This is a genomic window from Pseudomonas sp. 2848 (assembly GCF_003253945.1).
Taxonomy (GTDB): domain Bacteria; phylum Pseudomonadota; class Gammaproteobacteria; order Pseudomonadales; family Pseudomonadaceae; genus Aquipseudomonas.
In genome coordinates, this window is sequence record NZ_QKZD01000015.1 from 56,311 (window position 1) to 109,978 (window position 53,668).

40 protein-coding genes, 1 pseudogene and 1 riboswitch (1 of these 42 cut by a window edge) are annotated in these 53,668 nt (G+C 66.1%); of the genes and pseudogenes, 20 read left to right on the forward strand and 21 right to left on the reverse strand.

Going from position 1 to position 53,668, the window contains the following annotated elements; genetic code table 11:
* The 4 genes from garD to DFS21_RS23640 form a co-directional block, all read right to left on the reverse strand.
* Positions 1-1,064, reverse strand: the 5' portion of a protein-coding gene (gene garD / locus DFS21_RS23625) for a galactarate dehydratase (RefSeq protein WP_110704044.1). The gene continues 490 nt to the left of window position 1, outside the view; 1,064 of the gene's 1,554 nt are visible here — the first part of the coding sequence; the start codon lies at positions 1,062-1,064; its stop codon lies beyond the left edge, outside the window.
* 73 nt (positions 1,065-1,137) lie between these two features.
* Positions 1,138-2,487, reverse strand: a complete 1,350-nt coding sequence (locus tag DFS21_RS23630; RefSeq protein ID WP_102685231.1) for an MFS transporter — start codon at positions 2,485-2,487, stop codon at positions 1,138-1,140.
* 102 nt (positions 2,488-2,589) lie between these two features.
* The gene (gene kdgD / locus DFS21_RS23635; RefSeq protein ID WP_110704046.1) at positions 2,590-3,501 is read right to left on the reverse strand and encodes a 5-dehydro-4-deoxyglucarate dehydratase; all 912 of its coding nucleotides are present in this window, start codon (positions 3,499-3,501) and stop codon (positions 2,590-2,592) included.
* Positions 3,502-3,888: 387 nt separating this feature from the next.
* Positions 3,889-4,698 carry a gamma-glutamyl-gamma-aminobutyrate hydrolase family protein gene (locus tag DFS21_RS23640; protein ID WP_046855389.1) on the reverse strand — a complete coding sequence of 270 codons (810 nt, stop codon included), beginning with the start codon at positions 4,696-4,698 and terminating at the stop codon, positions 3,889-3,891.
* Positions 4,699-6,578: 1,880 nt separating this feature from the next.
* Here DFS21_RS23640 and DFS21_RS27415 point away from each other — a divergent pair.
* From DFS21_RS27415 to DFS21_RS23690, 10 genes and pseudogenes are all read left to right on the forward strand, one after another.
* Positions 6,579-6,678 (forward strand): annotated as a pseudogene (locus DFS21_RS27415) (transposase); the annotation flags it as partial.
* Between the two features lie 280 nt (positions 6,679-6,958).
* Positions 6,959-8,509 (forward strand): ShlB/FhaC/HecB family hemolysin secretion/activation protein, encoded by a 1,551-nt coding sequence (locus DFS21_RS23650; protein WP_256591576.1) that lies wholly within the window; start codon positions 6,959-6,961, stop codon positions 8,507-8,509.
* Between the two features lie 40 nt (positions 8,510-8,549).
* Positions 8,550-10,355, forward strand: a complete 1,806-nt coding sequence (locus DFS21_RS23655; protein ID WP_111533256.1) for a DUF2341 domain-containing protein — start codon at positions 8,550-8,552, stop codon at positions 10,353-10,355.
* Between the two features lie 10 nt (positions 10,356-10,365).
* Positions 10,366-10,791 carry a biopolymer transporter ExbD gene (locus DFS21_RS23660; RefSeq protein ID WP_046855393.1) on the forward strand — a complete coding sequence of 142 codons (426 nt, stop codon included), beginning with the start codon at positions 10,366-10,368 and terminating at the stop codon, positions 10,789-10,791.
* A gap of 8 nt (positions 10,792-10,799) precedes the next feature.
* On the forward strand, positions 10,800-11,474 hold the full coding sequence (locus tag DFS21_RS23665) for an energy transducer TonB (protein ID WP_046855394.1): 675 nt from the start codon (positions 10,800-10,802) through the stop codon (positions 11,472-11,474).
* Positions 11,475-11,512: 38 nt separating this feature from the next.
* The gene (locus tag DFS21_RS23670) at positions 11,513-13,210 is read left to right on the forward strand and encodes a putative porin (RefSeq protein WP_111533257.1); all 1,698 of its coding nucleotides are present in this window, start codon (positions 11,513-11,515) and stop codon (positions 13,208-13,210) included.
* A 15-nt stretch (positions 13,211-13,225) separates the two neighbouring features.
* Complete coding sequence (locus DFS21_RS23675) at positions 13,226-13,873, forward strand: DNA repair protein (RefSeq protein WP_111533258.1); 648 nt, start codon at positions 13,226-13,228, stop codon at positions 13,871-13,873.
* A gap of 28 nt (positions 13,874-13,901) precedes the next feature.
* Positions 13,902-14,378: a YbjN domain-containing protein gene (locus DFS21_RS23680; protein ID WP_038706233.1), complete on the forward strand. Its 477-nt coding sequence runs from the start codon at positions 13,902-13,904 to the stop codon at positions 14,376-14,378.
* On the forward strand, positions 14,375-15,331 hold the full coding sequence (locus tag DFS21_RS23685; protein ID WP_111533259.1) for a peptidylprolyl isomerase: 957 nt from the start codon (positions 14,375-14,377) through the stop codon (positions 15,329-15,331). The genes DFS21_RS23680 and DFS21_RS23685 overlap by 4 nt, the downstream gene beginning before the upstream one ends.
* Positions 15,332-15,388: 57 nt before the next feature.
* Positions 15,389-16,351: a LysR family transcriptional regulator gene (locus DFS21_RS23690; protein WP_111533260.1), complete on the forward strand. Its 963-nt coding sequence runs from the start codon at positions 15,389-15,391 to the stop codon at positions 16,349-16,351.
* 174 nt (positions 16,352-16,525) lie between these two features.
* Here the strand turns inward: DFS21_RS23690 and alkB are convergent, their stop codons facing one another.
* Both alkB and DFS21_RS23700 read right to left on the reverse strand, forming a co-directional pair.
* Positions 16,526-17,170 carry a DNA oxidative demethylase AlkB gene (alkB, locus tag DFS21_RS23695; protein ID WP_111533261.1) on the reverse strand — a complete coding sequence of 215 codons (645 nt, stop codon included), beginning with the start codon at positions 17,168-17,170 and terminating at the stop codon, positions 16,526-16,528.
* A gap of 81 nt (positions 17,171-17,251) precedes the next feature.
* A complete protein-coding gene (locus tag DFS21_RS23700) occupies positions 17,252-19,342 on the reverse strand; it encodes a TonB-dependent siderophore receptor (protein WP_110701449.1) in 2,091 nt (696 codons plus the stop codon).
* A 133-nt stretch (positions 19,343-19,475) separates the two neighbouring features.
* Here DFS21_RS23700 and ykgO point away from each other — a divergent pair, with 133 nt between their 5' ends.
* On the forward strand, positions 19,476-19,622 hold the full coding sequence (gene ykgO, locus DFS21_RS23705) for a type B 50S ribosomal protein L36 (protein WP_023632134.1): 147 nt from the start codon (positions 19,476-19,478) through the stop codon (positions 19,620-19,622).
* A 50-nt stretch (positions 19,623-19,672) separates the two neighbouring features.
* On the opposite strand, the gene DFS21_RS23710 is transcribed toward ykgO, so the two are convergent.
* The 3 genes from DFS21_RS23710 to DFS21_RS23720 form a co-directional block, all read right to left on the reverse strand.
* The gene (locus DFS21_RS23710; protein ID WP_250888462.1) at positions 19,673-21,127 is read right to left on the reverse strand and encodes a PepSY domain-containing protein; all 1,455 of its coding nucleotides are present in this window, start codon (positions 21,125-21,127) and stop codon (positions 19,673-19,675) included.
* Positions 21,128-21,132: 5 nt separating this feature from the next.
* Positions 21,133-23,286, reverse strand: a complete 2,154-nt coding sequence (locus tag DFS21_RS23715; protein WP_111533262.1) for a TonB-dependent siderophore receptor — start codon at positions 23,284-23,286, stop codon at positions 21,133-21,135.
* 71 nt (positions 23,287-23,357) lie between these two features.
* Complete coding sequence (locus DFS21_RS23720; protein WP_038706229.1) at positions 23,358-23,747, reverse strand: DUF2946 family protein; 390 nt, start codon at positions 23,745-23,747, stop codon at positions 23,358-23,360.
* A 143-nt stretch (positions 23,748-23,890) separates the two neighbouring features.
* Positions 23,891-24,095: riboswitch (cobalamin riboswitch) on the forward strand.
* An 89-nt stretch (positions 24,096-24,184) separates the two neighbouring features.
* Here DFS21_RS23720 and DFS21_RS23725 point away from each other — a divergent pair.
* From DFS21_RS23725 to DFS21_RS23735, 3 genes are read left to right on the forward strand one after another with little or no spacing between them, the layout of a single operon-like run.
* Complete coding sequence (locus DFS21_RS23725) at positions 24,185-26,140, forward strand: TonB-dependent siderophore receptor (RefSeq protein ID WP_111533263.1); 1,956 nt, start codon at positions 24,185-24,187, stop codon at positions 26,138-26,140.
* 11 nt (positions 26,141-26,151) lie between these two features.
* Complete coding sequence (locus DFS21_RS23730) at positions 26,152-26,880, forward strand: ferredoxin (RefSeq protein WP_371926931.1); 729 nt, start codon at positions 26,152-26,154, stop codon at positions 26,878-26,880.
* A complete protein-coding gene (locus tag DFS21_RS23735; protein WP_110701438.1) occupies positions 26,873-27,796 on the forward strand; it encodes an ABC transporter substrate-binding protein in 924 nt (307 codons plus the stop codon). Before DFS21_RS23730 ends, DFS21_RS23735 begins: the two co-directional genes overlap by 8 nt.
* A gap of 45 nt (positions 27,797-27,841) precedes the next feature.
* Here DFS21_RS23735 and DFS21_RS23740 read toward each other — a convergent pair whose 3' ends face one another.
* Positions 27,842-29,200 (reverse strand): 8-oxoguanine deaminase, encoded by a 1,359-nt coding sequence (locus DFS21_RS23740; protein ID WP_102684998.1) that lies wholly within the window; start codon positions 29,198-29,200, stop codon positions 27,842-27,844.
* A 567-nt stretch (positions 29,201-29,767) separates the two neighbouring features.
* On the opposite strand from DFS21_RS23740, the gene DFS21_RS23745 reads away from it, so the two are divergent.
* Together DFS21_RS23745 and DFS21_RS23750 are read left to right on the forward strand one after the other, a co-directional pair.
* Positions 29,768-32,644, forward strand: a complete 2,877-nt coding sequence (locus DFS21_RS23745) for an HD domain-containing phosphohydrolase (protein WP_111533265.1) — start codon at positions 29,768-29,770, stop codon at positions 32,642-32,644.
* A gap of 32 nt (positions 32,645-32,676) precedes the next feature.
* The gene (locus DFS21_RS23750) at positions 32,677-33,207 is read left to right on the forward strand and encodes an MgtC/SapB family protein (protein WP_111533266.1); all 531 of its coding nucleotides are present in this window, start codon (positions 32,677-32,679) and stop codon (positions 33,205-33,207) included.
* A gap of 538 nt (positions 33,208-33,745) precedes the next feature.
* Here the strand turns inward: DFS21_RS23750 and DFS21_RS23755 are convergent.
* The 3 genes from DFS21_RS23755 to DFS21_RS23765 form a co-directional block, all read right to left on the reverse strand.
* Positions 33,746-34,645, reverse strand: coding sequence for a hydroxymethylglutaryl-CoA lyase (locus tag DFS21_RS23755; RefSeq protein WP_111533267.1), 900 nt, complete (start codon positions 34,643-34,645; stop codon positions 33,746-33,748).
* Positions 34,646-34,665: 20 nt separating this feature from the next.
* Complete coding sequence (locus DFS21_RS23760; protein WP_023631568.1) at positions 34,666-35,067, reverse strand: MerR family DNA-binding transcriptional regulator; 402 nt, start codon at positions 35,065-35,067, stop codon at positions 34,666-34,668.
* Positions 35,068-35,150: 83 nt separating this feature from the next.
* Positions 35,151-36,023 carry a helix-turn-helix domain-containing protein gene (locus DFS21_RS23765; RefSeq protein ID WP_110701430.1) on the reverse strand — a complete coding sequence of 291 codons (873 nt, stop codon included), beginning with the start codon at positions 36,021-36,023 and terminating at the stop codon, positions 35,151-35,153.
* 171 nt (positions 36,024-36,194) lie between these two features.
* Here DFS21_RS23765 and pobA point away from each other — a divergent pair, with 171 nt between their 5' ends.
* Positions 36,195-37,382, forward strand: a complete 1,188-nt coding sequence (gene pobA / locus DFS21_RS23770) for a 4-hydroxybenzoate 3-monooxygenase (protein WP_111533268.1) — start codon at positions 36,195-36,197, stop codon at positions 37,380-37,382.
* A gap of 8 nt (positions 37,383-37,390) precedes the next feature.
* Here pobA and DFS21_RS23775 read toward each other — a convergent pair whose 3' ends face one another.
* The gene (locus tag DFS21_RS23775; RefSeq protein ID WP_111533269.1) at positions 37,391-38,053 is read right to left on the reverse strand and encodes an ankyrin repeat domain-containing protein; all 663 of its coding nucleotides are present in this window, start codon (positions 38,051-38,053) and stop codon (positions 37,391-37,393) included.
* Positions 38,054-38,211: 158 nt separating this feature from the next.
* Here DFS21_RS23775 and DFS21_RS23780 point away from each other — a divergent pair, with 158 nt between their 5' ends.
* The gene (locus DFS21_RS23780) at positions 38,212-39,093 is read left to right on the forward strand and encodes a LysR substrate-binding domain-containing protein (protein ID WP_023631572.1); all 882 of its coding nucleotides are present in this window, start codon (positions 38,212-38,214) and stop codon (positions 39,091-39,093) included.
* A 13-nt stretch (positions 39,094-39,106) separates the two neighbouring features.
* Here DFS21_RS23780 and DFS21_RS23785 read toward each other — a convergent pair whose 3' ends face one another.
* The 7 genes from DFS21_RS23785 to DFS21_RS23820 all read right to left on the reverse strand — a co-directional run bounded on the left by DFS21_RS23785 (position 39,107) and on the right by DFS21_RS23820 (position 46,009).
* Positions 39,107-39,835: a thioredoxin family protein gene (locus DFS21_RS23785; RefSeq protein WP_102684991.1), complete on the reverse strand. Its 729-nt coding sequence runs from the start codon at positions 39,833-39,835 to the stop codon at positions 39,107-39,109.
* Between the two features lie 924 nt (positions 39,836-40,759).
* On the reverse strand, positions 40,760-41,542 hold the full coding sequence (locus DFS21_RS23795) for an amino acid ABC transporter ATP-binding protein (RefSeq protein ID WP_110701417.1): 783 nt from the start codon (positions 41,540-41,542) through the stop codon (positions 40,760-40,762).
* Positions 41,543-41,565: 23 nt separating this feature from the next.
* Positions 41,566-42,810, reverse strand: a complete 1,245-nt coding sequence (locus DFS21_RS23800) for an FAD-binding oxidoreductase (RefSeq protein WP_110701415.1) — start codon at positions 42,808-42,810, stop codon at positions 41,566-41,568.
* Between the two features lie 16 nt (positions 42,811-42,826).
* Positions 42,827-43,537 (reverse strand): ABC transporter permease, encoded by a 711-nt coding sequence (locus tag DFS21_RS23805; RefSeq protein ID WP_102685465.1) that lies wholly within the window; start codon positions 43,535-43,537, stop codon positions 42,827-42,829.
* Complete coding sequence (locus DFS21_RS23810; protein WP_046855416.1) at positions 43,534-44,253, reverse strand: ABC transporter permease; 720 nt, start codon at positions 44,251-44,253, stop codon at positions 43,534-43,536. Before DFS21_RS23810 ends, DFS21_RS23805 begins: the two co-directional genes overlap by 4 nt.
* Before the next feature lie 104 nt (positions 44,254-44,357).
* Complete coding sequence (locus DFS21_RS23815; RefSeq protein ID WP_023632571.1) at positions 44,358-45,110, reverse strand: transporter substrate-binding domain-containing protein; 753 nt, start codon at positions 45,108-45,110, stop codon at positions 44,358-44,360.
* 26 nt (positions 45,111-45,136) lie between these two features.
* Positions 45,137-46,009, reverse strand: a complete 873-nt coding sequence (locus DFS21_RS23820; RefSeq protein ID WP_110701413.1) for a MurR/RpiR family transcriptional regulator — start codon at positions 46,007-46,009, stop codon at positions 45,137-45,139.
* 143 nt (positions 46,010-46,152) lie between these two features.
* Between DFS21_RS23820 and DFS21_RS23825 the strand changes: the two genes are divergently transcribed.
* Positions 46,153-47,178 carry an Ldh family oxidoreductase gene (locus DFS21_RS23825; RefSeq protein ID WP_110701411.1) on the forward strand — a complete coding sequence of 342 codons (1,026 nt, stop codon included), beginning with the start codon at positions 46,153-46,155 and terminating at the stop codon, positions 47,176-47,178.
* 326 nt (positions 47,179-47,504) lie between these two features.
* A partial coding sequence (locus DFS21_RS23830) for a non-ribosomal peptide synthetase (RefSeq protein ID WP_146603172.1) occupies positions 47,505-53,668 on the forward strand: 6,164 nt, incomplete at its 3' end.

Here is a 53,668-nt window from a genome sequence, read left to right on the forward strand (position 1 = left end):
GCGGCGCCCTGCTGCAGGTAGCGGTCGTACCAGTCCATCTCGCGCACCAATGCTTCGGCGACCTCCGGCGTTTCGGCGCGGGAGGTGAGCATGTAGATGGCGTCGCGCACCTCGGTAACTTCCGAGAACAGCACCGTCGCGCCGGCGCGCACCAGCAGGTCGGCGGCATAGCCCAGCGCCGGGTTGGCGGTGATGCCGGAGAAGGCGTCGCTGCCGCCGCACTGCATGCCGAGGATCAGTTCGCTGGCCGGCACGCTCTCGCGGCGGCGCTGGTCGAGCTTTTTCAGGCGGGTCTCGGCCAGGGCCATGATCTGCTCGATCATCTCGCCGAAGCCCAGCGTCGCATCCTGCAGGCGGTACAGCCACGGCTCGCTGAGGTCCACAGACGGATCGCCGTCGTGCATCACCTGGCCGGCCTGGAGCTTTTCGCAGCCCAGGCTGATGACCAGCGCCTCGCCGCCTAGGTTGGGGTTGCGCGCCAGGTTGCGCACGGTGCGGATCGGGATGTAGGCGTCGCGGGCGTTGATCGCCACGCCGCAGCCGTAGCTGTGGGTGAGGGCGACCACATCGTCGACATTGGGGTAGCGGGGCAGCAGTTCGGCGCGGATACGCTTGACCGCGTGGTCGAGCACGCCGGTCACGCACTGCACGGTGGTGGTGATGCCGAGGATGTTGCGGGTGCCGACGCTGCCGTCGGCGTTGCGGTAGCCCTCGAAGGTGAAGCCGTCGAGTGGCGGCAGGGCGGCAGGCACGGCGTCGCAGCGTGGCAGGCTGGTAAGCTCGGGCGCGGCCGGCATCGCCAGTTGATCTTCCTTGACCCAACTGCCCTGGCGCAGGTCTGCCAGGGCATGGCCGATGACCTGGCCATAGCGGCGCACCGCCTCGCCCTTGCGGATGTCCACGGTGGCGACCTTGTGGCTCTGCGGTATGCCCTCGACCAGGGTCAGGCCATCGGCAAAGCGCGCGCCTTCGCCCAGGCCGCCGTCGTTGACCACCACCACGACGTTGTCGTCGGGGTGCAGGCGTACGTAGCGGGGCGACTCGGAATGTTCGATCAACTGCATGGTCAGGCCCTTCTTGTCTTGTCTCTCAGGCGTGGTGCTGTCGCCGGCGCCGTTGGGCGCTGACGTGTCCTGTTTACTGGCGGGCCAGTTCGGCGTCGGGCGCAGGTTCGCGCTTGGGCGGCTCCTTGAGCTCGATGCGCTTGATCGGGCCGACGATCACCAGGTAGCTGAACACTGCCACCAGGGCGTTGGCGCCCACATACACCAGGGCCCATTTGAACGAACCGGTGGCGCTGATGATGTAGCCGATGACAATCGGCGTGGTGATCGAGGCGATGTTGCCGAAGGTGTTGAACAGCCCGCCCGACAGGCCGGCGATCTGCTTGGGCGAGGTGTCGGCGACCACCGCCCAGCCCAGGGCGCCGATGCCCTTGCCGAAGAACGCCAGGGTCATGAAACCGACCACCATCCACTCGGCCTCGACGTAGTTGCAGAACACCATGGTGGTAGACAGCAGCAGGCCGCAGACGATCGGCAGCTTGCGCGAGAAGGTCAACGAGTTACCGCGGCGAAGCAGCCAGTCCGACAGCACCCCGCCGAGCACCCCGCCGATGAAGCCGCATACCGCCGGCAACGAAGCGATGAAGCCGGCCTTGAGGATGGTCATGCCGCGCTCCTGCACCAGGTACACCGGGAACCAGGTGAGGAAGAAGTAGGTGATGGCGTTGATGCAGTACTGGCCGAGGTAAACGCCCAGCAGCATGCGGCTGGTCAGCAGCTGCTTGATGTAGCCCCATTTCGGGCCGTCGCCGCCGCGCTTCTGGTCCATGTCCACCAGGCCGCCGTTCTGTTCGATGTGCTCGAGCTCACTGCTGCTGATGCGTGGGTGCTGGCGCGGGTTGTAGAGGGTCTTCATCCACACCGCCGAGAACACGATACCCAGTACGCCCATGACCACGAACACATGTTCCCAGCCGAAGGTGAAGACGATCCAGCCCATGATTGGGGCGAACAGCGCGGTGGCGAAGTACTGCGCCGAGTTGAAGATCGCCGAGGCGGTGCCGCGCTCCTGGGTGGGGAACCAGGCCGCGACGATCCGCGCGTTGCCGGGGAACGACGGCGCTTCGGCGAAGCCCACCAGGAAGCGCAGGGTGAACAGCGTGACCACCGCCCAGGCCACCGGCAGCCCGCCGACGAAGCCCTGCAGCAGGGTGAACAGCGACCAGGTGAAGATGCTGAAGGCATAGACGTTCTTCGAGCCGAAGCGGTCGAGCAGCCAGCCGCCGGGGATCTGCCCGGCCACATAGGCCCAGCCGAAGGCGGAGAAGATGTAGCCGAGGGTAACCGCGTCGATGCCCAGGTCTTTCTGCAGGCTGGAGCCGGCGATGGCGATGGTGGCGCGGTCGGCGTAGTTGATGGTGGTCACCAGGAACAGCATCAACAGGATCAGGTAGCGTACATGCGTCTTTTGCGTCGCTTGCATGCTGGTTACTCCCACTCGTTATTTTTATACGGGGATCGGTTGTCGGCCGGAGCGAGTCGAACCTGCTCCGGCGGCGGCATTGGCAGGCCGCGGGGCGCTCGCTTATTGCGGGCCCATCTTGTCCATCAGCGCGGCGAGCATCTCGTACTCCTGCGCGGTGAGGTCGGTCAGCGGCGTGCGCACGGGGCCCGCGTCATGACCGGCGAGCTTCGCCCCGGCCTTGACGATGCTCACGGCGTAACCGGCCTTGCGGTTGCGGATGTCCAGGTACGGCAGGAAGAAGTCGTCGATCAGCTTGGCCACGGTGGCGTGATCGTCGCGGGCGATGGCGTGGTAGAAGTCCATCGCGGTCTTGGGCACGAAGTTGAACACCGCCGACGAGTACACCGGCACGCCGAGCGCCTTGTACGCCGCAGCATACACCTCGGCGGTGGGCAGGCCACCCAGGTAGCTGAAACGATCGCCCAGGCGGCGACGAATCGACACCATCAGCTCGATGTCGCCCAGGCCGTCCTTGTAGCCGATCAGGTTCGGGCAGCGCTCGGCCAGGCGTTCCAGCAGGTCGGCGTTCAGCCGGCAGACGTTGCGGTTGTAGACCACCACGCCGATGTTCACCGCCTTGCACACCGCCTCGACATGGGCGGCGACGCCGTCCTGGCTGGCTTCGGTGAGGTAGTGGGGCAGCAGCAGCAGGCCCTTGGCGCCCAGGCGTTCAGCCTCTTTGGCGTATTCGATGGCCTGGCGGGTCGAGCCGCCGACGCCAGCGAGGATCGGTACCGAGGTGGCGCAGGTGTCGACGGCAGTCTTGATCACCTGGCTGTACTCGCTGGCGGCCAGGGAGAAGAACTCGCCGGTGCCACCGGCGGCGAACAGCGCGCTGGCGCCGTACGGGGCGAGCCATTCCAGGCGTTTGACATAGCCTGCGGGGTTGAAGTCGCCGGCCGCGTCGAAGTCGGTGACGGGGAACGACAGCAGGCCTTGGGAGAGGATGGATTGCAGTTCTTGTGGGGTCATTGTTGTAGGCATCCTGTGGCGCTTGGAAGGAGGAGGTACCAAGGTGAGAGGTAAGTTATCGTACAACTTGTTCGATGGCTAGCCCTGTCCATGGATTTTCTGAGGGGTAGTGATCAGATCTGGCCTCAGCGCTTGGCCAGACCGCGCCTATAGTCATGGCGTGACAGCTCTGCCGGACTGGGGGAGCGGGCTTGCGCTGCAAAACGACACGAGACCTTATGGGTCATCGTATCTCTATGAGGGGGAGAGGAAAAAAGATCGCGGAGACAGGCACAAGCCCGCCGCCCGCTTCCACGGGAGGTGTTCTGGGACCAGCAGAGGGTGACCGTGGGAAACGGGGGCGACCTTGCGCCGCCCCGCGATCAAAGCTAACGAAGCTTCAGAGGGTCAGGCGGCCTGGTTGCGCTTGACCTGGGACTTGCGGACCTGGGCGCGGCAGGCGTCGCCGAAGGCCTGGAACATCTTGATCGAGTCGGGGTTCTTCGCCGCCTGCCACTCCGGGTGCCACTGCACGGCGAACAGGAAGGGCGAGATGCTCGGGGCGTGGATCGCCTCGACCAGGCCATCCTCGGCATGGGCGATCGGCTCGATGCCGGCACCCAGGTTGCGCAGGCCCTGGCCGTGCAGCGAGTTGACGCGAATTTCGTCGCTACCCAGGGTGTCGCGCAGCCAGCTGCCCGGCTTGATCTTGACGCCGTGCACCTGGGCGTACTGGACCTCGACCGGATCTTCCGGGTTTTCCCGGTGGTCGTTGAAGCCTGGCTCGGCGTAGACCTTCTGGTAGATGTCGCCACCGAGGGCCACGTTGATTTCCTGCATGCCGCGGCAGATGCCGAAGATCGGCAGGCCACGCTTGATCGCCGCCTTGACCAGCGGGATATCGAACAGGTCGCGGTCCTTGTCCTGGCCCTTGCCGGGGGTCTGGTTGTCCTGGCCGTAGAGGGCCGGGTCGATGTTGCTGCCGGCACCGGTCAGGTACACGCCGTCGGCCATGTCCAGGTAGGTCTCGAGGTCTTCGACGCCGCAGCAGGTGGGCACCAGGACCGGGACACAACCGGAGAACTCGACCAGCGGGGAAATATATTTGTGGGTCATGACCTGATAGTCATGGCCTTTGCGCTCTTGGCTGCCCATGGTCATCAGGACGACGGGTTTGCGCAGGGAAGGTTGCTTGTTGCCAATGTTGCTGTTGGACATATGTCACCTTGAGACAGGTCATGCCTGTCGTTGTTGTGCAGGCGCACGGCCGGGGCCTTGAGTGCTGCCTGAAGCCCCGAGCACTGCCGGCTCGCCCTGCAGGCGATGTCGGTCGGGGCCTGACTCATAGCTTGCCAGAGCCGTTCGATATGTCAAACGAGTGACGAGCCCCCAAGCCGCCATTTTCCGGGGGCTGTAGGCCGTCGGAGCCTTGAGTGACAAGGGTTTGGCGCAAGCGAGGTCAATAATATTTAACGACGCAGTCGGCTCTTTGCACCAATGCAATGTCATGCAGGCATGACCTCGGAAGTTCGTCCATGATGACGGTCTCCGAAGAAAAAACACCCTGCGAAAGCGTACGCCTCGCAGGGTGCCGGGGTGACCATCTCATTAAGGAGGTCGCCGTAAAGGCGAGAAGGTGAGTATGCGTCGACATGGCGAATGAATGCGCATATAACTTTTAAAACACACGCTGTGTAAGTCAAAGTCAAAGTCAAAGTCAAAGTCAAAGTCAAAGTCAAAGTCAAAGTCAATCGGCATCGGTTTTTATAGTTTTAAGCGCATTCATTTGCGATGTCGACGCACAGTCACCTTTCCGCCCTTACGGCGGCTTACTTTGGTCGTGGCCAAAGTAAGCAAAGCCGTGGCGCTCCATTCATCCGGCCCTCCGCTTCGCTCCGGGTTCCCTCACTCCGGCCTTGCTCCCGGGAGGACCGCGCTGAACGCCCCATCCTGGGGCGCAGCGCTTGACGGGCATCCATGCCCGTCACCTCCCTCCGCAAGACCTGCGTTCGGCCTCCTGAAGTCGCGAAGTTACGGGCGGCGCCTGCACTAACGCAGCTAGTCGCTAGTTGCCATCGTGGGAACTCTAGATCAACATCTCGGGGCAAGCCCGCTCCCACGATAGTTTGACTACGTTATTCAACGGGGGAGCGGGATTGCCCCGCGATGGCGTAATGAAAAACAACATAACATCCACTGAAAAACCAAAAGCTCTGTTCTTGATCTGTTCTTGATCTGTTCTTGATCTGTTCTTGATCTGTTCTTGATCTGTTCTTGATCTGTTCTTGATCTGCTCTTGATCTTGCTTCTAAGCGCGCGGTAGTTCAGGCGCCACCAATTGCGACTTCAGGAGGCCGAGTGGAGTTCTTGCGTAGTGGGGCGACGGCCATGGATGGCCGTCGAGCGCTGCGCCCCAGGATGGGGCGTACAGCGCGGTACCCACGGGAGCAAGAACGGAGCGAGGGAACCCCGGAGCGAAGCGTAGGGGCCGTATGAACGGAGCCGAACGGTTTTGCCTACTTTTGTCAAGACAAAAGTAGGTCGCCGTAAAGGCGAAATGGTGACTAAATGTCGACATCTTCTACGAATGCGCAAACAAAAATCAAAACAATCACTTCCGACCCCGACCCCGACCCCGACCCCGACCCCGACCCCCTCGAAACCACCCCCTCTGATGAACCTTTCATGACAAAACTTCGGTAGCAATCCGCCACCCCCGTCAAAGCCATGGACACCAACAAGGCACCTGGCCATCAGGCCGATGAAGCCTTGAGAACCGGCCTGGGAGCGGGGCAATGGGCACTATGGAACGCTACACGAAAGTGGGAATGCAGGAGCTCGACCAGCGTCTGGCCAAGATCGTCGAGGCCGCCCGCAAGCAGCCCGTCTCGGTCTACCGCTACGGCGCCCCCTGGGTATGGATCGTCTCCCAGGACGACTGGCAGGGCGCCCTGCGCGAGGTGGCCAGTTGCGTGCCGCCCGGCCATTCGCTGGCACTGCTCAAGCCGCGCATAGAGGCATTGCTGGACGCGCACCAGCCCGCGCTGGCGCTGCTGGCCGAGCAGCAGGGCATGATCATCGCCCCGCGCACGCTGATGCATGTGCTGCTGCTGCAGCTGCTGTATTCGGTGCCCAGCGAGAAGCAGCTCTACGAGCAGCTCAACTACAACCTGCTGTTCCGCTGGTTCACCGGCCTGGAGCTGAAATCGCGGGTGTGGAACTTCAGCCTGTTCAGCCATGACCTCGGCGTGCTGCTGGGCAGCGCCATGGCCGTTTCGCTACTGCAGCGCATGGTCGACGAAGTGCTCGGCGCGAGCCTGCAGGCCATGCCCGAGTTCAGCCTCAACCTGGCCCTGTTGCACAGCTGGCTGGCCCGCCACCAAGGCCAGGCCGCACCCAGCGACAACCACTAGCAAACCAACGAATTCCTGGCGCTCAAGGGGGCGGTGTGGAGCATTTTTTCTTCAAGCGATGCGGCATGGGCGCAGGGGCGCTGCTGTGCCTGCTGGCGGTCGACGTGGCCGCGGACGAGGCGCAGCGCCGGGTCGAGATCAACGAATACGTGGTGCGCGGCAACACCGTGCTCGACGCCCAGGCCATCGAAGAGGCGGTCTATCCCTACCTGGGGCCGGACAAGACCCTGGCCGACCTCGAAGGCGCCCGCGAGGCGTTGCAGAAAAGCTATCAGGCCCGGGGCTACCAGTCGGTGTTCGTCGAGCTGCCCGAGCAGAAGGTCGAAGGCGGCGTGGTCTACCTGCAGGTGAGCGAAACCAAGGTCGGCCGCGTGCGGGTGGTGGGCGCCAAGCATTACTCGCCGCTGGAGATCCGTGAACAGGTGCCGGCGTTGGAGGAGGGCAAGGTCCCCGATTTCGCCCAGGTACAGAACGAGCTGGCCACGCTCAATCGTGCCCCGGGGCGGCAGGTCATGCCACTGGTGCGCGAAGGCCAGCGCCCGGGCACCATGGACGTCGACCTGCAGGTCGAGGACAAGCAACCCTGGAACCTGAGCCTGGGCCTGAACAACGACCACAGCGCCGATACCGAGAAGCTGCGCAGTGTCGTCAGCCTGGGCTACAACAACCTCTGGCAGGCCGGCCACAGCGTCTCGCTGACCTGGTTCACCGCGCCCCAGGACCGTGACAACGCCGAGGTCTGGTCCGGGTCCTACGCCGCGCCGCTGAACGAGCACTGGACCGTGCAGTTCTCCGGCTACCACTCCGACAGCAACGTCGCCACGGTGGGCGGCACCAATGTGTTGGGTAAGGGCCATTCCTACGGCGTTTCGGCGATCTATAACCTGCCGGGCGTCGGCGCCTGGGCCAACGCCCTGTCAATCGGCGTGGACTTCAAGGACTTCGACGAACAGGTCGGCCTGGGCGGCAGCAGCGACAAGGTCCCGCTCAAGTACGCCCCGATCACCCTGGGCTATACCGGCTACCGCTTCACCGAACAGGACCAGCTGAGCCTCGGCCTGAGCCTGGTGGCCGGGACGCGCAGCCTGCTGGGCTATGGCAGCGACGATTCCGAGTTCGATTACAAGCGCTACCGCGCCGACTCCAGCTTCGCCGCGCTCAAGGGCGACGGCAGCTACACCTTCGACTTCGCCGGCGCCTGGCAGAGCGCCTCCAAGCTGGCCTTCCAGCTGGCCTCGGGACCGTTGGTGTCGAACGAACAGTTTGCCGCCGGTGGCGCCACCTCGGTGCGCGGCTATCTCGCCGCCGAACGCACCGGGGATGACGGCCTGCTGTTCTCCCAGGAACTGCGCACCCCCTCCATTGGCCGCTACGTCGGCAGCTACATCAGCGACTGGCGCTTCTACCTGTTCGCCGAGGGCGCCCAGTTGCGCCTGCAGGACGCACTGCCCGAGCAGGACGACAGCTACAGCCTGGCCAGCGTCGGCGTCGGCACCCGCGCCACGCTCAACGACTGGTTGTCCGGCAGCCTCGACTGGGCCGTGCCGCTCAAGGACGGCCCCAACACCGACAAGAACGCTTCCCGCGTGCACTTCAGCGTGCAGGCGACTTTTTGAACGATTGACCTACTGACCGGCATCGGCCTGGAGACCTCTCATGCAACGCCTGATATTGACCTTGCTGCTGTGCCTGGGCTTCGCCCTGCCGGGCAGCGCCAGCGCCTGGTGGCAGGACGACTGGATGTACCGCAAGCAGATCGCCGTGGACACCACGCCCCAGGGCGCCGGCCTGACCCAGGCGCTGGGCCGCACCGCGCTGCTGGTGCGCCTGCACACCGGCAACTTCAGCTTCGACGGCGTCAGCGAAACCGGCGCGGACATCCGCTTCGTCTCTGCCGACGACAAGACCGTGCTCAACCACCATGTCGAGCAGTTCGATCCACTGATGGGCATGGCGCTGATCTGGGTCGACATGCCGCGTATCGAGCCTGGCCAGCGCCAGGACCTGTGGATGTACTACGGCAACCCCAAGGCCCAGGCACCCGCCGGCCAGCCGAGCTTCGACGCCGACTACACCGCGCTCTACCACTTCGACGGTGCCGCCGCCCGTGACGCCAGCCCTTATGGTAACCAGCTGCAAGGGCCGACGGTCAGCGTCGATGGTGTGATTGGCCGGGCCATCCAGCTCGGTGGCCAAGCCTTGCTATTGCCCGCCAGCGCCTCTCTGCAACTGCCGGCGGGCGCGGCGTTCAGCTTCAGCACCTGGCTGCGCCAGGACCAGGCGGTGGGTGAGCAACTGCTGCTGGCGCGCCGCGAGGCCGGCCACAGCCTGCTGCTCGGCCTGGCCGAAGGCGTGCCCTTCATCGAGGTGGACGGCCAGCGTGCCGCCGCCAATCAGGCGCTCGGCGCCGGCCAATGGCAGCACCTGGCGCTGGTGGGCGAGGGCGGCAACCTCACGCTGCTGCTCGAAGGCCAGCCGGTCGCGCGACTGGCCGCGAGCCTGGCGGCCTTCAGCGGCGCCATCGGCATCGGTGGCGACCTGCCAGCGGCCGAGGGCGAGGCCGCCGGCCACTACGCGACCTTTGTTGGCGCCCTGGACGAGCTGCGTGTTTCCCGCGTCGCCCGCAGCCAGGCCAGCCTGCAGGCCGACGTGCTGGCCCAGGGTGCCGAGTCGCGCCTGGTGGTCTATGGCGTTGACGAAGAACAATCCGGCTTCGGCTTCGGCGGCCTGGGCTTCCTGCTCAAGGCGGTGCCGGTGGACGCCTGGGTGATCATCGCTGTCCTGGTGCTGATGATGGTGCAGTCGTGGGTGATCATGCTGCGCAAGCAGCGCACGCTCAATCGCGTCACCGCCGCCAATACGCGCTTTCGCGAGCGTTTCGCCACGGTCGGCACGCGCCTCGAGCAGTTTGCCGACGATCAGGACCTGCATAAGCAACTGACTGACTCCTCGCTGTGGCGCCTGTACCTGGTGGCGGTGCAGGAAATTCGCACCCGCCGCGCCCAGGGCGCCGACACCCGTGAAGTGTCCGCGGCCACCATCGAGGCCATCCGCTGCTCCATGGACGGCGTGCGCACCCGCGAGAACCAGGCGCTGTCGGCGAAACTGTCGACCCTGTCCAACGCCATCGCCGGCGGCCCTTACATCGGCCTGCTGGGCACGGTGCTGGGGATCATGGTGGTGTTCCTCGGCACCGCCATGGCCGGCGACGTCAACATCAACGCCATCGCCCCGGGCATGGCCGCGGCGCTGCTGGCCACCGCCATGGGCCTGTTCGTCGCCATCCCCGCGCTGTTCGGCTACAACCGCCTGACCACGCGCAACCGCGAAGTCAGCGCCGACATGCGGGTGTTCGTCGACGAGTTCATCACCCGTCTGGCCGAGCTGCACGGCGAGGGCCAGGCCGGTGACGCGGCGCTGCGTCCGGCCGGGCGCAGCGTCAACCCGTCGATCCCGGCGTGAGGAGGCAGCCATGGCATCCGTGAACAACGCCCAAGACGACGACGCCGACGCCGCGGTCGACAGCATCAACATCACCCCGCTGGTGGATGTGCTGATGGTGGTGCTGGTGATGTTCATCCTCACCGCCACCGCGCAGGTCTCCGGGATCCAGGTGCAACTGCCCAAGGCCAGTGCCACGGTGTCGCTGGCCCAGCCCAAGACCAAGGCGATCTCGATCAACGATGCCGGCCAGGTGTTCCTCGACGCCTACCCGGTGACGCTGCAGGAGCTGGAGGACCGCCTGCGCAGCGAAAAGGCGCGCAGCCCGGATTTTCCGTTGATCGTGCGCGGTGACGCGGGTGTGCAGTACCAGAAAGTGGTCGAGGTGCTCGACCTGCTGCGCCGTCTCGAACTGGCCCAGGTCGGGCTGGTCACCGGCAAGCCGAACCAGGGGTGAGGGCAGGCATGGAACCTAAAGCCAACTTCCGCCGCCTGCTGACCTGGGCCGTGCTCGCCGTCGCTGGCGCGGGCCTGGCCTGGCTGCTGTGGCAGTGGGCCAACGACATGGCCGGGGTGCGCCGCGAGGCGCCCAAGGTGCCGGCGATCATCCCGCTGCCGCCGCCTCCACCGCCGCCCCCGCCCGAGCCGCCCAAGGAGCCTGAACCGCCGGTCGAGGAAAAGATCGTCGAGCCGCAGCCGGTGCCTGAGGCCGAGGAGGTCAAGCCCGCCGAGGACGCGCCGGACCCGGCCCAGGACCTGGCCGACCCCATGCAGATGGACGGCGACGCCCAAGCGGGCGGCGACAGCTTCAACGTCGGTGCTGGCAAGGGCGGCGGCATGGCCGGTGGCGGCGGTGGCGGCCTGGGCAGCGGCACCTATAGCCAGTACCTGGCCTATGCCTTCCAGCGCCTGCTGCGCGACAACCCCGAGCTGCGCAACCTGGTGTTCAACCTGCAGGCCGAGATCTGGCTCAGCGCCGCCGGCGAGATCACCCGGGTCGAGCTGCTGCGCGGCAGCGGCGAGCCCGAGGTCGATGCCCAGGTGCTTGCCGCCCTGCGCGGCGCCCGCGCTCTCGACCAGCGCCCGCCCGCCAACCTGACTTTGCCGGTGAAGATCGCCCTGCAGGGGCGCCGGCCATGAACAACGAAGCACGACTGACCCACAGGAGCTGCAAACCCATGAAGTGCCCAGTCAACCGATTGACCCTGGCGCTCGGCCTGCTGGCCGCCGCCACCGCGGTCGGTCCGGCCGTCGCCCACGCCGCACCGTCGGAGAACGCGACCGTCAACCTGATCCGCCTGCTGGTGGAGCAGGGCGTGCTCAAGCAGGACAAGGCCGATGCGCTGATCGCCCAGGCCGAGCGCGAGGCCCAACAGGCGCGGGCTGTCAGCGCCGCGCCGATCGTCGCCCAGGCCCCCGCGGCCAACGGCGAAGTGCGCGTGCAGTATGTGCCGGCCATCGTCCGCCAGCAGATCCGCGACGAGATCAAGGCCGAGGTGATGAACACCGCCAAGCAGGAAAACTGGGCCGCGCCCAACACTTTCCCCGACTGGGCCTCGCGCATCAGCTTCGACGGCGACCTGCGCCTGCGCTACGAGTCGCGCGGCTACGCCGACGGCAACAGCAACGAGATCGTCGACTTCGCCAAGCTCAACGACAAGGGCCCGTACGATGTCAACGCCAACAGCGGCTCGAACCTGCCGCCGCTGCTTAACACCCGCGAGGACCGCGACAGCCTCCTGCGCCTGCGCGCGCGCTTCGGCCTCAAGGCCCAGCTGGCGGACAACTGGGTGGCCGGCATCCGCGTCGCCACCGGCTCCAACAACAACCCGGTGTCGACCACCCAGAACCTCGGTGGCGGCTTCGGCAAGAAGGACATCTGGCTCGACCAGGGCTATGTCACCTGGACGCCCAGCGAGCGACTGACGTTGACCGGCGGGCGCATCGCCAATCCGTTCATGTCCACCGACATCCTCTATTCCCACGACCTCAACTTCGATGGCGTGGCGGCGATCTTCGACCAGCCGCTGAACCGCGACCTCAGCCTGTTCGGCACCGTCGGCGCGTTCCCTGTGCAGTACAGCGACGACAGCGCCAGCAGCAACGGCCTGGACAAGGAGGACAGCGACAACAAGTGGCTGTACGGCGCGCAGCTGGGCGCGAAATGGGCGCTCAACGACCATCACCGCCTCAAGGGCGCGATGGCCTACTACCGCTTCGACGACATCGCCGGCGAGCGCTCCAGCCCCTGCGCGCCCTGGGATGGCCAGCCGGCCTGCGACAGCGACGAGACACGCCCGACCTTCATGCAGAAGGGCAACACGGTGTTCCTGCTGCGCGACATCACGCCCAATCCGGCCAACCCGGCGGCCACGCCGCAGCCGCAGTTCGTCGGCATCGCCTCGGAGTTCGAACTGCTCGACCTGAACCTGATGTGGGATGCCAACCTGCCCCATGACTTCAAGCTGCGCAGCCAGGCCAACTACATCCACAACCTGGCCTACGACGAGGGCGACATGCGCAAGCGTTCGGCCGGCCAGCTGGCCAACAACATCGACGAGAACGGCAACATCAAGAGCGGTGGCGACGCCTGGATGTTGCAGTTCACCCTGGGCAACGCCCTGGACATGCGCAAGGCCGGCGACTGGAACCTGTTCGCCGGCTACAAGCGCATCGAGCCTGACGCGCTGCCGGACGGGTTCAACGACTCGAGCTTCCACCTCGGCGGCACCAACGCCAAGGGCTATTTCCTCGGTGGCAACTACGGCCTGGCCGACAACGTCTACGCTACAGCCCGTTGGTTGAGTAGCGAGGCAGTCTACGGCGCGCCGTTTGACATCGATGTGCTACAACTTGAAGTCAACACGCGGTTCTAGGGAAGGAGCACGGGCATGAACAAGGGAGTCTATCGCCATCGTTGCGCCTGGTTGATGCTGGCGCTGGGCGCAAGCCTGGCCGCCTCGGCGTCGGCTGAAACCCTCGAAGAGCGCCTGCGCACCCAGTTGCGCAGCACCACGCAACAGCTGCAGGCCCTGCAGAGCGAGCAGGCCCAGGCCAGCGCCGCCCGCCAGGCGGCGGAACAGCAACGCGACGCGGCCCTGGGCCAGGTGCGCGAGCTGACCGCGCAACTGGCCAGGGCGCGCGGCCAGAGCGAACAGCTCGCCGGCCAGCAGCAGGCCGTGCACAACCAGGCTCAGGCGCTGGTGGCCAGCAGCAACGAACAACTGCACAAGTACAAGCAGGCCTATGACGAACTGCTGGGCATGGCGCGGGCCAAGGAAAGCGAGCGTGCCGGCCTGCAGGCACAACTGGCCGAACGCGATGGCCAGGTGCAGCAGTGCCAGGCGCGCAACCAGCAGATGTACGGGGTGGCCAAAGAGATGCTGGCCGCCTATGAAAAGGTCGATATCGCCGATGTGATGAAGATGCGCCAGCCCTTTGCCGGCTCGGCCCGGGTCCGCTTCGAGGAGCTGGCCCAGGCCTATGGTGACAGACTCTACGAAAGCCAGTTCGACGCCCCCACGGGCGTGACCCAGTGACGTTTTCTCAACGCAAGGAAGTAAGCACATGACCGAAGTCACCCTGATCGAAACCGTTAGCGCCGACTCCCTGACCAAGCTGCTGCAGGATGCCGGCTGCCGGGTCAATCGCACCGAGCAGAATGCCGTGGTGCAGTTGCTCAGCGCCAGCCAGGGCGTGGGTTACGCCGTACGTTTCGGCAACCGGGCGCTGAACCAGGAAGGCGAGTTCCTCGATTTCACCTTCAGTTGCGCGCTGCGTATCCAGGGCGAGCTGCCCGCGGGCCTGGCCGAGCGCTGGAACGCCACGCGGCGTTTCGCCCGCCTGTCGGTGCAGGGCGAGTTCCTGGTGATGGAGAAGGACGTGGTGGTTGCCGACGGCGTCAGCGAGAAACACCTGCTTGGCAGCCTGTTGCTGTGGGATCGCCTGCTGCAGGAGTTCATCGTCTACCTGCGCGACTACAGCCGCAATGTCGCCGAAACGGCGCCCGAGCAGGTGGCCAGCGATGCGGTGAGCGCTTCGTGACGGCGCGAACCCTGTGGGCCGGCGCTGGCGCGCTGGCCGTTGTCGCAGTGGCGGTCGCCCTGGCCTTGCGCCCGGGCGACCAGCCGGTGGCGGCGGCGCGCCCGGCTTCGCCCGCCACCCTGGTGGCCACCGACAACGGCCCGGTGCTGGCGCGCCTTGGCGAGCAACAGGTGGGCAGTGGCGAGCTCAAGGCGCTGTTCGCCCAGTTGCCCGAAGAATCCCGCGCCAGCCTGCGCGGCGACCGGCCGGCACTGGAGGCCTGGATCCGCGCCCGCTTGGCGGAAAAGGCCCTGTACCAGCAGGCCGAGGCCCAAGGCTGGTTGCAGCGTCCGGAGATCCAGGTGCAGACCCGCGCGGCCACCGAGCAGATCGTCTTGCGCGACTATCTCGACTCGGTGAGCAAGGTGCCCGACGACTACCCCACCGAAGTTGAGCTCAAGCAGGCCTACGAGGCAGGCAAGGCTGGTTTGCAACTGCCGGCACGCTATCGCCTGAGCCAGATCTTCCTGCGGGTGGAAAACCCCAAGGATGACGAGGCCGTGCGCAAGCAGGCCCAGGCCCTGGCCAAGCAGGCCCAGGCCGCGGATGCGGACTTTGGCGCATTGGCCCGCGAGCATTCGCAGGATGCCGGCACCGCCGCCAACGGCGGGGATACCGGCCTGCAGGCCTTGGCGCAACTGTTGCCGGAGGTGCGCGGGGTGGTGCCGAAACTCAAGGTGGGCAGCGTCAGCGAACCGGTGCAGAGCGCGGCGGGCTATCACATCATCAAGCTGGTGGAGCAACAACCGCCCCGGGCGGCGACCTTCGACGAGGTGGCCCCGCGCCTGCGCCAGGTGCTGCGTGCCCAGCGCCAGGAGCAGGTGGCCAAGGCCTATGTGGAGGGCATGTTCGACACTGCCACCCTCAGCATCGACGGCGCGGCGCTCAACCAGGTGCTGGAAAGCAGCCGCTAGTCGCCAACAACCATGGAAGAAGCGGGCCTGCCCAGGCGAGCCCGCAGGAGGCGAGGGATGCCTATCGATCTGTCCCGGGGGCGAGCCCCGGATACCAGCGTGCCCGTCGTTCGCCCCCAGGTGCCGCTGGCCCTGGACGAACAGACCCTGAACTGTTTTCTGGTCACCGCGCGCTGCGGTTGTTTCATGCAGGCGGCGCGGCGGCTCAACCTGAAGCCTGTGGCCCTGCGCAAGCGCCTGGCGGCGCTGGAGGCACGCCTGGGCTACAGCCTGTTCGTCAACCGCAACAACAACCCGGTGCTCAGCCAGCAGGGCGAGCGCCTGCAGCATGTGCTCCAGGCCCGCGAACCGGTGGTGCCACCACCGCGGGAAGCCAGCGCCAGTGTGCGCCTGGCCGTGGCCGAACCACTGCTGCAGGACCTGCTGGGCCGCAACCTGATCAACTTCGTGCGCCAGCATGCCGGCATGCGCCTGGAGGTGGCCACGCTCGATGGCCGCCAGGTACCCGAGCAGGCCGCGGATGTGGCGCTATGGCTGGGCGACCTTGACCAGGGCGCCCGCAGCGGTTGCTTTGCCGACACCACCGCCGAAGCCCTGGCCACCCTCGAGTACCTGCCGCATATCGCCAAGCGTTATGCCCGCGAGGCCAACCGCCCGACCAGCCTGGCGCACCTGCAGGACTACATGCTGGTGCAATGGCAAGGCGAGGTCGGCGTGCAGGCGTTGACGCCCTGGCAGACGCTGTTGAGCACCCGCTCGGCCGGCGTGACGCAGATCCAGGACTACGAGATGTACTGCCAGCTGATCAAGTGCAGCGCCAGTGTCGGTTTGCTGCCGCACTACGCGGCGCATCTGGATCGTGGCCTGTTGGCCTTGCCGGGGTTGTTCCGCGAGCCGATGCGCCGGCGCGTGTGGCTGGCTGTCGATGAGCGCACCGAAGCCGACCCGTTGGTGCAGGTGATGGTCGGGGCGATCCGCGCCGCGTTCGAGGAACGCCGGGAATGGTTTGCCGGCCGTTAGGGGCAGCCTAGTGTGGTGTTTCACAAATAACGACCATAACTCGCGGCGCTTTTTGCGCTCATGCGGCGTTGTCGCTCCTCGCCGTAGCTGGGCTACGACTCGTCGCGACGCCTTGCCTGAGCGCAAAAATCGCTCGCGATTTATTGGTCGTATTTGCAAAACACCACACTAGGATCAGCCGGCCTTGCGCAGCGTCAGATTGATCCGCCGTTCGCCCATGCGCGGATGCAGGCCAGGCTTGATCGGCAGCACGCCATGAAAGCGCAGGCGGTCCTCGCCGCCCCACACCAGCACGTCGCCGTGGTTCAGCGGGATGCGCCGGGTACGGTCCGAGCGCTGCAGCCCGCCCAACAGGAACACTGCGGGCAGGCCCAGCGAGATCGAGACGATCGGATGGGCGTAGTCCTGCTCGTCGCGGTCCTGATGCAGGCTCAGGCGGGTACCCGGCAGGTAGTGGTTGATCAGGCAGGCATCCGCCACGAAACCGTCGAAACCGGCCTGGGCGGCGGCGCGCGAGGCCAGCTCGACCAGCACCTGGGGCAGGGCAGGCCAGGGCTTGCCACTGACCGGGTCGGTGGCGGAGTAACGGTAGCCGCTTGCGTCGCTGACCCAACCCAGCGCGCCGCAATTGCTCAGCGCCACGGCCATGCGCAGGCCGCCGGGGGTCTGCATGTGGCGAAACGGCGCCGCGCGCAGCACCGGGCGCAAGGCATCGAGCAGGGGCTCGAGCTCCGCCAGGGCGAAACCTGGCAGCAGCGTGGTGTGCGCGGCCAGCTGCTGGGGGTGTGCGTCGAACAGATCGAGATCGGACTGGATCATGCCAGGGGCTGCTTGGGTGGTGTCCGCACAGTGTATCGCGATGCCCCGGTGCGTGGGGCATCGCGAGCCACTGCGCCGGCCTCAGAGGCTGAGCGTCAGGCTGACACTGACATTGCGCGGCTCGCCCGGCAGCACCCATGAACTGTTGTACGAGCGCTCGTAGTACTTGCGATCGAACAGGTTGTTGAGGTTCAGACCCACAGTGACCTGCTCGCTGGCCTTGTAGTGCGCCAGCAGGTCGACCGTGCTGTACGAGGGCAGGGTGAAGGCGCTGCCGGCCTGACCGGAGCGCTCGCCGACATAGTTGAACGCCGCGCCCAGGTCCGAACCGCGCAGGGCGCCATTCTGGAACTCATACACGCCCATCACGCTGCCGCTGTTACGGGCAATGCCCAGCAGGTCGCTGCCCTTGGGCAGGCTGGCATCGCCCTTGGTGACCTCGGCATCGATGTAGGCATAGGCGCCGATCACCCGCACCGCCTCGCTGAGCTGGCCGCTGAACTGCAGGTCCAGGCCCTGACTGCGCGCCTTGCCGGCCGCGATGCTCTCGCCCAGGGCATCGGTGGTGATGACGTTCTCCTTGTCGATATGGAACAGCGCCACCGTGGCGCCCAGGCGGCTGTCGAACAGGTCGAGCTTCAGGCCGGTCTCGTAGCCGAGGCCTTTCTCGGGCTTGTACACCTGCCCTTGGGTGCCGATGGTGTTGGGCTTGAACGACGTCGATGCGTTGGCAAACACGCCGACCTGCGGCGTCAGCTGGTACAGCAGGCCGACGCGGGGCGTGGCGACATCCTTGGCCTGGCTGTTGCTGATACCGCTGCTGCGGTTCTGCGAGGTCTGCTCGATGCGCTCCAGGCGTACCCCGACCAGCCCGCGCAGGCGCTCGCTGAAGGCGATCTGGTCCTGCAGGTTGAGGGCATGGCTTTCGGTGCGTTCGAAGAAGTCATTGGCGCGGGTGAGGGCCGGCTTGGGCTTGCCGTACACCGGGTTGCGGATGTCCAGGCCGTAGCTGGCCAGGGTCGCGCTCTGCGGGTACTTCTGGCTGTTGCGGTAGTTCTCGTACTCCAGGCCGATCAGGCTCTGGTGCTGCCAGCCGAGCAGCTCGAACTGGCCGTGCAGCTCGGCTTGGGTGATGTTGTCGTTCCACTCGAAGTCGCGCTCGCGGTAGAAGCGCGTGAGCGTGTTGCCGACCAGGGCCTGGGGCTCGGAGCTGTTGCCCTTCAGTGTGCCCTGGGTGTAGTGGTTGGCCAGGCGCAGTTTCCAGTTGTCGTCGAGGAAGTGCTCCAGGGCCAGGTCGACGGTCTGGTTGTCGTTGCGGATCTTGCCGTCGTTGGGCTCGCCCATGAACGCCGAGCGCTGCACCGAGCCCACCTGGCCATTGACCGCCGGGATGCCGCGGTCGAACACTGATTCGGTGCGGGAAAACTCGGTGTCCAGCAGCAGGCGGGTGTCGGGCGACAGTTGCCAGCTCAGCGACGGGCTGACGATCCGTCGCTCGCTGTTGACGTGATCGCGGAAGCTGCCGTTGTCCTCCACCGCCAGGTTGACCCGGCCCAGCAGGTTGCCTTGGCTGTCCAGCGGCGCGTTGGCGTCCAGCGTGCCGCGGTAACGGTCCCAGCTGCCGGCGCTCAGGTTCACGGTGCTGAACGTCTCGGCCTGGGGCCGCTTGCTGACGATGTTGACCAGCCCGCCGGGGTCGCCACGGCCATAGAGGCTCGCGGCCGGGCCCTTGAGCACCTCGATGCGCTCGATGCCGGAGGTGTCGGGCGCGCTGTAGCTGCCGCGGTTGACGGCGAAGCCGTTCTTGTACAGCTCCCCTGTGGTGAAGCCGCGCACGCTGTAGTTGAGAAAGGTCAGGCCACCGAAGTTGTTCTGCCGCGACACGCCGCCGGCAAAGTCCAGGGCGCGGTCGATGCGGGTGGTGTTGAGGTCCTTGAGTACCTGGGCCGGCACCACTTCGATGCTCTGCGGGGTGTCGCGGATATCGGTGTCGGTGCGCGTGGCGGTGGCCGAGCGGGTGGCCCGATAACCCTGGACCGGGCCATCGGCGCGTTCTTCGAGGTAGGCGTCGGTGATCGAGGTTTCGTCCAGCACCAGGGGTTGGGCCGCAGCGAGCGGTTGACCGAACAGGCCCAGGGTCAGGCCGGCCAGAAGGGGAGCGCGAGGGTTCAAGGGGGATCTCCGTTAAATATGTAATAACATTACATTATCGTTCCAGTCATCGCCAGAAGAAGGTGTGACAGGGCGGTTGCGCAATGAGAATGATTTGCGTTAATGTTATGTTATTACGTATCCGGAGGTTCTCATGCAAGTACTGTCCTCACTCAAGCAGGCCAAGCGCCGTCATCGTGACTGCCAGGTGGTCAAGCGCCGTGGTCGGATCTATGTGATCTGCAAGTCCAATCCGCGGTTCAAGGCCAGGCAGGGCGGGGTAAAGAAAAAGCGCGGGTAACCGGTCAATGGCAGTCAGGCGAAAGGGGCTGCTCAGCAGCCCCAATGACGCTACCGAAGCGTCCTGCGCAGGCGTCGCCAGGCCAGTACCACACCACTGAGGGCTATCACCAGGCCGCCGCTACTCAGGCCGATGATCAACCCTTCGCGCAACAGCGGCCGCGCCAGCAGCGGTTGCCAATCCCAGCTGTGCAATAGGTTGAACAACCAGCGCCCAGCACGTTGCGCCCGGTCGTGGCTGGCCACCAGCGTGCCGCTGGCAGGGTCCAGGTAGGCCCAGGTGTCCGCCGCGTCGGCGAAGCGCAGGCGCAGCACGGGCAGTGGACGCGCCTGGGAGCCGTACATGCTCTGTGGCTCGCGGGCGAAGTAGTGGAAGTCGTAGGCGCTCTGCCAGTCATCCGCCACCGTCACCCCGGGAGCCATCGCTTGCGCGGCCGCCCGCAGCCTTTCCCGGCTGAAGGTACGCGCCGGCGGGGCGTGTGCTTCAAGGATGCGGCTGTCGCCGTCGGCGCTGCGGGCCACTGCATAGGTGACGTCGGCCAGGCGTTGCCATTGCAACTCCACTGCGGCGAACCCGGTTTCGTCGCGCAAGCGGGCCAGGGCCGTGGCAATCGGCAGTTGCAGGTCGGTGGCACGCAGCGGCGCTTGTTGCAAGGCGATCTGCGAGCGGCTGTCGGTCACGCCCCAGGGGCGCATCGACATCAACCCGCTGAACACCCACAGCACCAGCACCCCACCGAACAGCAGCCCGCCGATGTGGTGCCAGCGCAACCAGCCGCCGGGGTAGGGGCTGCATGATCCGCTGCGGTAGCGTTTGCGCAGCCGCAGGCGCAGGATGCCCACCGCGATGCCCATGAGCGCCATCAGCGTGCCGAGCAGTGAAAGGCCGATCACCAGGGTGCGCCAGCCATTGTCGAAGCCCAGGCCGCCACGCAACGGATAGAGCCAGTGCAACCAGGCACCGACCCAATTCCAGGCGCGCTCGCGGCCGCTCGCATCGCGCACCACCTCGCCGGTGCGTCCGGACAGGTACAGCCAGGTGCCGGCCGCATCGTCCACTTGCACCCGGTGCAAGGGGCGATCGCTGTCCAGGGCCCGGGAGTGGGTCCACATGTCCTCGTCCAGCGTGCCCTGGTAAGCCAATGCCGCGCTGCCGGCGTACTGCCGGGCATTGGCCAGGGCCCAGGCCGCGTCGGCGTTGGCCAGGGGCTCGCCGTTGGCTGCATCGAGGGTGACGCGGCGACCGTCCGCCAGCTCCAGCAAATAGTACGGTTGCCCGCCCAGGCTGGTCAGGCGCAACGCCTTCAACGGCTGCTCAGCCCATTGCGCCGGCAACTCGGCGCAGCATCCCGCCGGCAAGGCCGGCAGGTGGGCCAGGCGCTCGGCCGTGGTCAGCTTGGGGTAGCCGACATACAGCATGACCACTCCGGAGACGAACCACAGCGCCATGAACAGGCACGCGACGATGCCCAGCCAGCGATGCCACAGGTACAGCTGGCGTTTCAGGCCCATCAGTAGCGCCACTGCACAGCGACTTCCAAGCTGCGCGGCTCACCCAGGTAGTACTGGGTGTTGGTCTGGTGGATGAAGCGGGCGTAGACCTCGTCGGTGAGGTTGCGCAGGCGGGCGCTGAGTTGCACGTGCTGGTCCAGGTCGTGGGTCATCGACAGTCCGTAGACGGTGTACGAAGGCACCCACTGGGTGTTGGCGGTGTTGGCGTAGACCGCCGAGACGTAGCGGGCGTCGGCGCCGACCTGCCAGCCCGGCGCCAGGTCGTAGGTCAGCCACAGGTTGGCCACCCGGTCGGGGATGTTCACCGGGTTCTTGCCCTTGCGCGAGTACACCACGCCGCCGATGGTCTCGTTGAACTCGTCGTATTCGGCGTTGACCCAGCTGAAGTTGCCCGCCGCCAGCAGTTTGGGCGTGACCTTGAACGACGCCGCCAGCTCGATGCCGGTGGAGGTTTGCTGGCCGGCCTGCTCGGTGGTGTTGGGCACGGTCGAGGAGGGCACCGAGATGTTCTTGCGCACGATGCGGTAGGCCGCCGCGGTGGCCGAGCCGCGCCCGTCGAGGAAGTCGAACTTGCTGCCCACTTCCACCTGCCTGCCGGTGCTCAAGTCGAAGTCGCCGACCTGGCTGAGCGAGGCGCCGGTGAGCGAGCCTCCCGGCGGCTCGGCCGAGGTGCTGTACTGGGTGTACAGGCTGACATTTGAGGTCAGGTCGTAGACCAGCCCCAGGCGCCCGGTGAAGGCGTCCCAGCGCCGGTCCAGCTTGGCCCGGGTCACGTGGTCGACCACGTCGAAGTCGATATGGTCGTAGCGCAGCGCGGTGACCAGCGACAGCTGGTCGGTCAGGCGGGTACGGTTTTCGACAAAGCCCGCAGTGGTGTCGGTGGTGGTGCTGCGCCCCTTGGCGCGTGGAGCGTCCATGCCAGGGATGTCGAGGAAGTGGTCGGGCTGGAAACCGTTGGGATCGATGCTGTCGAACGCGCCCTTGGACAACGGGTAGGCGGTCTGCTGGTTGCGGTTGTAGTCCATACCGAACGCCCAGTCGCTGGCCAGGCCGAACAGCTGGCCCTGGTGGGTCAGCTCGACGCGGTTACCGTTGACCTCCTGGTCGTGGCGCTGGCGGTAGCCGCCGGAGCGGGCGATGGCGGTGTTGCCGGGGTTGTAGCGGTACACCTCGAGGTTGCGGTAATCGCGCTGGCCGTTGTAGTGGTAGAAGGTGTTGCGCAACTGGTTGCTGTCGTCGATGCGGTAGTCGGTGATCGAGCGCAGCCAGCGGGTGCGCTGCTCGTAGCGGCCGTCCTCGACGTTGTAGTTGTCGAAACGGTGATGCTTGTCGATGTGCAGGGTGCCGCTGGCCGGTTGCAGCACCGGCGCGCCCCAGTAGGGGCTGTCTTCCTTCTCTTCGAGGTACTCGATGGCCAGGGTGTGCGACAGCTGGTCGTTGATGTCGCTGAGCAGCGAGAAGGCCAGGTTGCCTGCCCCGTTCTCCTGGCGGTCGATATAGCCATTGGTGCTGGTGCGGCTGTAGTCGAGCCGCGCGTAGTGGCGTGGGCCGTCACCGCTGTTGAGCGCCTTGTTGAAGCCGACCGAGGTTTCCATCGTGTCGTAGCGCCCGTAGCTGACGCGGCCCTCGAAGGTGTCCTCGTCGCGGTTGGCCAGTTTGGTGATCATGTTCAGGCTGCCGCCCACGGCGCCGCTGCCGTTGAGGAACGACGACGGCCCGCCGAGCAGTTCGACACGGTCGTAGATCCATGCCCCGACCGGGCGCCCGGCGGCGCCGTACTGCAGGTTGATGCCGTTGAACAGCTGGCTGACCTGGGCGCCGTTGAAGCCGCGATACGACACGTAGCCGCCCCAGCCGGGCGGTGCCGAGGCGTTGACTCCGGGCAGCGCATTGGCGGCGTCCTGGAAGTTGCGCGCGCCGATGCGCTGCATGGTCTTGCGGTCGGCGACGCTGACCGAGGCGGGGTTCTCGCGGGCGCTGAGGTTCAGGCGTGAGCCGCTTTCGATGGGCCGGTCGAGGTCGAGGCTGGTCGCCTCCTTGGCTTGGTCGGCCGTGGCCGTGACGTTGCTGGCGGGCAGGGTGAGGGTGTCGTCCTGCGCCCAGGCGCAGGTTGCGCTGCCAACGAGCAGCGCCAGAGTGGTCATGCGGAACATGCAAGGCTTCCTGGCTGAAATCGGTGAGCGCACGCCCGCTGCCGATCAGGCAGTTCGAGGGCGTGGCGATGTCAGAACGCGAGAAGCGAAGCGGGGGAGGCGCGGGGGTTGACCAGTGGCCAGCGCTGCTTGGGCAGCCGTGGCGCGGGTTGTCTGGGTAAGGGTTTGCTCGACTCCCCGGCGAGCAGGGCCAGCAAGCCGAAGAACACCGCCAGCAGGATGGCGCTGAACAGGCTGGCGATCACGCAGTCGCCGCCGGCAGGCAGCACCGGGTCGGTGATGTCCTGGTCGCCCTTGAACACGCCGCTGCTGTCGGCCGCGCACCAGGCGGCGTCATCCAGGCCGGCCAGGCGCAAGCCTGCCATCTGTCCATGGCCCATGGCGCACAGCAACGAGCCGAACAGGATGCTGAAATACAGCACCCAGGCGACTTGCGATCGTGTGTGGCGGGCCAGCTTCATCGGCAAAGCTCGAAGGGAATGGGAATAGATTGGGCGTGCGGATTCTACAACTTTTGACACATCTGCCTAGAGTGATTGGCAGATAAAAAACACGCGAAACGATTCACCGGCCTTTGCTTGACGCACCTTGCCCCAAGGTGTTCAGATGCCGACCGATTTCAGGTGTCCCATGCCGCCGCGCATGGGGTGAAACGGGAAACCGGTACGCGCTTCGCGCCAGTCCGGTGCTGCCCCCGCAACGGTATGCAAGTGATGCCTTCGACAGACCACTGTGGCCCGCGCGTCATGGGAAGGTGAAGACATCTTGTCTTGCGAGCCCGGAGACCGGCCTGGAATGTAGTAGGCAAACTCCTGCGGTGGGCGGGCATGGGCCGGTATTGGCGTGTGCGCGATCCGTGCTCCTGCGTGCTTCTGCGAAAGTCACTTTCGAGAAGAGCATGATTGCTGTGATTCACTCCCGACGTCGTTTCCCCAAGGCCCGGACTTTGTTCCTGGGCTGCCTGGCCAGCCCCCTGGCACTGGCCGAAAACACCCCCCTGATCCTCGACCAGCAGATCGTCGCCGCGCCGTCGGTGGAGTCGACCACGGTCGCCGCCATGGCCCAGTACGGCAGCAAGGTCGAGATCGTCAGCCGCGAGCAGATCGAGCGCGCCGGCCCCGGCGCCGACATCACTCGGGTGATGCAGATGTTCATCCCCGGCTTCTACGTCGCGCCGAAGAACGGCCCGTTCGACTACGGCACCTACTCGCTGCTCGGCGGGCGCAACGACGACACCCTGATCCTGCTCGACGGTGTACGCCTGAACAACCGCCTGTACGGCGGCCTGTACCTGGACACCCTGCCGGCCAACGCGGTGGAGCGCATCGAGGTGCTCAAGGGCGGCCAGAGCCTGTTGTTCGGCACCCAGGCCGTGGCGGGAGTGATCAACATCGTCACCCGCAGCCCGCAACGCCGTCAGGCTTCAGGTGAGGTCAACCTGGGCCTGGACAGCTTCGCCGGCAGCAGCAAGGACGCCCGCGTCGAGCGGATCTTCAGCAATGGCTTCGGCGACCTGGGCCTGCTGGCCTATGTCAGTCACAACGTCTCCGACGGTTACCAGCCGTTTCGCAACCGCGACTACAGCGGCAACGTCAGCGACAAGAAGCGCGGCTACGAGGTGACCACCTTCGGCGGCAAGGCGATCCAGGCCTTCGGTGACGATGCGCGGCTGGAGCTGTTCTACCAGTACACCGACGCCAACCTCGATTTCGCCCGACCGGTGAACAATTACAAGACCACCAATGACCGCGTGCAGCAGATCGCCACGGCTACCTTCGAACAGCGCATCAGCGAGCGCCTGAGCTACTTCGTCAAGGGCCACGTCAATGACTGGGACACCCGCTACACCCGCATCAACAACCGCGCCGACGGCTCCCGCGACGTGGTCAACCACAACGACTACTGGGGCTTCACCGATTGGGGCGTGCAGGCCGAGGGCAAGGCCGAACTCGACGGCGGCCACGTGCTGGTGTTCGGTTCCGACAACCAGTGGTTCAAGGGCCAGGACGACGTGCTGGTGATCGACGACAACAAGGCCCAGGCCAATGCGTTGTACGCCCAACTGCGTCCCAGGATCGAGGCCTTGCCCAACTGGCACCCTAGCCTCGGCCTGCGCCACGAGGCCATAAGCGGCGGCGACAGCGCCACCGTCGGCATGCTCACCTCGCTGTACGACCTGAACGACAACTGGCAACTGCGCGGCCAGTATGGCAGCGCCTACAAGCTGCCCAATGCCGAGCAGTTGTTCGTCAACGAGCCTGGCGACGAGATCGGCAACCGTGACCTCAAGCCCGAGAAGAGCCGCAATGCCGAGCTTGGCCTGGACTACCACGGCCTGCTGCTGGAGCGTGAATTCAGCGCCAGCGTCACCGTGTTCCGCCGCAAGATCACCGACTTGATCACCCTGGACGGCAGCCAGTGGGTCAACGGCCAGGGGCAGGTACAGATGCGTGGCTTCGAGGCCGATGCGCGTATCCAGCTCGACGACCAATGGAGCCTGCAGGCCGACATGACCCGCAACCTCACCGAGTCGCGCACCGGGGCAACGATCAACGACGTGCCGAGTTTCTTCGCCCGTTCGCGGCTCGGTTACGAATCGGCGGATCGCAGGTGGGGGGCCGGGGGCGCCATTCGCTATATCCGCGACGTGGTCAGCTCCAAAGGCGTCGACTACGGCCATTACTCGGTGGTCGACGCCGATGCTTATCGCTACCTGGACGGCGCCCGCCAGCACCGGCTGAGCCTGCTGGTGGAGAACCTGTTCGACCGCGACTATGTCACCAGTCCGGCGAGTAACGTTGACAATCTCGGGCGGCCGTTCACCAGCGAACTGCGCTACACCTACACCTTCTGAGGGGCGTGAGCATGGACTACCAGCGCGTGTTGTTCGTCGGCCCCGGCCTGGGTGGCGGCTCGGCGGCGGAAGCTTTTGGCGCCGAGATTCGTGACCTGCGTGGCCACGAGGCGGGCCGGGATATCGTCGACACCCTGGAGGGGTTCGACGGGCTCTGGGCGGTGGTCCGCGAGGCCCTCGACCAGGGCGTGGAACGTCTGCTGGTGGTGGACCTGGAGCCCACCTCGGACAGCGCTTACCTGGACTGGCTGCGCGATGAGCTGGGGCGCGTGGCGCAAGGTCGGGCCGGCGTCTGGGTCACGGCCCAGGCCCTGGGGCGGCGCGGCCTGGATGCGCGAGCGGCCTGTGCCAGCATCGACGAAGCTGTCCGCCACCTGGCGTGCGACCAGGTCAACGCGGTGGCCAGCGACCCGGACTGGTCACGGGTGCCCGAGCATGCCCGCCAGGTGTTCCTCTGCACCGGCCCCCGCTGCGTGCGCCGCGGCGCCTTGCCGCTATGGAAACGCCTGCGCCGGTTGCTGCTGGAACGTGACCTGATCGAGACCCCGGGTGGCGTGCTGCTGACCCGCACCGGTTGCCAGTTTCCCTGCAACCTGGGGCCCGTGTTGACGGTGCACCCGGACGGCTGCTGGTATCGGGTACGTGATGATCGGGAGGTGGAGGAATTGGTGGAAACGCATCTGCAGGGCGCAAGGATCGCCGAAGGACTGTTGATCAAGGGAGGGGCGTGCGATGCGTAAAGCCTGGCTGCTGTCGCTGGCCTTGTGCTGTGGCACACCGGCCCTGGCCGACAGCTATCGCAACTGCGGGCAGGACTGGCAACGGCCCGTTGCGGCGCCTGCGCGTATCGTCGCCCTCAACCAGCACGCGGCCGACCTGCTGCTCGCCCTCGGCGCGGGGCCGTCGATGGTCGGGGTGGCCTACCTGGACGACAACGGCGCCGCCTACAAGCAGGGCCGCTACCAGGGTGTGCCGGTGATCGCCCGGGAGTATCCGGCCAGCGAAGTGTTGTACGCGCAAAGGCCGGATCTGGTGGTCGGCGGATTCGCCACGGCCTTTGGCGATGGGATCACCTCGCGCAGCAGATTGGCCGGCAACGGGATTGCCACCTACCTGCTCGAGTCGGCCTGTAACGGCCACTCGCTGGACTACTACGGCCATGTCCGGCGTGACCTGACTGTGCTTGGCGAGCTGTTGGGCAGACAGGCGAGGGCGCAGGCATTGATCGACGCGATGGAGACCGACCTGGCGCAGGCCAGGGCGATCGCACCCAGCGGCAAGCCACTGTCGGTGTTCTACCTCGACAGCGAGGTGCGGGGGCTGGACAGCGAAGGCGGGCGCGGGTTCGTCACGCCGTTGCTGGCCGCCGCCGGGGCGCGCAATGTGCTTGCCGGGATAGACCAGTACCGCGTGACGATCAACCGCGAGGCGCTGCTGAGCAGCGACCCCGACGTGATCCTGCTGGCCGACGCCCTGTGGTCGCCGGCCAGCCGCAAGCGTCAGTTGCTGACCCGCGACCCGGTGCTCTCGAGCCTGCGGGCGGTGCGCGAGAATCGCATGATCGATATCCCGTTCACCCAACTGATGCCCACGCCGGCCAGCGGGCGGGTGGCCCTGGAACTGGCGCAGCGGCTCAGGGGGATGGCTGTTCCATAGCAGGCCCTTGAGCTGATCGCGAAGCCTGGCGCGGGAGCGGCTGTGCTACTCGCCGCTGACCAGCTGCCGCGCCAGCTGGTTGTGACGCTCCAATACCCGTGGCAAGTCGACGGTGGCGATGCGCCCGTCCTGAACCACCACGCGCCCGTTGATCACGCTGGTGTCAACATGGGTCGGGGTGCAGAACACCAGCGCCGCCAGCGGGTCGTGGAGGGCGCCGGCATAGGCCACATGGCCGAGGTCGAAGGCGACGAAGTCGGCGACCATGCCCGGTGCCAGGGCACCGATATCGTCACGGTTGAGCACCTTGGCACCACCCAGGGTGGCGATTTCCAGCGCTTCGCGGGCGGTCATCGCATCCGGGCCAAAGCCGACCCGTTGCAGCAGCAAGGCCTGGCGTACCTCGCCGATCATGCTGGCGCCGTCGTTGGATGCCGAACCATCGACCCCCAGCCCCACCGGCACGCCGTGGTCGCGCATCTTGCGGATCGGCGCTATGCCTGAGGCCAGGCGCATGTTCGAGCACGGGCAGTGGGCGACCCCGGTGCCGGTGCGGGCGAACAGCTCGATGCCGTGCTGGTCGAGCTGCACGCAGTGGGCATGCCAGACATCGTGGCCGACCCAACCCAGGTCCTCGGCGTACTCGGCCGGGGTCATGCCGAACTTCTCGCGGCTGTAGGCGATGTCGTTGACGTTCTCGGCCAGGTGGGTATGCAGCGACACGCCGTACTCCCGGGCCAGGACCGCCGCTTCGCGCATCAGGTCGCGGCTGACAGAGAACGGCGAGCAGGGCGCCACCACCACGCGCCGCATCGAGCCATGGCTGGCGTCGTGGTAATCCTCGATCAGACGCTGGGATTCCTTGAGGATGTCGCTTTCCTTTTCCACCACCGAGTCCGGCGGCAGGCCGCCCTGGCTGCGGCCGACGCTCATGCTGCCGCGAGCGGCGTGGAAGCGCATGCCGATTTCCTCGGCGGCGTGGATGCTGTCGTCGAGCTTGCAGCCGTTGGGGTAGATGTACAGGTGGTCGCTGGAGGTGGTGCAGCCCGAGAGGATCAGTTCGGCCATGGCCGTCTGGGTCGAGACCGCGATCATCTCCGGGGTCAGTCGCGCCCAGATCGGATAGAGGTTGGTCAGCCAGTTGAACAGCTCGCCGTCCTGGGCCGCCGGCACCACGCGGGTAAGGCTCTGGTACATGTGGTGGTGGGTGTTGACCAGGCCCGGGATGACCACCTTGCCGGTCATGTCGAGGATCACGTCGGCGTTTTGCGGCAGCGTTTCGCTGGGGCCGACCTGGCGGATCACGTTGTCTTCGATGTACAGGCCGCCGCGTTTGATTTCACGGCGCTCGCCGTCCATGGTCACCAGCAGTTCGGCGTTCTTGACCAGTAGGGTCTTGGGCATGTGTGTCCCCTCCCGTTTGGGATGTGTTTTCTGATTGTAGAGAGGCGCCTGGTGCATGGGCCGGGCGCACCAGGGCCGTCAGGCGCCGCGGCGTGGCCGGGCGTCGATGACAGGGGCGAACGGTTCACCGCGCACGTGCGAAGGCTGCGCCATGGCGGGCGCATCGGGCAGGTGGGCAGACGGTGACAGGACGAATGCGGCAAGTGGCATTCGGGAAGGATGCCCGGTGAAGGCGGGCGGCAGTGGATGTCGCATGGCTTGAGCCTGTCGCAATACGCAACGGCGATGACCGTTGTCGTAGGCGCGAGGCAGTGTAAACAGAATTCGCTTGTTTTGTATACGATGGATTGTTTCGACAAACCGCGGCCTGCAATCGCTTCGAAAAAGTGCATGCAGTCTTATATGGCGTCGTGCCACTATCGGACTGTCTCGCTACCAGCGGATATCTCGGGCCGGCACGTTCGCTTGGGCTGATTACACTGTGGAAATCGCCACACGGGGAGTACCTGGGATGGGCTGCGTGTTGATAGGGCAGGCTGGACGGGCGTGCGCTCGAGGTAGACGGCCATGAACAACCGTGGCCGGAGCATTTCCCTGCAGTGGCTGGTGGCATTGGCGATCATGCTGGGCATGCTGGCGCTGGGTGCGGCCCTCGCCTGGCAAGGCTACCTGGGCGTGCGCCAGGCCCTGGTGGCCGCCGCCGGCGATGCCGCCCAGCAGGTCGGCCGGACCATCGACGAGCGCGCCCGGCGCCTGGTCGACCCGGTGCAGAGCAGCATTCGCCTGCTGGCCTTCAGCCCGGCGTCAAGCACGTTGGCCCAGCGCCTCGAGCAACTGCCGCAACTGGTCGAGAGCCTGCGTGCCAACCGCATGCTCAGCGCCGCCTACGTCGGTTACCCAAACGGTGAATTCCTGCTTGTCCGGCGCTTGCGTGACCCGCAACTATTGCAGCGCTTCGCGGCACCGGCGGACACGGCGTTCCTGGTGCAGACCGTCACCCAGGGCGCCGATGGCGCGATGCAGGGCGAGTGGAGCTTCTATGACCCGGCACTGACCCTGTTGCAGCGCCAGAGCAAGCCCGACTACCAATACGATCCACGTCAACGGCCCTGGTTCATCGAAGCCAGCGCGCAGCCCGAGACCGTACTCACTCGTCCCTACGTATTCTTTACCACCCGCGAGATCGGCCTGACCATGGCCCAGCGCAGCGCCGAGGGCACGGCGGTGATCGGCATGGATGTCTCGGTCAATGACCTGGCCAGCGAGAGCCGCGACCTGCGCATCACCGCCGGCACCGAGATCGCCGTGGTCGACGGTCAGGGCAACGTAGTGGCCTACCCGGACCTGCAACGGGTGGTCGTGCGCGAGGGTGAGAGCGTGCGCCTGTCGCGCGTTGGCGAGCTGGGCATCGGCAGCCTTACGCATATCTACGCCGACATACCCCAGGGCGCGAGCCCGCAGCCGTACCAGGTCGAGGGGCAGACCTGGTATGGCATGCGCGTGCCGCTTACCTCCATGGCCGGACAGCACCTGCAGGTGCTGATCGCCGTGCCGGCCCACGAACTGCTGGCCGGCGCGCGCAAGGTGCTGCTCGAGCAATTGCTCTGGGCCGTAGCCGTGGCAGCTGTGTTGTTGTTGCTTGGCGGGCTGCTGGGCCGACGCATCGGCCGTCCGTTGCGCCGGCTGACCGAGCAGGTGCAGGGCCTGGCCAGTTTCGATTTCAGCCGTGAGGTGGGCGTTGTCTCGCGGGTCTCCGAAGTGCGTGAGCTGAGCCGGGTGCTGAGCCGCATGTCCGGCACCATCCGCAACTTTCAGGCGATCACCCTTACGTTGAGCCGCGAGACCCAACTCGAAGGCATGCTCGACGGCGTGCTCAATCACCTGGTGGCGGCAGCGGGCGTCAGCGCCGGTGCGGTGTATCTGTACGACGACAACAGCCGGTTGCGCCTGGCCGCCGCCAGTCGCGGCCATGACTACCCCGAGGAACTGGCGGTGCCTGAAGGCGAGCGGCATGACCTGGCCAGCGCGGTGACCCAGGCCCTCGCATGGCAAGGGCGCAGCCTGGCGGTGGTGCTCAATGACCGCGGCCAGGCGCGGCTCGGCATCCTGGTGCTGCAACTCGCCGATGCGAACGCGGCCGTGGGCCAACCGTTCCAGCGCTTTGTCGAGGAACTGTCCGGTGCAGCCGCCGTGGCCATCGAGACCCGTCAGCTGGTCGAGGCCCAGCAACGCCTGCTGGACGCCATGATCAAGTTGCTGGCCGACGCCATCGACGCCAAGAGCCCCTATACCGGCGGCCATTGCGAACGGGTGCCGCAACTGGCGCAGATGCTCCTGGACCAGGCCGTGCAGGCTGACAGCGGCCCCTATGCCGACTTCAGCATGAGCGAGGCCGAGCGCTACGAATTCCGCGTGGCCGCCTGGCTGCACGACTGCGGCAAGATCACCAGCCCCGAATACGTGGTGGACAAGGCGACCAAGCTCGAGACCTTGTACAACCGCATCCACGAGGTGCGCATGCGCTTCGAGGTGCTCTGGCGCGATGCCGAGGTCGCCTACTGGCAAGGTGTGGTCAACGGCGATGATGAGCCGGCGCTGCGGCGCACGCTGGAGGCATGCCGGGCAACCTTGCAGGAGGACTTCGCCTTCGTCGCCAACGCCAACATCGGTGGCGAGTTCATGCAGGAGGCCGACATCGAGCGCCTGCGCACTATCGGCCAGCGCCGCTGGCGGCGGCACTTCGACAACCGCCTGGGCATCTCCCGCGACGAGGCAGCGCGGTTCACCGACACCTCGGCGGCAACCTTGCCAGTGGACGAGCCACTGCTTGCCGACCGCGATGAGCACCGGGTGCCCTGGGGCGCTCGTACGCCGCCGGTGGCCAAGGACGACCCGCGCAACCACTGGGGTTTCGACATGCGCCTGCCGGCCCATGCCAGCAACCACGGCGAGCTGTACAACCTGTCGATCCGCCGCGGCACGCTCAACGATGAAGAGCGCTTCAAGATCAATGAGCACATCGTGCAGACCATCATCATGCTCAGCGCGCTGCCGTTCCCGCGCCAGCTCAGGCGCGTGCCGTCAATCGCCGGCAACCATCACGAGAAGCTGGACGGCAGCGGCTACCCGCGCAGGCTTGGCCAGGAGGCGCTGAGCATCCCCGAGCGGGTGATGGCGATCGCCGACATCTTTGAGGCACTGACCGCGGCGGACCGGCCCTACAAGGCGCCGAAGACCCTGTCCGAGTCGGTGAAGATCCTGGTGTTCATGGCGCGGGACAAGCATGTCGACGGGCAGTTGCTGCGCTTGTTCCTGAGTAGCGGGGTGTACCGGCAATATGCCGAGCGCTTCCTGCGGCCCGAGCAGATCGACGAACTGGACGTGGCGTACTGGCTGGAGCAGTTGCAGGGTTTCACGCCTGAGCAATCCACCTACACTCCTTGAGACCTGTTCGGCGGGATCTCTGGAGACATCCGATGGAAGCATTCTGGCAAGCCTTTTTGGCGACGTTGCACACCGAATTCGCCGATGTCGCCGACGCGCGCGAGGTCTCGCGGATCCTCATCCGCCTGCTGATGGCGGCCTTGCTGGGGGCGGTGCTGGGCTTCGAGCGCGAGAGCAAGGGCAAGTCGGCCGGCGTGCGCACGCACATGCTGGTGTCCATGGGCGCGGCCTTGTTCGTCCTGGCGCCGAGCATGGCCGGGGCGGACGAGCAGGCGTTGAGCCGGGTGATCCAGGGCATCGTCGCCGGTATCGGCTTTCTCGGCGCGGGCACGATTCTCAAGGGCAACGGCCGCGACACCAGTCACGTCAAGGGCCTGACCACCGCCGCCGGGCTATGGATGACCGCCGCCATCGGCACGGCTGCAGGGATGGGGCGCGAGGCCACGGCACTGATCAGCACGGTGCTGGCGCTGTTGGTGCTGGCGAGCATGCCGTTGCTGGTGGAAAAGGTCGAAGGTGAGCATGAGGACAAGCGCGAGGAGGAGGAGGGCAGGAAGCACTGAGGGGAGCCGAAGCTCCCCTCATAAGCGTTGTTGCCTGCTCTTTTCTTATTATTGGAGACTGGCCTGTTGTTGTTTTTGTCGGCTGTCGTCTCTGCACTGCGGGGCCCCCAACCGGGGCCAAGAGCAAACGTATTTTTTTGAGCGCTGACCTGCGTTCATCCAACGTGATCCAACCTTGACTGCCGCTACCTCGGAGGTAGTTTTATTGTTCTTGCCAGGTTGCGGGGCCGGAACCCCTGGAATGCACGTCGACTCCAAAAAAATCTGCTTGCTACGCCTCTGCCGTGTTGTTCTTGTTATGTCAGAGCCGTTTACTGTTGTTTTTATTGGGTATCGCGTTTTTTGTTCTTGTTATGCCAAAAGATATAGCAGGTGGCGTGCCAACTTTTATAATCCCTTTAAAATCAATGGTTTGATGATTTTTCAGAGTGGGTTGGCACGTGAAAATTTGTCGAATTGTTTCCCTGTTACCCGATTTTCTTCTGCACAGCGTGTAGGCGGTAACACTCCACCCACACCTGTGTGACAACCGTGTGACTCAGCGAATGCCGCGGGCCTTCGCCACCCGCGATCCGGTGACGCGCCCGAGCACTTCGCTGATACGCAGGCCCGCGGCGATGAGTCGGTCCAGGTCGATGCCCGTGTCGATGCCCAGCCCTTGCAGCAGGTACACCACATCCTCGCTGGCGACGTTACCGGTGGCGCCCTTGGCGTATGGGCAGCCGCCCAGGCCGGCCACCGAGCTGTCGAACACGCTGATGCCCTCGAGCAGGCTGGCATAGACGTTGGTCAGCGCCTGGCCATAGGTGTCGTGGAAGTGCCCGGCCAGTTGCGCGCGGGGCACCTGGGCCGAGACCACCTCGAACAGGCGGCGGGTGTCACCGGCGGTGCCGGTGCCGATGGTGTCGCCCAGCGATACTTCATAGCAGCCCATGTCATGCAGGGCCTTGGCCACTGGTGCCACCTGCTCGGCGCTGATGCGTCCCTCGTAGGGGCAGCCGAGCACGCAGGAGACATAACCGCGCACCCGCACACCCTGGCTGCGGGCGGCCTCCATGATCGGCTCGAAACGCTTGAGGCTGTCACTGATCGAGCAATTGATGTTGCGCTGGGAAAACGCTTCGGACGCCGCCGCGAACACCGCCACTTCCTTCACCCCGGCGGCCAGGGCATCCTCGAAACCGCGCAGGTTGGGTGCCAGCGCCGCATAGGTGACCCCCTCGCGCTGACGGATACCGGCGAACACTTCGCCGGAGCCGGCCATCTGCGGGACCCATTTGGGCGAGACGAAGCTGCCCACTTCTATGTAGGCGAGCCCGGCGTCGGTGAGGTCGTCCACCAGGCGCACCTTGTCGGCGACGCTGATGGGCTGGGCTTCGTTCTGCAGGCCGTCGCGCGGGCCGACTTCGACCAGGCGGACATTCTTGGGCAATGACATGGCGGGCTTCCTGTGGCGGATCAACGATGGGTGTGCGGCGGGTTCAGGGTGGCGGCCAGGGCCTGCTCGCAACGCTCCTGGGCGGTGTCCAGCTCCAGGTGCATCTGCTGGATGTCGAGCATCTGCTGTTCGAGCTGGGCGCGGCGTTCGGCGATCTTCGCCAGCATGCTGGTGAGCTGTTTCTGGTTGCCGCCGGAGGGGTCATAGAGTTCGATCAGTTCACGGCATTCGGCCAGCGAGAAACCGATGCGCTTGCCGCGCAGGATCAGTTTGAGCGTGACCTTGTCGCGGGCCGAGTAGATGCGTTCCAGGCCGCGTCGTTCAGGGCTGAGCAGACCCTGCTCCTCATAGAAGCGGATGGCGCGGGTGGTGATGTCCAGTTCGCGGGACAGGTCGGAGATGCTGTAGGTCTGGCTGCTCATGCTTGCGCTCGGGGGAGGGAATGCGAGTAACCTAATGCCAGGTTGACGTATACGTCAAGCAAGGGCTGCGCTCGCCGTCCCGTTCAGGCATTCACGGACTTGCGGTAGGCCTTGGGCGTCTGCCCGTCGAGCCGTTTGAAGAACCGCGCAAAGTAGGTCGGGTCGCTGAACCCCAGGCTGTCGGACAACTGGCCGATGCTCATGCGCGTGTAGGCAAGATTGCGCCGTGCTTCGAGCAGCAGGCGCTGGTGGATCACCTGCAACGCCGATTGCCCGGCCAGCGCCCGGCACAGCTGGTTCAACAGCAGGCTGGTGATGCCCAGGCGCGCGGCGAAATCGTCCACGGCAAGGTGTTCGCGGTAATGCGCCTCGACCAGGCGCAGGTAACGGCCGAGCAACTGCTGGTCCCGTTCGTCCTGGCTGCGCGCTGGCAAGGCGGCTTGCTGGCGGTTGATCCACACCATCAGCGCGGTGACCAGTGCCTGCAGCATGGGGCCGCGGGCCGGGGCGCAGCCCTGGTACTCCTGCTGCAGCGTGTCGATCAGGCCGTGCAGGCGCACGCGGTCCTTGCCCAGCGGGTAGCACCGCGCCGCCGCCAGCACGCTCAGGGGGGCGCCGAGGCGCTTTTCCAGCTCGACCACCAAGGCCGTGCCGAACGTCAGCACATGCCCCTGGATATCGGCGCTGAAGCGAAAGCCATGGACAGTCAGCGGCGGCACCACCTGGATCGCCGCCTCGCGAATCACCCGGCGTTCGCCCTCGATCTCCACCTGCGCCTCGCCGCGCTGCACATAGAGCAGCTGGAACAGTTCTGCGTGTCGGTGCGGCTTGATCTCCCAGTGGTGCAGACGGCTGCGTGCCGGGATCGACTCGCAGTGCAGCAGGTCGGTATCCGGCCACGCACGGTGCTCGCCATACAGCTGGAACAACGGGATGCCAGGAAGGGGGCTGTGCATGGGGTGGGACCTGTCCGTTAATCGAACGAATTTCAGGAAAGTGCAGTTTTCAAAACGGATTTCGCACGTTCTGCACGTTTTTCAGCAGTAAAAATACAGGTGCAAACCCTAACAGCAGATGCGCGGCCATTGCCAGTGCAAAGCCGGCATCGTCATCGTGAGACAACAACAATGAAAACTCAGGTTGCAATCATCGGCGCCGGCCCGTCCGGCCTGCTGCTCGGCCAGCTGCTGCACAACGCCGGCATCGATACGCTGATCGTCGAGCGCCAGACCCCGGACTATGTGCTGGGGCGCATCCGTGCCGGCGTGCTCGAACAGGGCACGGTCGAGTTGCTGCGCGAAGCCGGTGTGGCCCAGCGCATGGATCGCGAAGGGTTGGTCCATGAAGGGGTCGAGTTGCTGGTCGATGGTCATCGCCAGCGTCTTGACCTCAAGGCACTGACCGGTGGCAAGACGGTGATGGTCTACGGCCAGACCGAGGTCACCCGCGACCTGATGCAGGCTCGCGAGCAGAATGGGGCGCCGATCATCTATGCGGCCAACAATGTCCAGCCCCATGACATCGAGGGGCCGCGGCCCTACCTGACGTTCGACAAGGATGGTCGCCAGCATCGGGTGGAGTGCGATTACATCGCCGGCTGCGATGGCTTCCATGGCGTGGCCAGGCAGAGCATCCCGGCCAGCGTGCTGAAGGTGTACGAGCGGGTCTATCCGTTCGGCTGGCTGGGACTGCTGGCCGATACCCCGCCGGTCAACCATGAGCTGATCTACGCCCATCACGAACGCGGTTTCGTGCTGTGCAGCCAGCGCTCGCAGACGCGCAGCCGCTACTACCTGCAGGTGCCGCTGCAAGAGCGGGTGGAGGACTGGTCCGATGAACGCTTCTGGACCGAGCTCAAGGCGCGGCTGCCACAGGCGGTGGCCGAGCAACTGGTGACCGGGCCTGCGCTGGAGAAAAGCATCGCGCCGCTGCGCAGCCTGGTGGTCGAGCCGATGCAGCATGGCCGCCTGTTCCTGGTCGGCGACGCCGCCCACATCGTGCCGCCCACCGGCGCCAAGGGCCTGAACCTTGCGGCCTCGGACGTCAACTACCTGTACCGGATCCTGGTCAAGGTCTACCGCGAGGGGCGCACCGACCTGCTGGCGCAGTATTCGCCCATGGCGTTGCGGCGGGTATGGAAGGGCGAGCGCTTCAGTTGGTTCATGACCCAACTGCTGCATGACTTCGGCGAGCACCAGGATGATTGGGACCGCAAGATGCAGGCGGCCGACCGCGAGTACTACCTGGGGTCGGCGGCGGGGCTGGCGAATATCGCCGAGAACTATGTGGGGCTGCCGTTCGAGGCTGTGGAATAGCGGGCGCGTCAGCGGCGCCTGGGGCTTTCCAGCAAGGCGACCATCTCGCGATAACCGCGTAGGCGCGCATGCTCCAACGCGGTCACGCCGTCCTTGTCGGCAATGAGCGGGTCCGCCCCGGCCGCCAGCAATTGGCGCACGATCTCCACATGTCGCGGGCCGCCATCGCCGAGGATCACCGCCTCGAGAAGCGCGGTCCAGTGCAAGCGGTTGAGGTGGTTCACATCGACACCGGCCGCGATCAGCAACTGCACGGTGCTCACATGCCCGCGTTCGGCGGCCGGGATCAGCGCGGTACCACCGTAGCGGTTGGTGCTCTTCAGGTCGGCGCCATGGGCCAGGGTCAGGCGCAGGATGTCGTCCAGCCCCCGTGCGCCCGCGTACAGGTAGGGGCTGTCGCTGATGTTGTCCTTGGCGTTGACGTCGGCGCCGGCCTCGATCAGTACCTTGGCGGCTTCCACTTCATTGGCGTGGGTGGCCACCAGCAACGCGGTCTGGCCCTGGTCGTTGCGGGTATCGGCCTGCGCGCCCCGGTCGAGCAGTTGGCGCACGGCAGGGGCATCGCCGCGGCGGGCGGCATCGAGCAACGCTGTGTTCATGGCGGGGGTCTCGGCGTGGCTGGCAAGGCTGGTGAACAGGGTCAGCAGCAAGGCGGTGAGCGGCAGGCGCATGGTGGTCGGCTCCTGATAGGACGAGGGTCCATGCTAGGGGGCCTGTGTTTGTAGCAGAAGTGAATAATCTGGATGGAGCCCAGTGTATTTGCGCATGTTGCCGGGTATCGGTGCCCGTGGTAGAAGTCAGGCCTGTCATTCAGAAGTCGAATATCAAGATGTCTGCCAGCGTAAAACCAAATAGGGCCTTGTTCGACCTCGACCTGTTGCGCGCCATTGTCGTGGTGGCTGACTGCGGCAGTTTCACCACCGCCGCGGCGCGCCTGCATTCCACGCAGTCGACCATCAGCCAGAAGGTCCGTCGCCTCGAGGACATGGTCGGCCACCGCCTGCTGGTGCGTGGCAACCGCGATGTGCTGCCCACCGATGCCGGGCAGACCCTGCTCGGTTATGCCCGGCACATGCTGGCCCTCAACGACCAGATGCTCGAGGCGTTGGCCGGGGCCATGGTCGGGGTAACCGTGCGCCTGGGCGTGCCGGAGGATTTCGTCGGCGGGCGCACCACCAATGCGTTGTCCGCGTTCAGCCGGCAGCATCCCCAGGTCAAGCTGGAAGTCACCAGCGGGCTGTGCCGCGATCTCAGCCAGGCCTATGACAACGGCGAGCTCGACCTGGTGCTGCTCAAGCAGCGGCGCAACAGCCGCGAGGGCGTGGCCTGCTGGCCGGAGCGCCTGCAATGGATCGACAGTGCGCGCATGCCGTCCTTCGATCTCGACCCGATTCCCTTGGTGACCTTTCCGCCACGCGGGCTGTACCGCGATGACATGATCAGCGCGATCGAAGGCATGGGCCGGCGCTGGCGCATCAGTTTCACCAGCTCGAGCCTCAGCGGTATCCAGGCGGCGGTGGCCGACGGCATGGGCATCAGCCTGCTGCCGCCGCGGGCAGCGCTGCTCGAGCACCGGGTGCTGGGCATCGAGCAGGGGCTGCCGGAGGTGGACAGCTACGAAATCGTCATCGTGCACCGGCCCACGGCGGATGTGATGGTCAAGGCACTGGCCGAGGTGTTGACGGAGTTGCTGGCGGTGCAGGCGATCTGATCCCGCCGGAAACTCACTCCTTGCAGCAATGCGGCTTGTCACTGGCACTTTCATAGCGATCATGATGGCGCACCCAGTCCATCGTCCCGTCCTCGTTGCGCCCAAGTGGCGCCAGGTCGAGGAAGTTGTACGCGTTGACCAGGATGTCCAGCCCGCGGGCATAGGTGGAATAGGTGTGGTACAGGCTGCCGTCGCTATCGCGGTAGAACGCGCTGAGCCCGGGCAGCTCCGTTTCGTCGCCGGTGTAGGGTTCGTAGTTGTACTGGGCGCTGCCATCGGTGGCGACAGTGACGCCGAAATCCTGGTTGAAGCGGCTGCCGTGCGAGGAAAACCATGGGAAGTGCCAGCCCATGCGCCGGCGGAACGCCTGGAACTCGGCAAAGGGCGCCCGCGAAACCGCCACCAGGGAAACATCGTGGTGGGCCAGGTGCAGGTTGGCGCCGTCGAAGTGGTCGGCCAGGAACGAGCAGCCTGGGCAGCCTTCGTGCCAGCCGTCGGCGAACATGAAGTGATAGACCAGCAACTGGCTGCGTCCGGCGAACAGCTCGCCCAGGCTTAGCTCGCCGTCCGGGCCCTGGAAACGGTAGTCCTGCTCCACCGCTACCCAGGGCAGGGCGCGGCGGGCGGCGGCAAGCTCGTCGCGTTGATGGGTGAAGGCTTTCTCGTGCAGCCAGAGCTGGTGGCGGGCGGCGAGCCACTGGCTGCGGGTTGCCACGGTGTGTTTGGGAGTGGGATGGCTCATGGGCGTGACTCCACGCTTTGGGGTTCATCCCGTAGTCGGGTGGCCTTTGGGTAATTCGACAGGTTTTATCCGTTATCGACGAATGGTTGATCCACTGTTTGCTCTTGCTCTTGCTCTTGCTCTTGCTCTTGCTCTTGCTCTTGCTCTTGCTCTGCTTTTGCTTCTAAGCGCGCGATAGTTCAGGCGACACCAATTGCGACTTCAGGAGGCCGAACGGAGGTCTTGCGGAGGGAGGTGACGGGCATGGATGCCCGTCAAGCGCTGCGCCCCAGGATGGGGCGTTCAGCGCGGTCCTCCCGGGAGCAAGGCCGGAGTGAGGGGACCCGGAGCGAAGCGGAGGGCCGGATGAATGGAGCGAGCGGTTTTTGCCTTCTTTTGCCCGCGTGCAAAAGAAGGTCGCCGTAAAGGCGAAAAGGTGAGTATGCGTCGACATCGCAAATGAATGCGTTTACAACAATAAAAACCGATGCCGATTGATTTTGATTTTGATTTTGGATTTTCACAGCGTATGTTTTGAAAGTTATATACGCATTCATTAACCATGTCGACGTACAGTCACCTTTTCGCCTTTACGGCGACCTCCTTTTCTCTTGGGAAAAGGAGGCAAAACCGTTCGGCTCCGTTCATACGGCCCCTACGCTTCGCTCCGGGGTCCCCTCACTCCGGGCTTGCTCCGGGAGGACGCGCCGACGGGCCATCCATGGCCTGATCGGCGCTTGACGGGCATCCATGCCCGTCACCTCCCTGCGCAAGCCCTCCGTTCGGCCTCCTGAAGTCGCAATTGGTGTCGCCTGAACTATCGCGCACTTAGAAGCAAAAGCAGAGCAAGAACCGATCAAGATCAAGATCAAATCTTTATATATTGCAACGCTGTTTTGCCGGAGGCTGACTGGGTTGCTTATATCTGCGCAGGACCACGAACCACTAATGCAGGATCTGCTTCAAAAACGCCTGTGCCCGCGCCGTCCTGGGCTGCCCGAAGAAGACTTCCGGTGAAGAGTCCTCAATGATCTGCCCACCTTCGAGAAACAACACCCGCTCCGCCACCTGTCGGGCAAAGCCCATCTCGTGGGTCACGCAGAGCATGGTCATGCCGGTGCCGGCCAGTTGCACCAGCACATCCAGCACCTCGGCCACCATCTCCGGGTCGAGCGCCGAGGTCGGCTCGTCGAACAGCATGATCCTCGGCTTCATGCACAACGCCCGGGCGATCGCCACCCGCTGCTGCTGGCCGCCGGAGAGCTGGCTGGGGTACTTGTGCGCCTGGCTTTCGATCCCGACCTTGCTCAGGTACGAGCGCGCCCGTTCCTCGGCGTCCCGCCGCGACAGGCCGCGCACGCTCATCGGTGCCAGCAGGCAGTTGTCGAGCACGCTCATGTGCGGGAACAGGTTGAAGTGCTGGAACACCATGCCGATTTCGCTGCGCACCTGGCTGGCTTGGCGGCCAGTGCTGGCAAGGTCGGTGCCAGCCACGCGGATGCTGCCCTGCTGGGCGATCTCCAGGCGGTTGATGCAGCGGATCAGCGTCGACTTGCCCGAGCCCGACGGGCCACAGAGCACGATTCGTTCGCCCTCGCGCACCGACAGGTCGATATCGTGCAGCACATGGAACGCGCCGTAATGCTTGTTCAGGCCCTCGATACGGATCAGCTCCGGGCGCGGGTCGGGGGCAGGGTGCAGGCTGGCAAGGCTCAAGGGTGCGGTCATCTTGTTGTTCTCCCGCTCAAGGTTCAGGCGAAGCGTGCGGCGCTGTAGGGCGCAGGGTCGGTGAAGGGGCGCTCGCCGGTCATCAGCTCCGCCAGCAGGCGGCCACTGACCGGGCCCAGCGTCAGGCCATGATGGGCATGGCCGAAGTTGAACCACAGGTGCTTGTGCAGCGGCGCCGGGCCGATCACCGGGCGCATGTCCGGCAGGCAGGGGCGACGGCCCAGCCAGGGCTTGTCGTCCAGGCGCTCGCCCAGGGCCGGGAACAGCTTGCGCGCCAGGGCCTCGCAGCGGCGCAGCTGGATCTCGTTGGCCGGGGCATCGCTGGCGGCGAACTCGATGCCGGTGGTCAGGCGCACCCCCCGGGCCATCGGCGCCAGGACATAGCCGCCCTGGGTGTCGCAGATCGAGTGGCCCAGTTCGACGCCGTCGCGGGTCGCGTAGTGCATGTGATAGCCGCGCTTGATCCCCAGCGGAAAGTGGTAGCCCAGCCGTTCATAGAGGTCGGCCGACTGCGGGCCGAGGCAGGCCACCACCTCGTCGGCGGTCAGCGTGCCGCGGCGGCTGTCCACCTGCCAGCCGTCCTCGACCTGGCGCAGGCTGCGCGCATCGCCGTGGAGGAACTGCCCGCCACGCTGGACGAACAGCGCGGCGTAACCACGGGTCAAGCCGCCGGGGTTGCTCACGGTCTTCGGGTCGAGCCAGTGGATGCCACCGATCACCCCACCGTCCAGTTGCTGCTCGCGGGCCTGCAGTTGCTCGCGTTCGAGGATCTCGTAGCGCAGGCCGTAGCGGGCCAGGCCTTGAAGGTCGTGCTTGGCCTGGGCGAACAGCGCGGCGTCGCGGTACACCTCGATCCAGCCCTTGGCCTGCACCAGCCCTTGCAGGCCGGCGGCTTCGATCAGTACATCGTGTTCCTCGACGCTGCGCTGCACCAGCGGCAGCATGTCGGCGGCGGCCTTGGCCAGGCGCCCGGGAGCGGACTGGCGCCAGTAGCTGAGCAGCCAGGGTGCGGCCTTGGGCAGGTGGGCAAGGCTGTAGCGCACGTCGGGCTGGCGGTTCAGGCCATAGCGCAGCAGGGCGCTGTACTGGCGCGGGAAGGCATAGGGGATCACGCTGGAACGCTCGATCAGCCCGGCGTTGCCATGGCTGGTGCCGCTGCCTGGCTCGTCGCGGTCGATGAGGATCACCTGGCGTCCGCGGGCCTGCAGATGCAGGGCGGTGCTGACGCCGACGATGCCGGCGCCCAGGACGATGGTCTGGCAATGCATGGAAGATTTCCTTCAGTCAGTTCAGGTGGCGGCCCAGGCGGGCTTCCAGGTGTTTCAAGGTGCGCCGGACCACCTCGACGATCAGCAGGTAGAGCACTGCCGCCCACAGGTAGATCTGGAAGTCGAAGCTGCGCGAGAAGGCCAGCTTGGTCACCCCCATCAAGTCGTAGATCGTCACCAGCGAGGCAATGGCGCTGGCCTTGATCATCATGATCAGCTCGTTGCCCAGCGGGCCTATGGCTACCAGCAGCGACTGTGGCAGGACCACCTTGAAGAAGGTGGTCGAGCGCTTGAGGTTGAGTGCCTTGGCCGCTTCGTACTGGCCCGGCGCGACCGCCATCAGGCTGGCGCGGAAGATCTCGGCCTGGTAGGCCGCCGTGTTGAGGGTGAAGGCGAGCAGGGCGCAATACCAGGCCTCGCGGAAGAACCACCAGAGGCCCAGCTCCTGCCAGAAACCCTTGAGCGAACCCAGCCCGTAGTACAGCAGGAACAGCTGGGCCAGCAGCGGTGAACCGCGGAAGAAGTACACGTAGCCAGCCGCCAGGCGTCGCAGCACGCGGCTGGGTGACATGCGCGCCAGCGCCAGGAGCATGCCCAGCAGCGCGCCGAGGGTGAACGAGATCGCCACCAGCTTGGCGGTGACCAGCAGGCCATCGACGAAACGTGCGCCGTAACGGTCCAGCAAGTCCGGGTCGAGCACGTAGGCCAGCAGTTGCTCCAGGCTCATGGGCGGGCTCCTTGCAGGTGGCGGTTGCTGCGCCGCTCGAGCAGGGCGAAGACCCTGCCCGATAGCGCCGAGAACAGCAGGTAGACCAGGCAGGCGACGCCGTAGAACAGCATCGGCTCCTTGGTCACGCTGACCGCGAGATTGGTCTGGCGCATCAGGTCGATCAGCGAGATGGTCGAGACCAGCGAGGTGTCCTTGAGCAGGCTCAGCCAGTTGTTCGACAGGCCCGGCAGGGCGATGCGCGTCAGTTGCGGCAGCACCACCTTGAAGAACCCGGTGCGCTTGCCCAGGCCCAGGGCCGCGCAGGCCTCCAGCTGGCCCTTGGGCAGGGTCTTGAAGGCCATCAGCCAGATCTCGCTGGAGAACGCGGCGAACACCAGGCTGAAGGCGGCCATGGCGGCGAGGAAGGTGTTGATCAGCACCTCGCCTTCATAGCCCAGCGCGGCGAGGAGCTTCTGCGCGGCGATCTGGCAGCCGTAGTAGATGATCAGCAGGGTGAGCAGTTCGGGCAGGCCGCGAAACACCGTGGAGAAGAGGGTGGCCCAGGCCCGCGGCAGGCGTTTGCGCGAGCGCGCGGCGAGCGCCACCAGCAAGCCCAGTGGCAGGCCGATGGGCAGGCAGGCCAGGGCCAGCGACACGGTCACCAGCGCGCCGGCCAGCAACGCCTGGCCCCAACCGCCGCTGGCAAAGGAAAGCAGGGAGAGTTGATCGAGCATGGCTAACCCCCAGGAAACAGGTGCCCTGGTGGGAGCGGGCTTGCCCCGCGATGGCGTGGTTCACTGATCAGGCGCCATCGCGCGGCAGGCCGGCCTCCACGAGATTACTGGTAGATGTCGAAGGCGAAGTACTTGCTCGCGATCTTCTGGTAGGTGCCATTGGCCACGATCGCCGCCAGCGCCTCGTTCAGCCGCGTGCGCAGGGCCTGGTCGTCCTTGCGTACGGCAATTGCCGCGTCGGCCTTGGTGCCGTCGACATCGCCGAGGATCTTGCAGCAGTCCTTGCCATTCTTGTTCAGCCATTCGTGCAGCGGGAACTTGTCGGCGATCACCCCGTCCAGGCGCCCGGCGGCAAGGTCGGCGTTGGCTTCGTCAAGGGTCGGGTACAGCTTCACGTCCGCGCCGGCCTTGCCGTATACGTCCTCGGCGTAGATCGCCTGGGTCGAGGCGGATTGCGCGCCGACCGTGTAGCCCTTGAAGTCGGTCTGCGCATCGCTGATCGGGCTGTCCTTGGCGACGGCCACGGTCAGTGGGGTGCGGTAGTAGTGGTCGGTGAAGGCGATCTTCCGGCGCCGTTCCTCGGTGTCGATCATCGAGGCCACCACCGCATCGTACTTGCGCGCCATCAACGCCGGAATGATGCCTTCCCAGTCCTGGGCCACCAGGGTGCACTCGACCTTCATCTGTTCGCACAGGGCATGGGTGATGTCGATGTCGAAGCCGTGCAGCTTGTTGTCGGCATCGACGTAATTGAAGGGCGGATATGCCCCTTCAGTGGCAAAACGCAGGGTCTCTGCACTGGCGTGGCCCGCCAGCAGCAGGGCGCACGCACCCACCACAGCCATGGTTCCTTTCATCTCGCACCTCGGTCATCGCACTCTTGCTATTGTTGTTTGCCCGCCGGCCACGAGGTGTAGCCGACGAACTCGTTATGTAGAGCGGCAGTTGCTTCCAAGCGTTTTTCAACATCCGGTCCGAGCTGCTTGCAGACCTCGTTGACCATCAGGTGCACCCACGACAGCATGGTCGCGGTGGATTCCCAGAACAGGTTGAATTCGGTGGGGATGCGGAACACCTCGTCGGCTTCGGCATCGGCCCAGTCACAGAAGGTGTCGGTGACCAGGGTCACCGGAATGCCCAGCGCACGCGCCTTGTGGCACAGCTGCTGGGCGTGGCGCGAATAGCGGCGCGCCTCGAACACCACTAGCGCGCAGTCCTGCGGGCGCCCCAGCAGTACCTCGCCGAAATGCCCGGCGCTGCCATCGACCAGTTGCACGCCGTCGCGCAGGTACTGCAGCAGGTGGCTCATGCACATGGCCACGCCACGCTCGGTCTGAAAGCCGGCGACGAATACCCGTGGTTTGTCGGCCAGGCGCCGAGCGACCTGTTGCCAGGTTTCGCCGCGGCTGTACTCGTGCACGCGCACCAGCGCGGCCATCTCCAGCTCCAGGCTGCCTGAGCGCTGGTCGTCCTCGGGTTGCTGGCGAAACGCCTGCAGGCGGTCGCCGGCCAGCCACGGGCCGTCGCCCAGGTCGTTCTGCAGGTCCTGCTTGAGGGCCTTGAGGTGGGCATAGCCCAGGGCGCGGCAGAAGCGGCCGACGCTCGATTCGCTCACGCCCAGCTTGGCGGCGATGCTGGCCGAGGTCTGGAACGGCAGCTCATGGAGGTTGGCGAGCATGTAGCTGGCGATCTGGCGGCCCGAGGCGGCAGCGGTGTGCAGGCTGCTTTCCAGGCGTTGCTTGATCGATTGGCTCATGGTCGGTTCCGGCTGATTTCTGGCGTGGAAGCCAAAATGGCTGTTTTCTGTCATCAAGTCAATATTTGACAGATAGCTGTCATTGGCGGGAAAGTCTGTGCAGTTGCGCTGTAGCGATTCCAATTCCAAGAAAGGAGCTCCAGATGTCTTCACCTTCCACCGGCCCTGTCGTGCGCGTGCCTTTTACCGAACTGCGGGCGTTATTGCAGTCGATCTTCGCGCGGCATGGCTGCAGCGCGGCGGTAGCTGCCGTGCTCGCCCACAACTGCGCCAGCGCCCAGCGTGACGGTGCCCACAGCCACGGGGTGTTCCGTATTCCCGGTTATGTCTCGACCCTCGCCAGCGGTTGGGTCGATGGCCACGCCGAGCCGCAGGTAACCGACCTGGCGCCAGCTTATGTGCAGGTCGATGCCAAGGGTGGGTTTGCCCAGCCGGCCCTGGCCGCCGCCCGCGCGCTGTTGGTGGAGAAGGCGCGCACGGCCGGCATCGCGGTGCTGGCGATCCATAATTCGCACCATTTCGCCGCGCTGTGGCCGGATGTCGAGCCATTCGCCGATGAAGGCCTGGTGGCCCTGAGCGTGGTCAACAGCATGACCTGCGTGGTGCCCCATGGTGCGCGCAAGCCGTTGTTCGGCACCAACCCCATCGCCTTCGCCGCGCCTTGCGCGGGGCACGACCCGATCGTCTTCGACATGGCCACCAGTGCCATGGCCCATGGCGACGTGCAGATTGCCGCCCGGGCCGCCGAACAGCTGCCGCCGGGCATGGGCGTGGATGCCGCCGGCCAGCCGACCAACGACCCCAAGGCGATTCTCGAAGGGGGGGCCTTGCTGCCGTTCGGCGGCCACAAAGGCTCGGCGCTGTCGATGATGGTCGAACTGCTGGCGGCAGCGCTGACGGGGGGCCATTTTTCCTGGGAGTTCGACTGGTCCGGGCATCCGGGGGCAAAGACCCCATGGACCGGGCAGTTGCTGATCGTGATCGACCCCACCAAGGCGCAAGGTGAGCGTTTTGCCCAGCGCAGCCGCGAACTGGTGGAGCAGATGCAGGAAGCGGGGCTGACGCGCATGCCGGGGGAACGGCGCTACCGTGAGCGTGAAGTGGCACTGCGCGAGGGCGTGGGTTTGACCGAAGGGGAGTTGGCCGAGTTGCAAGCGCTGGCTGGCTGAACCCGCTCTTTTGTCAATCGGGGAGTCAGGCGCCTGAGCGGCCTGGCTCCCTCGTGTGGTGTTTTGCAAATACGACCAATAAATCGCGAGCGATTTTTGCGCTCAGGCAAGGCGTCGCGACGAGTCGTAGCCCAGCTACGGCGAGGAGCGACAACGCCGCATGAGCGCAAAAAGCGCCGCGAGCTATGGTCGTTATTTGTGAAACACCACACTAGCGTTGAACCCTTCTGCTCCTGCCGTTGTCCCCCCTTCCCATGTCAGCCCGCCCCCCCGCGATCCATTAGCGTTCCGAGCATTTCCGACTGGCAAAAGCAGGATGCTTACCAATGCTCTTCAGCGAACTCATGGCAGCGCTTTCCACCCGTGCGATCCGACTCCAGCGCGAGGAGGCCGACCTGATCGTCGAGGGCGATGACGACACCCTCGATGACGCGCTGTGGGACGCATTGGCGGCGCACAAGCCAGCGCTGCTGGAGATGCTCGCGGGCCTGGAGCATGGCTGGCTGAGCCCGGCGCTGCGCATCACCCCCGACATGCTGCCCCTGGCCGGGCTCGACCAGGCCGCCATCGACCGCATCGTCGCCACGCTGCCCGGGGGCGCGGCGAATCTGCAGGACATCTACCCGCTGGCGCCGCTGCAGGAAGGCATGCTCTACCACCACCTCACGGCCGCCGAGGGTGACCCCTATGTGCTGCAGGCCCAGCTGCGTTTTGCCAGTCCGGCACACCTGCAGGCGTTCGCCGAGGCGCTCGACTGGGTGATCCAGCGCCATGACATCCTGCGCACGGCACTGGCCTGGGAATACCTGGACCAGCCGCTGCAGGTGGTGTGGCGCAAGGCGCCCCTGGCTTGCGAGGCAGTCGCAAGCCTGGACGATGACGAGCCGCTGGAGCAATTGCGCGCCCGTTTCGACACGCGTCATTACCGCATGGACCTGGCCCAGGCCCCCTTGCTGCGGCTGGTGCATGGCCAGGATCGCGACGGCCGGGTGCTGGGCTTGCTGCTGTTTCACCACACGGTCATGGACCACACCGGCCTGGACATCGTGCGCCGCGAGATCCAAGCCTATCTCGCAGGTGATGGCGAGCGGCTGCCAGCGCCGGTGCCGTTCCGTGACCTGTTGGCCAGAAGCCGCCAGGCCCAGGACGAACAGGCCCATGAAGCATTCTTTGGCGCCATGCTGGCCGATATCGATGCGCCGACCCTGGCCTTCGGCGTCCAGGAGGTGGCCGGCCAGCCCATGGAGGAAGCACGGATCACCCTGGCGCCCGGCCTCAGCCAACGTCTGCGTGCCCAGGCCCGGTTGCTCGGGGTCAGCCCGGCCAGCATCATGCACCTGGGGCTGGCGCGCCTGCTGGGGGCGTGGTCCGGGCGCGAGTCGGTGGTGTTCGGCAGCGTGCTGCTGGGGCGCATGGCGGCGGGCGAGGGCGGTGAACACGCCCTCGGGATGTTCATCAATACCTTGCCGCTGCGGGTCGACCTGCAGGGGCAGGGTGTGCGCGATGCACTGTTGTTGACCCACCGCCAGCTGACGGCATTGCTCGGCCACGAACAGGCGCCGCTGGCCCTGGCCCAGCGTTGCAGCGGTGTGGTGGCGCCGATGCCGTTGTTCAACAGCATGCTCAACTATCGCCATAGCGCGGCGGGCGACGCCGCCGCGGTGATCGCAGTGGCGCCGGGCATCGATGTGGTCGGCACCGAAGAGCGTACCAACTACCCCTTGAACCTGGCGGTCGACGATCTGGGTGTCGACCTGCGCCTGACGGTCCAGGCCCTCGCCGAATGGGGCGCCGAGCGGCTGTGCGGGCAACTGCGGCAGGTGTTCGAGGGGCTGGTGGAAGCGCTCGAGCGCGCCCCCGACCTGCCCGTGCTGGCGCTGCCGGTGCTGACGCCCGAGGAGCGCCATCAACTGCTGACCGGCTGCAACACCACGGTCGCCGAACACGACCTCGACCTGCCGTTGCACGCGTTGTTCGAGCGCCAGGCGCTGCTGCATCCACAGGTGGTGGCCATCGAGGCGGAAGGTGAACAGCTGACCTATCGGCAGCTCAACGAACAGGCCAACCGCCTGGCCCACCATTTGATCGCCCTGGGCGTGCGCCCCGACGACCGGGTGGCGATCTGCGTCGAGCGTGGCCCGTCGATGGTGGTTGGCCTGCTGGGCATCCTCAAGGCTGGTGGCGCCTATGTGCCAGTGGACCCGAGCTACCCGGCCGAGCGCATCCGCCACATGCTCGTCGACAGCGCGCCACTGGCAGTGCTGGTGCACGCGGCCACCCGCGAGGTGCCGGGCGCGCTGGCCGTGCCGCAGATAGACCTCGACCAGGCGGGCTGGGAAAGCCTGCCAGCGACCGACCCACGGGTGGCCGGGCTGACCTCGCGCCACCTCGCCTATGTGATCTACACCTCCGGTTCCACCGGGCTGCCCAAGGGCGTGATGGTCGAGCACCGCAGCGTGGTCAACCTGGTGCACTGGAGCGCCGGGCTGTGCCCCGCGACTGCGGACGGCGCGGTGCTGCACAAGACTCCGATCAGTTTCGACGCCTCCGTATGGGAGCTGTTCTGGCCGCTGGGCAGCGGCCTGCGCCTGGTGCTGGCGCGGCCGGACGGCCAGCGTGACGCGGACTATGTGGCGCGGCGAATCATCGAGTCCAGGGTCAGCGTGGTGCAGTTCGTGCCGGCGCTGTTGCAGCAGTTCCTCGAACAGGCGCGCAGCGCGCAGTGCAGCAGCCTCACCGACATCGTCTGCGGCGGGGGCGAGCTGACCGAAGCCCTGGTGCGCCAGGTGCGCGAGCGCCTGCCGCAAGTGCGCCTGCACAACGTCTACGGCCCCACCGAAACCACGGTCGATTGCAGCGTCTGCACCCTGGAGCCTGATCAGCCCGTGCCGGAAGGCGCGCTGCCGATTGGCCGGCCGATCGACAACACCCGCCTGTACGTACTGGACGGCACGGACCAGCCGCTGCCCTGGGGCGTGGCCGGGCACCTGCACATCGGTGGCGTGGGCGTGGCGCGTGGCTACCTGGGCTTGGCCGGGCAACAGGCCGAACGCTTCATCGACAGCCCGTTCGTGCGCGGCGAGCGCCTGTACCGCAGCGGTGACCTGGTGCGCCAGCGCGCCGACGGTTCGTTGCAGTTCCTCGGCCGCAATGATCATCAGGTCAAGCTGCGCGGCCTGCGTATCGAACCGGGCGAGATCGAAGCCTGCCTGAACCGCGTGGACGGCGTGCGCGAGGCGCTGGTGCTGGTCCACGAGCACCCGCACAGCGGCCAGCGCCTGGTGGCTTACCACACTGGCCAGGATCACGCCGCGCAGTACCTGCGCGAGCGTCTGCTGGAGCAGTTGCCGGAGTACATGGTGCCGGCACTGTTCATCCACCTCGATGGCATGCCGCTGACGCCCAACGGCAAGGTCGACCGCAAGGCCCTGCCGACCCCCGAAGCGCCGGTGCGCCAGTACCAGGCGCCCCAGGGCCCGATCGAGACCGCCCTGGCGGCGATCTGGGCGGACCTGCTGGGTGTCGGGCCTGTGGGGCGTGACGACAACTTCTTCGAACTGGGCGGCCATTCGCTGCTGGCGGTACGCCTGGTGGAGCGCATGCGTCAGCAGGCGCTGGAGGCCGATGTGCGGGTACTGTTCAGCCAGCCCACGCTGGCCGCGCTGGCAGCCTCGGTGGGGGGGCGGGCCGCTGTCGACGTGCCGGCCAACCGTATCCCGGCAGGCTGCACACGGATCACCCCGGACCTGCTGCCCCTGGCCGACCTCGGCCAGGACGCCATCGACACGCTGGTGCGGCAGGTCCCCGGTGGCGTGGCCAACGTCCAGGACATCTACGGCCTGGCCCCGCTGCAGCAGGGCATTCTTTACCATCACCTGGCCAGCGAAGGCGCCGACCCCTATGTGGTGCAGGCGCGTTTCGCCTTTGCCGGGCAGGCCGAACTGGACGCCTTCGTCGCCGCGCTGAACCAGGTCATCGCCCGTCACGACATCCTGCGCACCAGCCTGCATTGGCAGGGCCTGGACGCGGCGGTGCAGGTGGTCTGGCGCGAGGCGCCGCTGCTGCTGAGCCCGGCGCTCGAAACACCGCGCCTCGACCTGGGCCAGGCGCCATTGCTGCGCCTGAGCAGCCAGCGCCAGGCAGGGCGGCTGGAGGCGACCCTGCTGCTGCATCATATTCTTGTCGACCACACCGCCGTGGAGCAGCTGATGCTCGAGGTGGGGGCGTTGCTGCAAGGCACCGCAGAGCTGCCGGCCAGCATCCCGTATCGCAACTACGTGGCCCAGGCACGTCTTGGCGCGGACCCGCAGGCCGACGAGGCCCTGTTCCGCGAGCTGCTGGGCGATATCGACGAACCGACCGAGGCGTTCGGCCTGCGCGAGGCCATGGCTGACACTCATTCGGTGGGTGAAAGCCGTTGGCCCTTGGAGCCGGCGCTGGTCGCACGCCTGCGCGGGCAGGCCAGGGCGCTGGGGGTCAGTGTCGCCAGCCTGGTGCACCAGGCCTGGGGCCAGGTGCTGGCGCAGATGTCCGGACGCGAAGAGGTGGTGTTTGGCACCGTGCTGCTCGGTCGCCTGCTGGGCGGCGAGGGCGCCGATCGGGCGCTGGGCATGTTCATCAATACCTTGCCGCTGCGAGTCAGCGTGGGTGCTGCTGGCGTGGCCGAGGGCGTGCGCCTGACCCACCAGCGCCTGGCGCGCCTGCTGGCCCATGAGCAGGCCTCCCTGGCCCTGGCCCAGCGCTGCAGCGGCGTGCCGGCCTCGCAGGCGCTGTTCAGCAGCCTGCTGAACTACCGCCACAGTGCCGGCCAGCCCGCGCAGGGGCCCGTCTGGCCGGGGATCGAACTGTTGGCCGCGCAGGAGCGCAGCAACTACCCACTGGTGGTCAGCGTCGATGACTATGGGGATGATTTCCGGTTGACGGTGCAGGCCGTGGCGTCGGTTGATGGCGAGCGCGTCTGCCGCTTGCTGCAGTGGGCCCTGACCCAGTTGGTCGCGGCGCTGGAGCAGGCGCCGCAGGTCGCGCTGCACAGCTTGCATGGTTTGCCCATGGTCGAGCGCGATTGCGTGCTGGGTCGCTTCAATGCCACGGCACGCGACTACCCGCGCGAGCTGGCCGCCCACCGCCTGTTCGAAGCCCACGCCGCGAGCACGCCCGAGGCGCTGGCGGTGATCCACGGTGAACGCCAGTGGAGTTATGCCCAGCTCGATGACCAGGCCAATCGCCTGGCGGTCTACCTGCTCGAGCAGGGCGTGCGCGCCGGTGATCGCGTGGCCTTGCTGCTGCCACGCTCCTTCGACCTGTTGGCGGCCCAGTTGGCCGTGAACAAGTGCGCGGCAGTGTTCGTGCCGCTGGACGGCAATGCCCCGGCCGAACGCCAGGCGTTCATGGTCGGCGACAGCGGGGCGGCGCTGCTGCTGACCCACAGCGACCAGCCCGAAGTGGCGGCGGTGCGCCGGGTCGAACTCGACCGGCTCGACCTGAGCACCTATGCGGCTGCGCCGCTGGGGCTGGCGGTGGACGCCGGCAGCGCGGCGTACATCATGTACACCTCCGGCTCCACCGGCATGCCGAAGGGCGTGCAGGTGCCGCACCGGGCCATCGTGCGCCTGGTGATCAACAACGGTTTTGCCGACTTCAATAGCCAGGACCGCGTGGCGTTCGCCTCCAACCCGGCGTTCGACGCCAGCACGCTGGAAGTCTGGGCGCCGCTGCTCAACGGCGGCGCGGTGGTGGTGATCGACCAGGACCAGGTGCTGTCGCGCCAGGGCCTGCGTGAGGTGCTGCTGGAGCAGGGCGTCACGGTGCTGTGGCTGACTGCCGGGCTGTTCCACCAGTTCGCCGACGACCTGCTGCCGGCGTTCCGTGGCCTGCGCTACCTGATGGTCGGTGGCGACGTGCTGGACCCGGCGGTGATCGCCCGGGTACTGCGTGACGGCGCGCCGCAGCACCTGCTCAATGGCTACGGCCCGACCGAGGCCACCACCTTCAGCACCACCCACGAAATCACTGCGGTGGGTGAGGGCAGCATTCCCATCGGCAAACCGATCGGCAACAGCCGTTGCTACGTGCTCGATGCCCGCCAGCAACTGCTGCCGGTGGGGGCGGTGGGCGAGCTGTATATCGCCGGCGACGGCGTGGCCCTGGGTTACCTGGGCCAGCCGGAACTCACGGCTGAACGCTTCCTGCCCGACCCGTTCAATGGCGGCACGATGTACCGTAGCGGTGACCTGGTCAGCTGGCAGGCCGACGGCACCCTGCGTTACCTGGGCCGCGCCGACCAGCAGATCAAGCTGCGCGGTTTCCGCATCGAACTGGGCGAAATCGAAGCGCGCCTGGGCGAATGCCCGGGCGTGCGCGACGCGGCGGTGATCGTGCGCGAAGACGCGCCGGGAGACAAACGCCTGGTGGCGTACTTCACCGGCGAGGCCCCGGCCATCGGCGAACTGCACGAGCGCCTGCAAGGCGTGCTGCCGGACTACATGCTGCC

Bases quoted from the DNA above. Each gene is read 5' to 3' on its own strand.
- DFS21_RS23630 (WP_102685231.1), bottom strand. From the start codon at position 2,487: ATGCAAGCGACGCAAAAGACGCATGTACGCTACCTGATCCTGTTGATG.
- kdgD (WP_110704046.1), bottom strand. From the start codon at position 3,501: ATGACCCCACAAGAACTGCAATCCATCCTCTCCCAAGGCCTGCTGTCG.
- DFS21_RS23640 (WP_046855389.1), bottom strand. From the start codon at position 4,698: ATGTCCAACAGCAACATTGGCAACAAGCAACCTTCCCTGCGCAAACCC.
- DFS21_RS23650 (WP_256591576.1), top strand. From the start codon at position 6,959: ATGGGCGCAGGGGCGCTGCTGTGCCTGCTGGCGGTCGACGTGGCCGCG.
- DFS21_RS23655 (WP_111533256.1), top strand. From the start codon at position 8,550: ATGCAACGCCTGATATTGACCTTGCTGCTGTGCCTGGGCTTCGCCCTG.
- DFS21_RS23660 (WP_046855393.1), top strand. From the start codon at position 10,366: ATGGCATCCGTGAACAACGCCCAAGACGACGACGCCGACGCCGCGGTC.
- DFS21_RS23665 (WP_046855394.1), top strand. From the start codon at position 10,800: ATGGAACCTAAAGCCAACTTCCGCCGCCTGCTGACCTGGGCCGTGCTC.
- DFS21_RS23670 (WP_111533257.1), top strand. From the start codon at position 11,513: ATGAAGTGCCCAGTCAACCGATTGACCCTGGCGCTCGGCCTGCTGGCC.
- DFS21_RS23675 (WP_111533258.1), top strand. From the start codon at position 13,226: ATGAACAAGGGAGTCTATCGCCATCGTTGCGCCTGGTTGATGCTGGCG.
- DFS21_RS23680 (WP_038706233.1), top strand. From the start codon at position 13,902: ATGACCGAAGTCACCCTGATCGAAACCGTTAGCGCCGACTCCCTGACC.
- DFS21_RS23690 (WP_111533260.1), top strand. From the start codon at position 15,389: ATGCCTATCGATCTGTCCCGGGGGCGAGCCCCGGATACCAGCGTGCCC.
- alkB (WP_111533261.1), bottom strand. From the start codon at position 17,170: ATGATCCAGTCCGATCTCGATCTGTTCGACGCACACCCCCAGCAGCTG.
- ykgO (WP_023632134.1), top strand. From the start codon at position 19,476: ATGCAAGTACTGTCCTCACTCAAGCAGGCCAAGCGCCGTCATCGTGAC.
- DFS21_RS23715 (WP_111533262.1), bottom strand. From the start codon at position 23,286: ATGTTCCGCATGACCACTCTGGCGCTGCTCGTTGGCAGCGCAACCTGC.
- DFS21_RS23720 (WP_038706229.1), bottom strand. From the start codon at position 23,747: ATGAAGCTGGCCCGCCACACACGATCGCAAGTCGCCTGGGTGCTGTAT.
- DFS21_RS23725 (WP_111533263.1), top strand. From the start codon at position 24,185: ATGATTGCTGTGATTCACTCCCGACGTCGTTTCCCCAAGGCCCGGACT.
- DFS21_RS23730 (WP_371926931.1), top strand. From the start codon at position 26,152: ATGGACTACCAGCGCGTGTTGTTCGTCGGCCCCGGCCTGGGTGGCGGC.
- DFS21_RS23735 (WP_110701438.1), top strand. From the start codon at position 26,873: ATGCGTAAAGCCTGGCTGCTGTCGCTGGCCTTGTGCTGTGGCACACCG.
- DFS21_RS23740 (WP_102684998.1), bottom strand. From the start codon at position 29,200: ATGCCCAAGACCCTACTGGTCAAGAACGCCGAACTGCTGGTGACCATG.
- DFS21_RS23745 (WP_111533265.1), top strand. From the start codon at position 29,768: ATGAACAACCGTGGCCGGAGCATTTCCCTGCAGTGGCTGGTGGCATTG.
- DFS21_RS23750 (WP_111533266.1), top strand. From the start codon at position 32,677: ATGGAAGCATTCTGGCAAGCCTTTTTGGCGACGTTGCACACCGAATTC.
- DFS21_RS23755 (WP_111533267.1), bottom strand. From the start codon at position 34,645: ATGTCATTGCCCAAGAATGTCCGCCTGGTCGAAGTCGGCCCGCGCGAC.
- DFS21_RS23760 (WP_023631568.1), bottom strand. From the start codon at position 35,067: ATGAGCAGCCAGACCTACAGCATCTCCGACCTGTCCCGCGAACTGGAC.
- DFS21_RS23765 (WP_110701430.1), bottom strand. From the start codon at position 36,023: ATGCACAGCCCCCTTCCTGGCATCCCGTTGTTCCAGCTGTATGGCGAG.
- pobA (WP_111533268.1), top strand. From the start codon at position 36,195: ATGAAAACTCAGGTTGCAATCATCGGCGCCGGCCCGTCCGGCCTGCTG.
- DFS21_RS23775 (WP_111533269.1), bottom strand. From the start codon at position 38,053: ATGCGCCTGCCGCTCACCGCCTTGCTGCTGACCCTGTTCACCAGCCTT.
- DFS21_RS23780 (WP_023631572.1), top strand. From the start codon at position 38,212: ATGTCTGCCAGCGTAAAACCAAATAGGGCCTTGTTCGACCTCGACCTG.
- DFS21_RS23785 (WP_102684991.1), bottom strand. From the start codon at position 39,835: ATGAGCCATCCCACTCCCAAACACACCGTGGCAACCCGCAGCCAGTGG.
- DFS21_RS23795 (WP_110701417.1), bottom strand. From the start codon at position 41,542: ATGACCGCACCCTTGAGCCTTGCCAGCCTGCACCCTGCCCCCGACCCG.
- DFS21_RS23800 (WP_110701415.1), bottom strand. From the start codon at position 42,810: ATGCATTGCCAGACCATCGTCCTGGGCGCCGGCATCGTCGGCGTCAGC.
- DFS21_RS23805 (WP_102685465.1), bottom strand. From the start codon at position 43,537: ATGAGCCTGGAGCAACTGCTGGCCTACGTGCTCGACCCGGACTTGCTG.
- DFS21_RS23810 (WP_046855416.1), bottom strand. From the start codon at position 44,253: ATGCTCGATCAACTCTCCCTGCTTTCCTTTGCCAGCGGCGGTTGGGGC.
- DFS21_RS23815 (WP_023632571.1), bottom strand. From the start codon at position 45,110: ATGAAAGGAACCATGGCTGTGGTGGGTGCGTGCGCCCTGCTGCTGGCG.
- DFS21_RS23820 (WP_110701413.1), bottom strand. From the start codon at position 46,009: ATGAGCCAATCGATCAAGCAACGCCTGGAAAGCAGCCTGCACACCGCT.
- DFS21_RS23825 (WP_110701411.1), top strand. From the start codon at position 46,153: ATGTCTTCACCTTCCACCGGCCCTGTCGTGCGCGTGCCTTTTACCGAA.